The 48,179-nt window shown below is 72.2% G+C and carries 49 protein-coding genes and 2 pseudogenes; 23 read left to right on the top strand and 28 right to left on the bottom strand.

Annotated elements, in window-relative coordinates; all coding sequences use genetic code 11:
• Positions 1-404: 404 nt before the first annotated feature.
• Together tyrS and ACZ4EF_RS28270 are read right to left on the bottom strand one after the other, a co-directional pair.
• A complete protein-coding gene (tyrS, locus tag ACZ4EF_RS28275) occupies positions 405-1,664 on the bottom strand; it encodes a tyrosine--tRNA ligase (protein WP_467506869.1) in 1,260 nt (419 codons plus the stop codon).
• A 100-nt stretch (positions 1,665-1,764) separates the two neighbouring features.
• On the bottom strand, positions 1,765-2,400 hold the full coding sequence (locus ACZ4EF_RS28270) for a DNA-3-methyladenine glycosylase (protein WP_391044243.1): 636 nt from the start codon (positions 2,398-2,400) through the stop codon (positions 1,765-1,767).
• Positions 2,401-2,492: 92 nt separating this feature from the next.
• Between ACZ4EF_RS28270 and ACZ4EF_RS28265 the strand changes: the two genes are divergently transcribed.
• From ACZ4EF_RS28265 to ACZ4EF_RS28255, 3 genes are all read left to right on the top strand, one after another.
• Positions 2,493-3,290, top strand: coding sequence for a sporulation protein (locus ACZ4EF_RS28265; protein ID WP_467506867.1), 798 nt, complete (start codon positions 2,493-2,495; stop codon positions 3,288-3,290).
• 54 nt (positions 3,291-3,344) lie between these two features.
• On the top strand, positions 3,345-3,884 hold the full coding sequence (locus ACZ4EF_RS28260) for a YbhB/YbcL family Raf kinase inhibitor-like protein (RefSeq protein WP_467506865.1): 540 nt from the start codon (positions 3,345-3,347) through the stop codon (positions 3,882-3,884).
• Positions 3,885-4,328: 444 nt separating this feature from the next.
• Positions 4,329-4,838, top strand: coding sequence for an HNH endonuclease (locus ACZ4EF_RS28255; RefSeq protein ID WP_188279862.1), 510 nt, complete (start codon positions 4,329-4,331; stop codon positions 4,836-4,838).
• An 82-nt stretch (positions 4,839-4,920) separates the two neighbouring features.
• Here ACZ4EF_RS28255 and ACZ4EF_RS28250 read toward each other — a convergent pair whose 3' ends face one another.
• The 4 genes from ACZ4EF_RS28250 to ACZ4EF_RS28235 form a co-directional block, all read right to left on the bottom strand.
• The gene (locus ACZ4EF_RS28250; RefSeq protein WP_355333633.1) at positions 4,921-5,688 is read right to left on the bottom strand and encodes a sulfite exporter TauE/SafE family protein; all 768 of its coding nucleotides are present in this window, start codon (positions 5,686-5,688) and stop codon (positions 4,921-4,923) included.
• Positions 5,689-5,827: 139 nt separating this feature from the next.
• Positions 5,828-6,784, bottom strand: coding sequence for an SPFH domain-containing protein (locus tag ACZ4EF_RS28245; protein WP_355333636.1), 957 nt, complete (start codon positions 6,782-6,784; stop codon positions 5,828-5,830).
• Positions 6,785-6,956: 172 nt separating this feature from the next.
• A complete protein-coding gene (locus tag ACZ4EF_RS28240; RefSeq protein ID WP_317452506.1) occupies positions 6,957-7,388 on the bottom strand; it encodes an NfeD family protein in 432 nt (143 codons plus the stop codon).
• Positions 7,389-7,446: 58 nt separating this feature from the next.
• The gene (locus tag ACZ4EF_RS28235; RefSeq protein ID WP_355333638.1) at positions 7,447-8,238 is read right to left on the bottom strand and encodes an ABC transporter ATP-binding protein; all 792 of its coding nucleotides are present in this window, start codon (positions 8,236-8,238) and stop codon (positions 7,447-7,449) included.
• Between the two features lie 123 nt (positions 8,239-8,361).
• Between ACZ4EF_RS28235 and ACZ4EF_RS28230 the strand changes: the two genes are divergently transcribed.
• A complete protein-coding gene (locus ACZ4EF_RS28230; RefSeq protein WP_391044235.1) occupies positions 8,362-9,150 on the top strand; it encodes a hypothetical protein in 789 nt (262 codons plus the stop codon).
• 169 nt (positions 9,151-9,319) lie between these two features.
• Here ACZ4EF_RS28230 and ACZ4EF_RS28225 read toward each other — a convergent pair whose 3' ends face one another.
• The 3 genes from ACZ4EF_RS28225 to ACZ4EF_RS28215 form a co-directional block, all read right to left on the bottom strand.
• Positions 9,320-9,565, bottom strand: coding sequence for a chaplin (locus tag ACZ4EF_RS28225; protein WP_188279867.1), 246 nt, complete (start codon positions 9,563-9,565; stop codon positions 9,320-9,322).
• Positions 9,566-9,817: 252 nt separating this feature from the next.
• Positions 9,818-10,462 carry a response regulator gene (locus ACZ4EF_RS28220; protein ID WP_093714340.1) on the bottom strand — a complete coding sequence of 215 codons (645 nt, stop codon included), beginning with the start codon at positions 10,460-10,462 and terminating at the stop codon, positions 9,818-9,820.
• A complete protein-coding gene (locus ACZ4EF_RS28215) occupies positions 10,455-11,618 on the bottom strand; it encodes a GAF domain-containing sensor histidine kinase (protein ID WP_355333645.1) in 1,164 nt (387 codons plus the stop codon). Before ACZ4EF_RS28215 ends, ACZ4EF_RS28220 begins: the two co-directional genes overlap by 8 nt.
• 193 nt (positions 11,619-11,811) lie before the next feature.
• Here ACZ4EF_RS28215 and ACZ4EF_RS28210 point away from each other — a divergent pair, with 193 nt between their 5' ends.
• The 3 genes from ACZ4EF_RS28210 to ACZ4EF_RS28200 all read left to right on the top strand — a co-directional run bounded on the left by ACZ4EF_RS28210 (position 11,812) and on the right by ACZ4EF_RS28200 (position 14,801).
• Complete coding sequence (locus ACZ4EF_RS28210; protein WP_467506860.1) at positions 11,812-12,540, top strand: SDR family NAD(P)-dependent oxidoreductase; 729 nt, start codon at positions 11,812-11,814, stop codon at positions 12,538-12,540.
• Complete coding sequence (locus ACZ4EF_RS28205) at positions 12,537-13,715, top strand: S-adenosylmethionine:tRNA ribosyltransferase-isomerase (protein WP_355333651.1); 1,179 nt, start codon at positions 12,537-12,539, stop codon at positions 13,713-13,715. The genes ACZ4EF_RS28210 and ACZ4EF_RS28205 overlap by 4 nt, the downstream gene beginning before the upstream one ends.
• A gap of 252 nt (positions 13,716-13,967) precedes the next feature.
• A complete protein-coding gene (locus ACZ4EF_RS28200) occupies positions 13,968-14,801 on the top strand; it encodes a lytic transglycosylase (protein WP_355333654.1) in 834 nt (277 codons plus the stop codon).
• Positions 14,802-14,900: 99 nt separating this feature from the next.
• Here the strand turns inward: ACZ4EF_RS28200 and ACZ4EF_RS28195 are convergent, their stop codons facing one another.
• Complete coding sequence (locus ACZ4EF_RS28195) at positions 14,901-17,591, bottom strand: FHA domain-containing protein (RefSeq protein WP_467506858.1); 2,691 nt, start codon at positions 17,589-17,591, stop codon at positions 14,901-14,903.
• Positions 17,592-17,790: 199 nt separating this feature from the next.
• Here ACZ4EF_RS28195 and ACZ4EF_RS28190 point away from each other — a divergent pair, with 199 nt between their 5' ends.
• Both ACZ4EF_RS28190 and serB read left to right on the top strand, forming a co-directional pair.
• Positions 17,791-19,614, top strand: coding sequence for a streptophobe family protein (locus ACZ4EF_RS28190; RefSeq protein WP_467506856.1), 1,824 nt, complete (start codon positions 17,791-17,793; stop codon positions 19,612-19,614).
• A gap of 347 nt (positions 19,615-19,961) precedes the next feature.
• Positions 19,962-21,206, top strand: coding sequence for a phosphoserine phosphatase SerB (serB, locus tag ACZ4EF_RS28185; RefSeq protein WP_355333662.1), 1,245 nt, complete (start codon positions 19,962-19,964; stop codon positions 21,204-21,206).
• Positions 21,207-21,323: 117 nt separating this feature from the next.
• On the opposite strand, the gene ACZ4EF_RS28180 is transcribed toward serB, so the two are convergent.
• The 4 genes from ACZ4EF_RS28180 to ACZ4EF_RS28165 form a co-directional block, all read right to left on the bottom strand.
• Positions 21,324-21,839 (bottom strand): SixA phosphatase family protein, encoded by a 516-nt coding sequence (locus ACZ4EF_RS28180; RefSeq protein WP_355333665.1) that lies wholly within the window; start codon positions 21,837-21,839, stop codon positions 21,324-21,326.
• 137 nt (positions 21,840-21,976) lie between these two features.
• Complete coding sequence (locus tag ACZ4EF_RS28175) at positions 21,977-22,306, bottom strand: hypothetical protein (RefSeq protein WP_467506853.1); 330 nt, start codon at positions 22,304-22,306, stop codon at positions 21,977-21,979.
• Positions 22,307-22,497: 191 nt separating this feature from the next.
• Positions 22,498-22,620: an SGM_5486 family transporter-associated protein gene (locus tag ACZ4EF_RS28170; RefSeq protein WP_262928365.1), complete on the bottom strand. Its 123-nt coding sequence runs from the start codon at positions 22,618-22,620 to the stop codon at positions 22,498-22,500.
• A 42-nt stretch (positions 22,621-22,662) separates the two neighbouring features.
• Entirely contained in the window at positions 22,663-24,123 is a 1,461-nt protein-coding gene (locus ACZ4EF_RS28165) for a CynX/NimT family MFS transporter (protein WP_467506851.1), read from the bottom strand.
• A gap of 22 nt (positions 24,124-24,145) precedes the next feature.
• On the opposite strand from ACZ4EF_RS28165, the gene ACZ4EF_RS28160 reads away from it, so the two are divergent.
• On the top strand, positions 24,146-24,829 hold the full coding sequence (locus ACZ4EF_RS28160) for a FadR/GntR family transcriptional regulator (protein ID WP_391044216.1): 684 nt from the start codon (positions 24,146-24,148) through the stop codon (positions 24,827-24,829).
• A 118-nt stretch (positions 24,830-24,947) separates the two neighbouring features.
• Here ACZ4EF_RS28160 and fabI read toward each other — a convergent pair whose 3' ends face one another.
• From fabI to ACZ4EF_RS28145, 3 genes are all read right to left on the bottom strand, one after another.
• A complete protein-coding gene (gene fabI, locus ACZ4EF_RS28155) occupies positions 24,948-25,739 on the bottom strand; it encodes an enoyl-ACP reductase FabI (protein WP_355333673.1) in 792 nt (263 codons plus the stop codon).
• Between the two features lie 4 nt (positions 25,740-25,743).
• The gene (fabG, locus tag ACZ4EF_RS28150) at positions 25,744-26,463 is read right to left on the bottom strand and encodes a 3-oxoacyl-[acyl-carrier-protein] reductase (protein ID WP_188281889.1); all 720 of its coding nucleotides are present in this window, start codon (positions 26,461-26,463) and stop codon (positions 25,744-25,746) included.
• A 121-nt stretch (positions 26,464-26,584) separates the two neighbouring features.
• Positions 26,585-27,496 (bottom strand): lytic polysaccharide monooxygenase auxiliary activity family 9 protein, encoded by a 912-nt coding sequence (locus ACZ4EF_RS28145; protein WP_355333676.1) that lies wholly within the window; start codon positions 27,494-27,496, stop codon positions 26,585-26,587.
• 234 nt (positions 27,497-27,730) lie between these two features.
• Between ACZ4EF_RS28145 and ACZ4EF_RS28140 the strand changes: the two genes are divergently transcribed.
• The 3 genes and pseudogenes from ACZ4EF_RS28140 to ACZ4EF_RS28130 all read left to right on the top strand — a co-directional run bounded on the left by ACZ4EF_RS28140 (position 27,731) and on the right by ACZ4EF_RS28130 (position 30,937).
• Positions 27,731-29,260 (top strand): TldD/PmbA family protein, encoded by a 1,530-nt coding sequence (locus ACZ4EF_RS28140; RefSeq protein ID WP_355333678.1) that lies wholly within the window; start codon positions 27,731-27,733, stop codon positions 29,258-29,260.
• Positions 29,257-30,651, top strand: a complete 1,395-nt coding sequence (locus tag ACZ4EF_RS28135; protein ID WP_355333681.1) for a metallopeptidase TldD-related protein — start codon at positions 29,257-29,259, stop codon at positions 30,649-30,651. Before ACZ4EF_RS28140 ends, ACZ4EF_RS28135 begins: the two co-directional genes overlap by 4 nt.
• Positions 30,652-30,701: 50 nt before the next feature.
• Positions 30,702-30,937: pseudogene (locus ACZ4EF_RS28130) on the top strand (RNA 2'-phosphotransferase).
• A 20-nt stretch (positions 30,938-30,957) separates the two neighbouring features.
• Here ACZ4EF_RS28130 and ACZ4EF_RS28125 read toward each other — a convergent pair.
• Entirely contained in the window at positions 30,958-31,242 is a 285-nt protein-coding gene (locus ACZ4EF_RS28125) for a GlsB/YeaQ/YmgE family stress response membrane protein (RefSeq protein ID WP_355333683.1), read from the bottom strand.
• Between the two features lie 239 nt (positions 31,243-31,481).
• On the opposite strand from ACZ4EF_RS28125, the gene ACZ4EF_RS28120 reads away from it, so the two are divergent.
• Both ACZ4EF_RS28120 and ACZ4EF_RS28115 read left to right on the top strand, forming a co-directional pair.
• Positions 31,482-31,862 (top strand): DUF3099 domain-containing protein, encoded by a 381-nt coding sequence (locus ACZ4EF_RS28120; RefSeq protein WP_355333686.1) that lies wholly within the window; start codon positions 31,482-31,484, stop codon positions 31,860-31,862.
• A 146-nt stretch (positions 31,863-32,008) separates the two neighbouring features.
• Positions 32,009-32,254 (top strand): hypothetical protein, encoded by a 246-nt coding sequence (locus ACZ4EF_RS28115; RefSeq protein ID WP_391044209.1) that lies wholly within the window; start codon positions 32,009-32,011, stop codon positions 32,252-32,254.
• A gap of 94 nt (positions 32,255-32,348) precedes the next feature.
• Here the strand turns inward: ACZ4EF_RS28115 and moaA are convergent, their stop codons facing one another.
• Positions 32,349-33,338 (bottom strand): GTP 3',8-cyclase MoaA, encoded by a 990-nt coding sequence (gene moaA / locus ACZ4EF_RS28110; protein WP_355333688.1) that lies wholly within the window; start codon positions 33,336-33,338, stop codon positions 32,349-32,351.
• A 421-nt stretch (positions 33,339-33,759) separates the two neighbouring features.
• Between moaA and ACZ4EF_RS28105 the strand changes: the two genes are divergently transcribed.
• A complete protein-coding gene (locus ACZ4EF_RS28105; RefSeq protein ID WP_467506846.1) occupies positions 33,760-33,996 on the top strand; it encodes a hypothetical protein in 237 nt (78 codons plus the stop codon).
• 143 nt (positions 33,997-34,139) lie between these two features.
• Entirely contained in the window at positions 34,140-35,690 is a 1,551-nt protein-coding gene (locus ACZ4EF_RS28100) for a S8 family peptidase (RefSeq protein ID WP_467506844.1), read from the top strand.
• A gap of 51 nt (positions 35,691-35,741) precedes the next feature.
• On the opposite strand, the gene ACZ4EF_RS28095 is transcribed toward ACZ4EF_RS28100, so the two are convergent.
• Positions 35,742-36,797: a zinc-dependent alcohol dehydrogenase family protein gene (locus tag ACZ4EF_RS28095; RefSeq protein ID WP_402713814.1), complete on the bottom strand. Its 1,056-nt coding sequence runs from the start codon at positions 36,795-36,797 to the stop codon at positions 35,742-35,744.
• A gap of 69 nt (positions 36,798-36,866) precedes the next feature.
• Positions 36,867-37,760, bottom strand: coding sequence for a sterol desaturase family protein (locus tag ACZ4EF_RS28090; RefSeq protein WP_391044203.1), 894 nt, complete (start codon positions 37,758-37,760; stop codon positions 36,867-36,869).
• A gap of 107 nt (positions 37,761-37,867) precedes the next feature.
• Between ACZ4EF_RS28090 and ACZ4EF_RS28085 the strand changes: the two genes are divergently transcribed.
• From ACZ4EF_RS28085 to ACZ4EF_RS28065, 5 genes are all read left to right on the top strand, one after another.
• Positions 37,868-38,875, top strand: a complete 1,008-nt coding sequence (locus ACZ4EF_RS28085) for a DEDDh family exonuclease (RefSeq protein ID WP_467344117.1) — start codon at positions 37,868-37,870, stop codon at positions 38,873-38,875.
• Positions 38,876-39,045: 170 nt separating this feature from the next.
• Complete coding sequence (locus ACZ4EF_RS28080) at positions 39,046-39,291, top strand: hypothetical protein (protein ID WP_188281880.1); 246 nt, start codon at positions 39,046-39,048, stop codon at positions 39,289-39,291.
• Positions 39,292-39,388: 97 nt separating this feature from the next.
• Positions 39,389-40,237, top strand: a complete 849-nt coding sequence (locus ACZ4EF_RS28075) for an SURF1 family cytochrome oxidase biogenesis protein (protein ID WP_355333702.1) — start codon at positions 39,389-39,391, stop codon at positions 40,235-40,237.
• 91 nt (positions 40,238-40,328) lie between these two features.
• Positions 40,329-42,119 (top strand): glycoside hydrolase family 15 protein, encoded by a 1,791-nt coding sequence (locus ACZ4EF_RS28070; RefSeq protein WP_467506841.1) that lies wholly within the window; start codon positions 40,329-40,331, stop codon positions 42,117-42,119.
• A 2-nt stretch (positions 42,120-42,121) separates the two neighbouring features.
• Positions 42,122-42,883, top strand: a complete 762-nt coding sequence (locus ACZ4EF_RS28065) for an SDR family oxidoreductase (protein ID WP_391044197.1) — start codon at positions 42,122-42,124, stop codon at positions 42,881-42,883.
• A gap of 66 nt (positions 42,884-42,949) precedes the next feature.
• Here the strand turns inward: ACZ4EF_RS28065 and amaP are convergent, their stop codons facing one another.
• The 5 genes and pseudogenes from amaP to ACZ4EF_RS28040 all read right to left on the bottom strand — a co-directional run bounded on the left by amaP (position 42,950) and on the right by ACZ4EF_RS28040 (position 45,654).
• Entirely contained in the window at positions 42,950-43,546 is a 597-nt protein-coding gene (gene amaP / locus ACZ4EF_RS28060; protein WP_391159633.1) for an alkaline shock response membrane anchor protein AmaP, read from the bottom strand.
• A gap of 8 nt (positions 43,547-43,554) precedes the next feature.
• Positions 43,555-44,097 (bottom strand): annotated as a pseudogene (locus tag ACZ4EF_RS28055) (DUF6286 domain-containing protein); the annotation flags it as partial.
• A 428-nt stretch (positions 44,098-44,525) separates the two neighbouring features.
• Entirely contained in the window at positions 44,526-44,897 is a 372-nt protein-coding gene (locus ACZ4EF_RS28050; protein ID WP_355333713.1) for an Asp23/Gls24 family envelope stress response protein, read from the bottom strand.
• Positions 44,897-45,097 (bottom strand): hypothetical protein, encoded by a 201-nt coding sequence (locus ACZ4EF_RS28045; protein ID WP_188281874.1) that lies wholly within the window; start codon positions 45,095-45,097, stop codon positions 44,897-44,899. Before ACZ4EF_RS28045 ends, ACZ4EF_RS28050 begins: the two co-directional genes overlap by 1 nt.
• A 59-nt stretch (positions 45,098-45,156) precedes the next feature.
• Positions 45,157-45,654, bottom strand: a complete 498-nt coding sequence (locus tag ACZ4EF_RS28040) for an Asp23/Gls24 family envelope stress response protein (protein WP_355333717.1) — start codon at positions 45,652-45,654, stop codon at positions 45,157-45,159.
• 140 nt (positions 45,655-45,794) lie between these two features.
• Between ACZ4EF_RS28040 and ACZ4EF_RS28035 the strand changes: the two genes are divergently transcribed.
• A complete protein-coding gene (locus ACZ4EF_RS28035) occupies positions 45,795-46,562 on the top strand; it encodes a nucleopolyhedrovirus P10 family protein (protein ID WP_467506878.1) in 768 nt (255 codons plus the stop codon).
• A 41-nt stretch (positions 46,563-46,603) separates the two neighbouring features.
• On the opposite strand, the gene ACZ4EF_RS28030 is transcribed toward ACZ4EF_RS28035, so the two are convergent.
• Together ACZ4EF_RS28030 and ACZ4EF_RS28025 are read right to left on the bottom strand one after the other, a co-directional pair.
• Positions 46,604-47,395, bottom strand: a complete 792-nt coding sequence (locus tag ACZ4EF_RS28030; RefSeq protein ID WP_355333722.1) for an enoyl-CoA hydratase/isomerase family protein — start codon at positions 47,393-47,395, stop codon at positions 46,604-46,606.
• A 91-nt stretch (positions 47,396-47,486) separates the two neighbouring features.
• Positions 47,487-47,708: a helix-turn-helix domain-containing protein gene (locus ACZ4EF_RS28025; RefSeq protein WP_188281871.1), complete on the bottom strand. Its 222-nt coding sequence runs from the start codon at positions 47,706-47,708 to the stop codon at positions 47,487-47,489.
• Positions 47,709-48,179 lie beyond the last annotated feature (471 nt).

Here is a 48,179-nt window from a genome sequence, read left to right as displayed (position 1 = left end):
CATATCTGGCGTTGACTTTTGGCACGCTGTTGAGTTCTCAAGGAACGGAAGCTTCCTTCAGACCGTTTCACCGGCCCTCCGGGCTTTCCCTTCGTGTTTCCAACCCTACCAGATCCGCTGTGCGTTTCCGGCCCCTGATTGGATCGGGGTTTGTTTCCCGCCTTTCGGCGTGTCCACTACGTTAGCCCATTTCCCGGGCGACTCATAATCGAGTCCATCGAATTGGATTTTGGCGCACCAAAATACAGCCCGATGATCGGGAAGACGTAGGTAGTGGGTGGCCGCCCGGAGCGGCAGGGACTGATGTGAACCATCCCCACCGTTTTGGCGGCTTGGACTACGTTACGCACGAGCGGCGACCGAGTCAAGCTCGGCCGCCGCTCAAACGTAGATTTCCAGCCGTGTCAAGTGAGTTCGACCGCTCCGAGGTTCTTCTTGCCCCGGCGCAGCACCAGCCAACGCCCGTGGATCAGATCGGAGTCGGCGGGAACCGCGTCCTCGCTGGTCACCTTGGTGTTGTTGAGGTACGCGCCGCCCTCCTTGATGGTGCGGCGGGCGGCGGACTTGCTCGGGACCAGCTCGATCAGGGCCAACAGGTCGGCCACCGGGGCCAGTTCACTGACCTGCGCCTTCGGGAGTTCGCTGAGCGCGGCGGCCAGGGTGGCCTCATCCAGGTCGGCGAGTTCGCCCTGGCCGAAAAGTGCCTTGGAAGCGGCGATCACGGCGGCGCACTGGTCGGCGCCGTGCACCAGCGTCGTCAGCTCCTCGGCGAGGGCGCGCTGGGCCGCGCGGGCCTGCGGGCGTTCCTCGGTCGAGCGCTCCAGCTCCTCGATCTCCGCCCGCGAGGCGAAGCTGAAGATGCGCAGGAAGGTGGCGATGTCACGGTCGTCGGCGTTCAGCCAGAACTGGTAGAAGGCGTACGGCGTGGTCATCTCCGCGTCGAGCCAGATGGCGCCGCCCTCGGTCTTGCCGAACTTGGTGCCGTCCGCCTTGGTGATCAGCGGGGTGGCCAGCGCGTGCACCGAGGCGCCCTCGACGCGGTGGATGAGGTCGATGCCCGCCGTGAGGTTGCCCCACTGGTCGCTGCCGCCGGTCTGGAGCGTGCAGCCGTACCGCCGGTACAGCTCCAGGAAGTCCATGCCCTGGAGGATCTGGTAGCTGAACTCCGTGTAGCTGATGCCCTGGTCGGAGTTGAGGCGGCGGGCCACGGCCTCCTTGCTGATCATCTTGTTCACGCGGAAGTGCTTGCCGATGTCGCGCAGGAACTCGATGGCCGACAGGCCCGACGTCCAGTCCAGGTTGTTCACCATGGTCGCGGCGTTGGGCCCCTCGAAGGAGAGGTAGGGCTCGATCTGGGCGCGTACCCGCTCGACCCACTCCGCGACGACCTCGGGCGCGTTCAGCGTGCGCTCGGCCGACGGCTTGGGGTCGCCGATCAGACCGGTGGCGCCGCCGACCAGTCCGAGCGGGCGGTGGCCGGCGAGCTGGAGGCGGCGGATGGTCAGGATCTGGACCAGGTTGCCGAGGTGCAGGCTGGGCGCGGTCGGGTCGAAGCCGCAATAGACCGTGACAGGGCCGTCCGCGAACGCCTTGCGCAGTGCGTCCTCGTCAGTGGAAACGGCGATCAGCCCTCGCCACCGCAGCTCGTCGACGATGTCCGTCACGGGTCTCGTGTCTCCCTCTTGTGGGTGCTGGGGGTCGGATACGGCTTCGCGTACCCGGTGCGTGAAGCGTGTCCGAGGGTACGCGGTTCCGGCCAGTCGTTTATCGACGCTTGCGCGGGGCGTGGGCGCGGTAGGGGCTGACGGTGGGGTCGCCGTCGATCCAGTAGCGCCAGGGGTGGTCGGCGCCCGCGCCGCCGACGCCGGTGCGCGGGCCGGTGCGGACCAGGGCGGGCGGGGGCGGGGTCCCGGTGAGGACGCGCAGCGGTCCGCCGGGGCCGCAGGCGTCGGCTCCGTTGAGCGAGCGGTCGACGGACAGTGCGGTGGCGAGCCGGGCGGGGCCCTGGGCGAGGTCGCTGTCCTTGCGGGAGGTGGGGCGGTGGGCGCGGGCGAGGTCGGCGCCGGTGGTGATCTCGCCGCCGCGCAGCAGGACTCCGCTGGGGGTGCCTTCGGGGCCGCAGACCAGGTTGAGGCAGAACCACATGCCGTAGGTGAAGTAGACGTAGGTGTGTCCGGGCGGGCCGAACATCACGGCGTTGCGGTCGGTGCGGCCCCGGTAGGCGTGGGAGCCGGGGTCGTTGGGGCCGTCGTACGCCTCGACTTCGGTGAGGCGCAGGGTGACCGGTCCTTGGTCGGTGGTGCGGACCAGGGTGCGGCCGAGCAGGTCGGGGGCGATGTCCAGGACCGGCCGGTCGAAGAACGCCCGGTCGAGCGGGACCTGTTCGGGTGGCGTGATCACGGTTCAGGAGCGTAGTGGAACCGGACGGGGCGTCCCGGCGTTCGTAGAGTTCGCACAGCGTGAGCCAGTGGATGCGGTCAGGGAGAGTGCGTATGGGGTTCAGGAAGATGATGGCGAGTCTCGGGGCCGGCGGGGCGTCGGTGGAGACGGAGCTGCACCAGGCCGATGTGGTGCCCGGCGGGGTGGTCGAGGGTTCGGTGCGGGTGCAGGGCGGTTCGGTCGAGCAGCGGATACAGGGGCTGACGGTCGGGTTGCAGGCGCGCGTTGAGGTGGAGCGCAGGGACGCGCAGGGCAATGAGACGGAGTCCTTGCAGAACATCGAGTTCCATACGCAGCAGATCGCCGGCGAGTTCATGGTGCGGGCGGGGGCGGTGCACGATGTGCCGTTCTCGTTGGAGGTGCCGTGGGAGACGCCGGTGACGATGTTCATAGGGCGGCAGCTCACGGGGATGAACGTGGGGGTGACGACGGAGTTGCAGATCGCCCGCGCGGTGGACAAGGGGGATCTGGACCCGGTGAACGTCCACCCGCTGCCCGCACAGGAGGCGCTGCTCGACGCGTTCGGGCAGCTGGGGTTCGCCTTCAAGAGCGCGGATCTGGAGAAGGGGACGATGCGGAACACGCGGCAGCGGCTGCCGTTCTACCAGGAGATCGAGTTCCGTACGCCGGAGCAGTACCGGGGGCTCAAGGAGGTGGAGCTGACGTTCGTCGCGGACGGCGAGGAGATGGATGTCGTCCTGGAGATGGACAAGAAGCCGGGGCTGTTCGGCGGCGGCAGTGACACGTACCGCTCCTTCACGATGAGCATGCACTCCTTCGAGGAGACGGACTGGGCGGCCTATCTGCACCAGTGGCTCGCCGAGGTGGGCGGCAAGCGGAACTGGTTCTGACGGGGGACCTAGGCTCGGGGCGGAATCAATCGTGTGCGATCAGGAGGTGTCGAGGTGACCGAGCAAGCGCGACGGCCGCTCCCCCATGACTTCCACCCGCAGGTGCCGGAGTTCACCGTGGTGAGCGACGACGTGGTACCGGGCGGGGTACTCAAGGACGATCAGGTGTACGCGGCGGGCAATGTCTCACCGCAGCTTCGGTGGGAGGGGTTCCCGGCCGGGACGAAGAGCTTCGCCGTCACGTGCTACGACCCGGACGCGCCGACCGGCAGCGGTTTCTGGCACTGGGTGCTGTTCGACATCCCGGCGTCGGTGACGGAGCTGCCGCGCGGTGCGGGTTCCAGTGCTTTCCCTGGGCTGCCCGCGGGCGCGACGCACGCGCGGAACGACTACGGGACGCGGGATTTCGGTGGCGCGGCGCCGCCGCCCGGTGACGGGTCGCACCGGTATGTGTTCACGGTCTACGCGGTGGACACCGAGAAGCTGGGCCCGGACGCGGGCGCCTCGCCCGCGTTCGTCGGGTTCAATCTGCGCTTCCACACGCTGGGCAGGGCGCAGTTGATCGGTGAGTACGAGGTGCGGGCCGGAGGCTGAGCCGGTCGGTCTGTCGCGCTGAGCGCTCGGGATATTACGTTGCGCTCCGCCGTTCCCCGTCGCACAGTGGTGCGTGCCTGACGACGTGACCACCGTCCTCAGGCTGTCGGCACCGCGGTGGCGGGGGCGGCCGGGCGTCTGCGTCCGCCGTCTGCCGGAGTTCGGTCTGCGGGCCGGGCGTCCACGCCGACGGACGCGCTCCGGGTGCCCGTTCTACACGGGGGACGGCACCCGGAGCGCAGACCTTCCCCCGGGACGAGCCCCCGGCCGAGCCCGGAGGGACGCGGGGACGTGCCCCGGCGCGGAATCCGGGATGAACAGGACCTTTCCACCTGCCGATCTTCCGGTTGCGGCCGTGAAATTGCGTTGTCGGCGGCCGTGTCCCGGGGTCACAGTGGATCCACTTCGCCATGGGGGCGGGGCAGGGCCCGGGAGGTGGGCGGGATGCGTGAGACGCTGGTGCTGAATGCGAGCTTCGAGCCGCTGTCGACGGTGTCGCTGCGGCGTGCTGTCGTGCTGGTGATGCAGGACAAGGCCGTCGTGGAGCAGGCGCATCCCGGGCTGCGCATCCGTGCCGCCGCGGTGGAGGTTCCGGTGCCGCAGGTGATCAGGCTCTGCCGGTACGTGCGGGTGCCGTTCCGACAACGGGCCCCGTGGTCGCGGCGCGGTGTGCTGGTACGTGACCGGCACCGGTGCGCGTACTGCGGGCGCAGGGCCACCACGGTCGACCACGTGCAGCCGAAGTCGCGCGGGGGCGGTGACACCTGGCTGAACACGGTGGCCGCGTGCGGCGAGGACAATCAGCGCAAGGCGGACCGTACTCCCGAGCAGGCGGGGATGCGGCTGCTGGTCCGGCCGTTCGAGCCGACGCCGGCGGACACGCTGCTGTTGGCGCTGGGGGTGCGGGACGGGTTCGGGCTGCCGGAGTGGCTGCCCGTTCCGGCGTCGGCCTGAGCGCGCCTTCGCGTGCGGGGAATCGAGGTCGTGGGGCCGTGAGGTCCCGACGGGGCGGGGCCCTTCCCTTCGAGGAGGGGCCCTATTTCAGCAGGAGTTGGACGATCGCGGCGGTGCCGACGACGACGATGAGTCCGCGCAGGGCGGCGGGCGGGAGGCGGCGGCCGACGCGGGCGCCGATCAGGCCGCCGATGACGGCGCCGCCCGCGATGAGGCCGACGGCGGTCCAGTTCATGTGGGCGACGATGATGAAGAAGAGGGCCGCGACGCCGTTGACGACGGCGGCGAGGACGTTCTTCATGCCGTTGACGCGTTGCAGGGACTCGTTGAGCACCAGGCCCATCAGGGAGAGGTACAGCACGCCCTGGGCGGCGCCGAAGTAGCCGCCGTACATGCTGGCGAGCAGCATGCCGACGACGAGGGCGGTGCCGCCGTGGGCGGGGGCCTGGGTGCCGGTACGGTCGCGGCGGGCCTGGACGGCGCGGGCCAGGCGGGGTTGCAGCACGACCAGGACGAGCGCGATGGCGATGAGGACGGGGACGATCGCCTTGAACGCCGTGGACGGCAGGGTCACGAGCAGGACGGCGCCGATGAGTCCGCCGACGAGGGCGACGGCGCCGAGCCGCAGCAGGCGCGGTCGCTGGCCCTGGAGTTCACCGCGGTAGCCGATGGCGCCGGTGATCGAACCGGGCACCAGGCCCAGTGAGTTGGACACGTTGGCCGTGACGGGCGGCAGTCCGACGGCGAGCAGGACGGGGAAGGTGATCAGCGTCCCCGAGCCGACGATGGTGTTGATGGTGCCCGCGCCGATTCCGGCCGCGAACACGGCGAGGGCTTCCGGCAGAGTCATGCGTCGTCTCCATGATCTTCGCGCGTCCTCCCCGCCGTCGAGGTCGAGGGGTGCGCGGCGATCATGTCATAGGGGGCTGCGGCGGGCTTCCGGGCCGGGGCGGTCCTCGTCAGTGCTGGTCAGTGCTGGTCAGCGCTGGTCAGTCCTTGTCGAAGGGCGGGGACTCGCGGCGGGGGGCGGGCGCGGTGGCGGGCTCGCGTGAGCCGTTGCCGGGAGCGCCGGGGGCGCCCGGGAGGTTGACGATGCCGCCGAGGCCCTTGAGCGCGTCGTTCAGCTCGCTGGGGATGATCCACAGCTTGTTGGCGTCGCCCTCGGCTATCTTCGGCAGCATCTGGAGGTACTGGTAGGCGAGGAGCTTCTGGTCCGGGTCGCCCGCGTGGATCGACTCGAAGACCGTGCGGATCGCCTGGGCCTCACCTTCGGCGCGCAGCGCGGCGGCCTTGGCGTCACCTTCCGCGCGCAGGATCGAGGACTGCTTCTCGCCCTCCGCGGTGAGGATCTGGGACTGCCGGATGCCCTCCGCGGTGAGGATCGCGGCGCGCTTGTCACGGTCGGCGCGCATCTGCTTCTCCATCGAGTCCTGGATGGAGGTGGGCGGTTCGATCGCCTTCAGCTCGACGCGGTTGACGCGGATGCCCCACTTGCCGGTGGCCTCGTCCAGGACGCCGCGCAGTGCCGCGTTGATCTCCTCGCGGGAGGTCAGGGTCCGCTCCAGGTCCATGCCGCCGATGATGTTGCGGAGCGTGGTGACGGTGAGCTGCTCGATGGCCTGGATGTAGCTGGCGACCTCGTACGTCGCGGCGCGGGCGTCGGTCACCTGGTAGTAGATGACGGTGTCGATGTTGACCACCAGGTTGTCCTGGGTGATCACCGGCTGCGGCGGGAACGGCACGACCTGCTCTCGCAGGTCGATGCGGTTGCGGATGGTGTCGATGAACGGCACCACGATGTTGAGGCCGGCGCTGAGGGTCCGGGTGTAGCGGCCGAAGCGCTCGACGATGGCGGCGCTGGCCTGCGGAATCACCTGGACCGTCTTGATCAGCGCGATGAAGACGAGCACCACCAGGATGATCAGGACGATGATGATGGGCTGCATGTCCACTCCCCGCGCGGGTCGGCTGCGGGAGTACGACGTACTCCGGCATGATCAATTCTGGCAGAACGGCCGCCTGTCGCGGGCGGGTTCGGTGATTTCCCGGCCCTCGTCGGCGACGTTCGGATGTCGGGTGTTCGGATGTCGGGTGTTCAGGTGTCCGGAGGCCGGGTGTTCAGATGACGACGGCGGTCGCTCCGTCGATCTCCACCACGTCCACCTGCTGCCCCGGGTCGTAGACCCGGCCGTGCTCCAGGGCGCGGGCCGACCAGACCTCTCCGCCGAGTTTGATCCGTCCGTTGGCACCGCCGTCGACACGTTCCAGGACGACGGCCTGCTTGCCCTTGAGGGCGTCGACACCGCTGCGCTGTTCCGGGCGTTGCCGGTTGCGGTACGCGATGGGCCGTACGAAGACCAGCAGCGCGACCGAGACGACGACGAAGACGATCACCTGGGCGACGATCCCGCCGCCCATTCCGGCCGTGACCGACCCGGCCACCGCTCCGACGGCGAACATCCCGAATTCGGGCATCGCCGTGATCACCAGCGGTATCCCGAGACCCACTGCCGCTATCAGCCACCACACCCATGCGTCCACGTCGCCAATCGTAGGCGTGCGGAGGGCAGTTGCGGCAGTACGCAATGGAAACCCGGACGAAAACCCTTCAGGACAGCGGCAGTCCGGCGGCCGTCCAGCGGTCGCCGCGGCGCTCGACGACCAGCGGGAGGCCGAAGCAGCGGGACAGGTTGCGGGAGGTGAGTTCGAGGTCGATCGGTCCCGCGGCGACGACCTTGCCCTGCTGGATCATCAGGACGTGGGTGAAGCCGGGGGCGATCTCCTCGACGTGGTGGGTGACCATGATCATCGAGGGGGCGATGGGGTCGCGGGCCAGCCGGCCGAGGCGGCGGACCAGGTCCTCGCGTCCGCCGAGGTCGAGGCCGGCGGCGGGCTCGTCGAGCAGCAGCAGTTCGGGGTCGGTCATCATCGCGCGGGCGATCAGGGTGCGCTTGCGCTCGCCCTCGGACAGGGTGCCGAACTTGCGGCCGAGGTACTCGCTCATCCCGAGCCGGTCGAGGAACGCGCGGGCGCGGTCCTCGTCGACCTGCTCGTACCCCTCGTTCCAGGTGGCGGTCATGCCGTACGCGGCGGTGAGGACGGTCTCCAGGACCGTCTGCCTGCGCGGCATCTTCTCGGCCATGGCGGCGCCCGCCATGCCGATCCGCGGCCGGAGTTCGAACACGTCCACGTTGCCGAGCTTGTCGCCGAGGATCTGGACGGTGCCGGTGGTGGGGAAGAGATAGCTGGACGCGACATTGAGCAGGGTGGTCTTGCCCGCCCCGTTGGGTCCGAGGATGACCCAGCGTTCCCCCTCGGCGACCGACCACGACACGTGGTCCACCAGAGCCCGTCCGTCGCGGACCACGGATACGTCCACCAGCTCCAGCACATCGCTCATGAGCGCGTTGTCTCCCATTGCAGTCTCGGCTGTCTGCCGTGTGCGCGGGTAGGCACCGGCAGAAGGATCCCCCGGGGAAAACTTACGCCACCGCGCGACGGGTCCGTTCCATAGGCTGGGGGCATGCTTGATGAACCTCGCTCAGGGCGGCTGACCGCGTGGGGAAATGCCCTGCTTGCCGGACTTGCCGCCCCCGATGACGTCGCACAGGAGATCACGGCGGACGACGCCGTGCACCGGATCTCGGGGCTGCCGGGTGAGCACGTCCCGGTGGGGCTGACGCTGGGGCTCGGCAGGCTGCGCGCGCTGGGCGTGACGGGGCTGCGGCTCGCGCTGCCGGTGGCCGGGCATCCGCTGGGGCTGAGCGGGCCGCCGGAGTTCAACGCGCGGGCGCTGGCCGCGGGCGAGGCGGTGGTCACCGTCGGCGGCGCGGCGCTCGGTCTGGTGCCCGAGGTCCGCGAGGCGGGCCCGGCCGGCGATGTGCACGTCGAGGTCGAGTGGCGGTGCCTGCCGGTACGGGACGCGCCGCCCGCCGACGTACCGTCGCTGAGCGAGGCCGAGCGGGAGCTGGCCGAGGCGCTGCGGGACGCCACGAACGCGCTGGCGCGGCTGGACGTGGCGGGCGCGGGTCCGTCCGCGCACGCGGCGCTCGAGGCGTACCGGGCGCGCGCCGAGCGCGGCGGCGAGGTGCTCGCGCCGGGGTATCCGCCGCGCGCGGTACGGGTGCTGGCGCTGGCGCAGCGGGTCGCGGCGCTGGTGGAGATCGCCTCCGACGGGCACGGCGCGGCGGTGAGCGCCTCGCAGATCGCGGCGCGGGCGGAGCTGCTGCGGCCGGTGGAGCGTACGGCGCGCAGGGCGCAGGTGGCGGCGTACAACGCGTATGTCGAGGAGGCGGAGCGGCGCAGGACCTGACATCCCCGCGCGGGGCGCGGCACGGGACCTGACGTCCCCGCGCGGGGCGCGGCGCGGGACCTTACATTCCACGGCGCGGCGGCGCGTGGGGAGGCCCCGCGGCTACGGGGAGGGATCCCGTACCGCGGGGCCTTCGGCGAGGCGGGCCGGAAGTCCGCGTCGTCCGTGGTTACTTGTTGACGGCGACGTTGCCGAACGCCGGGTTCAGCAGGCCGATCACGTTCACCGAGTTGCCGCTGAGGTTGACCGGGATGTGCACCGGAACCTGCACCAGGTTGCCGGAGCCCACGCCCGGGGACTTCACGGCGGTGCCGCACGCGTCGGCGCCGCTGGCGGCGGAGGCCACACCGGTACCGGCGACGGCCAGGCCGCCCGCCACGAGGGTGACGGTCGCGGCCTTCTTGAGGTTCATCACTTCGAACTTCCTCTTTGCTGGGGGCACCTCCCAGCCGTGGCTGGGGGTGCACCGCGGCAATCCGCCGCGGTACGCCCTGCAGAACGGGTCACCGTGGATCAGGTTGCGCCGTTCGGACGACATACACCCGACAGTATGAATCTCACTCCGCCGAACGGATGCCCGCACGGACAGGTGGACGGCGGCCCGCACGGGCACGTGGTGGTCGGCCCGCACGGACAGGTGGACACGGTGGCGCCGCGAGCGGTCCCGTCAGTTCCCCACGCCGTTGCGCACCGCCCACAGCGCGGCCTGGGTGCGGTCGGCGAGGTCGAGCTTCATGAGGATGTTGGAGACGTGGGTCTTGACCGTCTTCTCGGAGAGCACCAGCGCGCGGGCGATCTCCCGGTTCGAGCGGCCGTCGGCGATCAGGCCGAGGACTTCGCGCTCCCGCTCGGTCAGCGCGTTGCCCCGGCCCTGGCCGGTGCCCCCCTGCTCCTGGGAGAGCAGCGCGCCCGCGACCTCGGGCTGGAGCAGGACGTGCCCGGCGTGCACGGAGCGGATGGCGTCGGCGAGCGCGACCGGGTCCACGTCCTTGTAGACGTATCCGGCGGCGCCCGCCCGCAGCGCGGGCACGACGGTGCGCTGTTCGGTGAAGCTGGTCACGATCAGCACCCGTGCCGGGTTCTCGGCGTCGCGCAGCAGCCGCAGCGCCTCGATGCCGTCGACACCGGGCATCTTGACGTCCATGAGGATCACGTCGGGCCGCAGTTCCTGGGCGCGGGCCACGCCTTCCTCGCCGTCGCCCGCCTCGCCGACCACCTCGATGTCGCCCTGCACCTCGAGGAAGGTGCGCAGCCCCCTGCGGACGACCTGGTGGTCGTCGACCAGCAGCACGCGGATGGTGTTCTCAGCCACCGGGCACCTCCATCTCGATGACGGTGCCCTTGCCGGGCTCCGATTGCACGGTGAGCCGGCCGCCGACGCCGCCGGCCCGGTCCCGCATGGAGACCAGTCCGAGGTGCCGTCCGGCCCGGCGGACCGCGGTGGGGTCGAAGCCGCGGCCGTCGTCGCGGATCCGCAGCAGCGCGCCCTTGCCGTGGCCTTCCAGGATGACGTCCACGGCGTCGGCGTGCGCGTGCCGCAGGGCGTTGTGCATCGCTTCCTGGGCGACCCGCAGCAGCGCCTCCTCCTGCGCGGCGGGCAGCGCCCGCACCCGGACGGCGTGGAAGGTGACGTCGGCGGAGTGGACGCGGTCCAGGACGTCGGCCTGGGTGCGCAGGGTGGCGACGAGGCCGTCCTCGTCCAGGGCGGCCGGGCGCAGTTCCACCACGACGGCGCGCAGTTCGTCGGCGGCCTCGGCGGCGAGCGCCGCGACCTGCTTCAGCTCGCCCTTGGCGCGCGCCGGGTCGCAGTCGACCAGCGCGGCGGCGGCCTGGGCGGTCAGCCGCAGCGAGAAGAGTTTCTGCGAGACGGCGTCGTGCAGTTCGTGCGCGATCCTGGCCCGCTCCCCCGCCAGCGTCAGCTCGCGGCTGCGCTCGTAGAGCCGGGCGTTGGTCAGGGCGATCGCGGCGTGGTCGGCGAGAATCCGCAGCAGGTCCTCGTCGTCCTCGGTGAAGCCGCAGGTGCCGTCGGCGCCGCGGGTCCCGCCGGGGCCGCACTTCTTGTTGGCGAGGAAGAGCGCGCCGAGGATCTCGTCGCCGTCGACCACCGGCATGCCGATGAAGTCGCGCATGTCGGGGTGGTGCTTGGGCCAGCCCTGGAAGTCCTCGAAGGTGCGGACGTCGGCGAGCCGCAGCGGGGTCGCCTCGTGCAGGATCGCGGCGAGGATGCCGTGCTGCCGGGGCAGCGGGCCGATGGCCTTCCACTCCTCGTCGCTGACGCCGTCGACCACGAACTGCGCGAAGCCGCCGTGGTCGTCGGGCACGCCCAGGGCCGCGTATTCGGCGTCGAGCAGCTCGCGGGCGGACGCGACGATCGTCTGGAGGACGTCGCGCACCTCCACCTGGCGGCTCATCGCCAGGACCGCGGCGCTGACCGCTTCGATTCCGCCTCGTGGCGGCCGGATGGGCATGTCTCCACCGTACCGGCGCCGGGTGACGGTCCGTATGCGCCGCCGGACCGACCGTCCTCGGTCGTGTGGCCTAGTTCCAAGTGACCGTGAGGCGTGCGGCGGCCGGCCGAGGCGTGTGCGGCCGGGGCGTTCCTACGGTGAGGGCACGAGGTGGTCCGGCGGACGGCCGGGCCCCGGTGCGGAGGGCTGGATCATGCCGGTAGCGATCATCACGGGAGCGTCGCGCGGACTGGGGCGGGCGCTGGCCGCCGAGCTGGCGGGGCGCGGCTGGGACCTCGTACTGGACGGGCGGAACGCGGACGCGCTGCGGTCGGCCGCGGCGGACCTGGAACGGTACGGCCCGGATCACGCCGGGGGCGCGGCGGTACGGCCACGGGTGCGGGCGGTGCCGGGCGACGTGACGGCGGCGGGGCACCGGGCGGAGCTGGTGGCGGCGGCGCGCGAGCTGGGCGGGGTGGATCTGCTGGTGAACAACGCGAGCGCGCTGGGCGCTGAGCCGCTGGTGCCGCTGGCCGAGCTGCCGGTGGCGGGGCTGCGGGAGGCGCTGGAGACGAATGTGACGGCGCCGTTCGCGCTGGTGCGGGAGGCGCTGCCGCTGCTGCGGGCGGCGGCCGGCGCGGTGCTGAACGTCAGCTCGGACGCGGCGGTGGAGGCGTATCCGACCTGGGGCGGGTACGGGGCGAGCAAGGCGGCGCTCGACCACTTGTCGGCGGTGCTGGCCGAGGAGGAGCCGGGGCTGCGGGTGTGGTGGGTGGACCCGGGCGATCTGCGGACCGGGCTGTACGCGGCGGCCGTGCCCGACGACGCGGACTTCGCCGCCCGGCCGCTGCCGGAGTCGGTGGTCCCGGCCTTCCTGCGGCTGCTCGACGAGGCCGCGCCCAGCGGGCGCTACACCGCCCCGGTCCTGTTGGAGGCGCGATGAGTGCGGTACGGGAGGGCGCGCAGGCGGCGCGGCCCGCGAAGGACTCCGGGCGGGGGGCCGCGAAGGACCCCTATATAAAGAGGACAGGAGCGGGCAATAAGGACATCGGGCGGGGCAGGGGCCCGGGCGGGGCCCCGCGGGCCGGGCTGGCGGGGCTGCGCGTCCCGGACTCGCTGCTCGCGACGGCCCCGGCCGCCCGCCGGGACACGGTACGGCTGCTGGTCGGCGAGCAGCACACCGGCGCGGTCACCCACCACGGCTTCCGCGACCTGCCGAAGCTGCTGCGGGCCGGTGACGTCCTGGTGGTGAACACCTCGCGGACGCTGCCCGCGGCCGTGGACGGGCGGCTCGACGGACAGCCGGTGGTGGTGCACTGGTCCACCCGCCGGGACGACGGCCGCTGGGTGGTGGAGGTCCGCGACCCGGACGGGCACGGCTCGACGGTCCGCAGGGCCGGCGGCCCCGCGGGCGCGGCGGTCGAGTTGCGCGCCGGGGCCCGGCTGGTGCTGGAGGAGCCGCTCGACCCGGCCGGGGACCGGCTGTGGGTGGCCGCGCCCTCGCTGCCGGACCCGGTCGCGTACATGCGGCGGTACGGGCGGCCGATCCGGTACGGCTACACCGACCGGGACCAGCCGCTGGCGGCGTACCAGACGGTGTTCTCCGCCCGGTCGACGGACAGCCTCGGCTCCGCGGAGATGCCGAGCGCCGGGCGGCCCTTCACCACGGCGCTGGTGACGGAGCTGGTCTGCCGGGGCGTGCAGGTCGCGCCGATCACGCTGCACACCGGGGTGGCGTCGGTCGAGGCGCACGAGCCGCCGTACGCCGAGCCGTACACCGTGTCGGCGGCGACGGCCTGGCAGGTGAACGCGGCGCGCGCGGCGGGCGGCCGGGTGGTGGCGGTGGGGACGACGGCGGTACGGGCGCTGGAGTCGGTGGCGGACGAGCGCGGTGTGGTGCGGCCGGGCGGCGGCTGGACGGAGCTGGTGGTCACCCCGGAGCGCGGGGTGCGCGCGGTGGACGGGCTGCTGACCGGACTACACGAGCCGGAGGCCACGCACCTGTTGATGCTGCGGGCGCTGTCGGGCGACCGGCTGCTGGAGCGGGTCTACGCCGAGGCGCTGCGCGGTGGTTACCTCTGGCACGAATTCGGCGACGTCAATCTCCTGCTGCCATAAACGTCACATAAAGCGCCCCCTCCGTCACCTTGGGCGACGGAGGGGGCGACGGCGTGTGAGGTGACCTATAGGACGTACGTCACATACTAAGTCGCCTAGTGGAAAGGGCGCCTCACGCCACTGTCCGGGGGAATGCCGATTCCGATTTGTCCCTCGACCGTCTACGAAAGGAGTTCGTAGGAAGGCTCGTTGACCTCCGTTTTCCGACCCTCTAAGAATTCTCGGGTCCGCAAACGGAAGAGGTTAATTCCTATGCAGCTCCCCACGATCCCGAAGATCGGCCGGCTTACCAAGACCCACAAGATCACGGCGGCCGGCGCCGTCGCCGCGACCGCTGTCGTCCTGGCCGTCACCGGTCTCCAGGGGACCGGCGGGACTGCCTCCGCCGCGGTCGGTGACCCCACCGGCTTCCAGGTCTCCACCGGCGACCAGGTCAAGAGCATCGAAGCGCAGGCCGGCATCGCCTCGGAGCGCGCGATCACCGAGGCCGCGGCGAAGAAGAAGGCCGCGGACGAGGCGGCCAAGAAGAAGGCGGCCGACGAGGCCGCCGCGAAGAAGAAGGCCGCGGCCGACGCCGCGGCGCGGAAGAAGGCGGCAGCGGACGCCGCCGCCAAGAAGGCCGCCGCCGACGCGGCCGCCAAGAAGAAGGCCGCGGCCGACGCCGCCGCGCAGCGCGCCAAGGACACGGCCGCCGCGAACCGTTCCACGACGCGTACCGCCGTGCAGGCCGCCCCGCAGGCCAGCACCGCCGCCACGACCACGTACACCAACGACCTGGACGGCTGGATCAAGCAGTCGCTGGCGATCATGGCCCAGAAGGGCATCCCCGGCAGCTACGACGGCATCTACCGCAACATCATGCGCGAGTCGAGCGGCAACCCGCAGGCGATCAACCTGTACGACTCCAACGCCGCCGCCGGCATTCCGTCCAAGGGCCTGCTCCAGGTCATCGACCCGACCTTCCAGGCGTACCACGTCGACGGAACCTCGTGGGACATCTACGACCCGGTCGCGAACATCACCGCCGCCTGCAACTACGCCGCGGCGAACTACGGCTCCATGGACAACGTGAACTCCGCGTACTGATCCGCGCGTTCGGCTCCCACAGCCGCAGCGTGAAAGGGCGGCGGGACCTTTCGGTCCCGCCGCCCTTTCGGCGTATTCGGATTCGCTACTTCCGTTTCACTACTTCCGCATGACTTCCGGCTCGTGGCGGCGCAGCAGCCGCGAGACCACGATGCCGCACACGACGCCGAGCAGCACCAGGACGACCATGTCGATGGTCCACTGGCTCGCGGTGTGCTTCCACAGCGCGTCGGGGTTGCCCGGGTCCCACGGCATGATCACGTTGAGATTCGCCGTCGTGCCGAGCGCGGCCACCGCCCACCTGGCGGGCATCAGCCAGGCGAACTGCTCGATGCCGGGCGAGTCGTAGAGCTGGAAGAGCACACCGGTGAACACCACCTGGACGATGGCGAACATGACCAGCAGCGGCATCGTCTTCTCCGCGGTCTTCACCAGCGAGGAGATGATCAGGCCGAACATCATCGAGGTGAAGCCGAGGCCGATGATGGCCAGGGTCATCTCGACCGCGGGCTGGCTCTTCATGATGACGCCCTCGGTGGGCATCGCGCGCGGCGCGAACCCGATGCCGCAGATGACGGCACCCTGCACCGCGGTGATCAGGCCGAGCACGATGACCTTGGACATCAGATACGCCGAACGCGACAGGCCGGTGGCCCGTTCCCGTTCGTAGATGACCCGTTCCTTGATCAGCTCGCGGACGGAGTTGGCGGCGCCGGAGAAGCAGGCACCCACCGCGAGGATCAGCAGGATCGTGCCCGCGTCCTTGTTGACGCCGTGCGCCTTGGCCGGTCCTGGGCCCAGGCCGCTGGCCGCCGGGATGACGATGCTGACCACACCGAGCACCGCGGGCAGGATGAACATCAGGGCGATGAAGCCCCGGTCGGAGGCGATCACCGACATGTAGCGGCGGATCAGGGTGACGAGCTGCGGCAGCCACGCCTGCGGCTTGGGCGGCCTGGCCACCTGGTGCGGGATGACCGGCGCCTGCTGCGGGGCCGCCTGGTCCAGGTCCGCGGCGTACATCTGGTAGTGCTGCGAGCCGTGCCAGCGGCCCGACCAGTCGTAGTCGCGGTAGTTCTCGAAGGCGGAGAAGACATCGGCCCAGGTTTCGTAGCCGAAGAAGTTCAGCGCCTCGTCCGGCGGGCCGAAGTAGGCGACCGAGCCGCCGGGGGCCATCACCAGCAGCTTGTCGCAGAGCGCCAGTTCGGCGACGGAGTGGGTGACGACCAGTACCGTACGGCCGTCGTCGGCCAGGCCGCGCAGCAGCTTCATGACGTCGCGGTCCATGCCCGGGTCGAGGCCGGAGGTCGGCTCGTCCAGGAATATCAGCGAGGGTTTGGTGAGCAGTTCGAGGGCGACCGAGACGCGCTTGCGCTGGCCGCCGGAGAGCGAGGTGATGCGCTTGTCGGCGTGGATGTCGAGCTTCAGCTCGCGCAGTACCTCGTTGATCCGCGCCTCGCGCTCCGCGGACGCGGTGTCACCGGGGAAGCGGAGCTTGGCCGCGTACCGCAGTGCCGTCCTGACCTGGAGTTCCTTGTGCAGGATGTCGTCCTGCGGGACCAGGCCGATGCGCTGCCGCAGCTCGGCGAACTGCTTGTACAGATTGCGGTTGTCGTACAGCACCTCGCCCTGGTCGGCGGGGCGGTAGCCGGTGAGCGCGCGCAGCAGCGTGGACTTGCCGGAGCCGGACGGGCCGATCACGCCGATCAGCGACTTCTCCGGTACGCCGAAGGAGACGTCCTTGAGGATCTGCTTGGTCACCTTGCCGTGCGGCACGGTGACGGTCAGGCGGCGGGCGGAGAAGGAGACCTCGCCGGTGTCGACGAACTCCTCGAGGCGGTCGCCGACCAGCCGGAAGGTGGAGTGGCCGACGCCGACGATGTCGTTGGGGCCGAGCAGATGGCGCTGGATCGGCTGGCCGTTGACGTACGTGCCGTTGTGGCTGCCGAGGTCGACGATCTCGTAGCGGCCGTCGGGGTGCGCGCGGAACTCCGCGTGGTACCGGGAGACCTGGAGGTCGGAGACGACCAGTTCGTTCTCCAGCGCGCGGCCGATCTTCATGACCCGGCCGAGGGCGAGCTGGTGGAAGGTGGTGGGGCTGCGGACGCCCTGCGGGTGTCCGCCCGCGGGCTGCTGGGGCTGCGCGCGCGGGGCGGGCGGCTGCTGGACCGGCGGCTGACCCCAGCCGCCCTGGCCGCCCTGGCCCTGCTGGGGAGGCTGCGGCTGCCGCGCGTACTGCTGCGGCGGCACCTGCGCGGGCGGCTGTCCCCAGCCGCCGGGCTGCTGCTGACGCGGCGGGGCGGCGGGCGCCTGCGCGTGCATCTGCGCCTGCGGCTGGGCCTGGGCGGGCGGCTGGGCGTGCTGCGGGGCCGGGGCCTGCGGGGCCCCGGCCTGTCCGACGGGTGCCGCGGCCCGCGCCTGCGGGTAGCGCTGCTGCGGCGTCGCGTGCGCGGTCTCCGCGCTGTACACATCGGCGCCGGCCTGCGCGCCCGCGGTGAAGTTCAGCCGGGGTCCGTCCGTGGCGTTGCCGAGGTGGACGGTCGAACCGGCCCCCACCTCGGTCTGCTGGACCCGCTGCCCCTGTACATAGGTGCCGTTGGTGCTGCCGAGGTCCTCGATCACCCAACCGCGTTCCGCACGGCGGATGGTGGCGTGCCGCCACGACACCCTGGCGTCGTCGAGTACCAGATCCCCCGACGGATCGCGCCCCAGGCTGTACGAGCGGGACGCGTCCAGCGTCCAGGTCCGTCCGTTCAATTCGAGTACGAGTTCAGGCACCCCAAGCCCCATGTGTTGTCCCCCGAGTAGTCCCCCATGGGGGGAGTCTAGAGATAGCGAAGTTCGGGAGGAACTATTGCAGGCTCCTGTCTCGTAACAGAAAACAAGCCCGATGTACGTGTTCCGCAACGGACGTTGACGCGGCACCCGTCCGCGCCCGAGAGTGGGGCGCATTGGGTGCATGGGGGGACGAACGGCCTCGGGGGTCGGGATGAGTGCACGGACCACGCCCTGGACGAGCGTCATGCTCGCCGCTGTGGCGTCGGTGAGTTGGGCGTTCCTGGCGATGGCGGGCACCGCCGCTCTCGCCTTACATCTATTGGGCGCGGACACCGCCGGATCACTGGGGCCGATGACGGCAGCCGTGGTCGCGATGGCGGTGGGCGGCAAGGTGCGGCCGGGCGGTGACGTCGGCGCGTTCGGACTGAGCGGATCGCAGACCCAGGGCGCGATCGGTATCGCGCCGCTGGGTGTGGCACTGGTCGGCGCGCTGCTGCTGTCGTGGGTGTTCCTGCGCTCGCTGCGCAGGGCCGGTCCGACGGTCGGTGTCGGCGAACTGGCGGCGCGGGTCGTGACGACCGCCGTGCTGTTCCTGGCGGTCCTCGGCGGTCTCGCCTGGGCGGGGCAGGACACGGTGGCCATCGACGGCGCCGCGCTCGGCCCGTCCAAGGGCACCACGGACGACCTGCTGAGCAAGCTGCCCGGCGTGGGCAAGATCAGCGGCGGCCTCACCGACGGGTTGCAGGGGCTGATCCAGACCAAGGCGTCGATCACCTTCCAGGTCGCCACCGGGCGGACCCTGGCGGGCGGCCTGGTGTGGGTGCTCGGCGTGCTGCTGATCGCGCTGCTCGCCTCGCGCAGGACACCGCTGCCGGCCGGATGGGAGGGCGTGCACCGCGCGGTGCGGCCCGCCGTGTCCGCGCTGACCGTCGTCATGGTGGTCGCGGTGCTCGCGGGTGACGCGGCGGCCTGTTACGCGGCGCTGACCGGCGACGAGCCGGGCCGGATCATGGGCGCGGCGCTGCTCGGCGCGCCCAACGGCGTATGGCTCGCGGTACCGCTCGGCCTGTTCGTGCCGTGGAAGGGGCAGGCGTCGGGGCCGCTGACGTCGTTCCTGCCCGATCCCGTCGACAAGCTGCTGGCGGGCGGTTCCGGCAGGACGATCACACCGGGCGCGCTGGCCGAACTCGACGGCCGGGTCTGGCTGCTGCCGGTCGCCATCGCGGTGATGATGCTGCTCGCGGGCGCGCTCACCGCCACCCGCACTCCGCTCGACGGTGCCGCCAAGGGCGGTTTCGTCGGACGGTGCGCGGTGCGGCTCGGCCTGGTCACGGCCGTGGCGCTGCCGCTGCTGTCGCATCTGAGCAAGGTGAAGGTCAACGCGAATCTGTCGGTCTTCGGCTTCGACGCCGTCGGCGCCGGGGTCGACCTGCACGGCAGCCTCCCGCTGGGACTGCTGCTCGGCGCCGTCTGGGGCGCGGGCATGGGCGCGGTGGGCGCGCTGCTCGCGCTGGCCACCGGGGCGGCGGGACAGCAGGTCGCGGCGCTGGCCCGGCCGGGCGGGGGCGCGCTTCCCGATACGGGGGACGGCGCCTACGACAGCGGCGGTCCGGCGCCGGGCGCCGAGGAGGGCGTGCACGTGTCCGGCGCCGCCGGGGGCGACGACGCGGGCCGTACGTATCCGGAGCTGGCCTATCGGGCGGGACCGTATCTGCCGAGCCCGGTCTACCGTCCGGAGGACGGTGAGGAGCCCAACCCGTACGCCGGGGGCGGCGGCGAGGCCAATCCCTACGCGGGCGGCGGTGCCGAGACCAATCCTTACGCCGGGCCGCGGCCCGGTGACGAGCCGAATCCGTACATGAATCCGCAGGCTGGCGGGGTGGACGCCGCGCCGACCATCGCGGGGCCGCCGCCGCCCGGTTTCCGTCGGCCGCGAGGCGGCTCCGGCGGGGCCGGGGCTTCGGGCCGGCCGGAGGAGAAGTGGCCGGAGCCGCCGCCTCCCCCGCCGCCTGCCGCGCCGCGCGGGCCCCGCTGAGCCGGCGTCCGCCGGGGGTGCGGGGATCTGCGGGGCCCGCACCCCTCGGGCTCACGGCCCGAACGCGAACATCGTCTGCCCCATGAGGGCGGTGTTCACAGCTCGCCACCGCGAGCGCTGGTCGCGCAGTTCCCCGCGCCCCTGAAAAACCTGGTCCCGCGCAGCCGCACCGCGCCGCACCTCCGATCCTGAAGGCGAGCCCCGCGCCCCCCTGAAAAACCTGGTCCCGCGCAGCCGCACCGCGCCGCACCTCCGCTCCTGAAGGCGAGGCCCGCGGTCTTGGGGGCGGTCCGCCAACCGAGACGGCCGATCATCGGGCCGGGCGGGGCGGCTACGGTGGGAGCACCATGAACGACGTCTCGCAGACCGCGCCTGTCGCCGCCGTTCCGCCGGCGGACGCGCCCACCATTCTGGTCAAGATCTTCGGCAAGGACCGTCCCGGCATCACCGCGGGGCTCTTCGACACGCTCGCCGCCTTCCGGGTGGACGTGGTGGACATCGAGCAGGTCGTCACGCGGGGCCGGATAGTGCTGTGCGCCCTGGTGACGGCGCCCTCCCCCGGCCTCGAAGGCGAACTGCGCTCCACCGTGCACAGTTGGGCCGAGTCCATCGGCATGGAGGCGGAGATCATCTCCGGCACCGGCGACAACAGGCCGCGCGGCGAGGGCCGTTCGCATGTCACCGTGCTCGGCCGCCCGCTGACCGCCGAGTCGACCGCGGCCACCGCCGCCCTGATCACCAACGCGGGCGGCAACATCGACCGCATCTTCCGGCTGGCCAAGTACCCGGTGACAGCGGTGGAGTTCGCCGTCTCCGGCGCCGAGCCCGGTGTGCTGCGCTCGGTGCTCTCGGTCGAGGCGGCGGCCCTCGGCATCGACGTGGCCGTGGTCCCCGCCGGTCTCCAGCGCAGGGCGCAGCGGCTGGTCGTGATGGACGTGGACTCCACCGTCATCCAGGACGAGGTGATCGAGCTCTTCGCCGCGCACGCGGGCTGCGAGGCCGAGGTCGCCGCGGTGACGGCCGCCGCGATGCGCGGCGAGCTGGACTTCGAACAGTCGCTGCACGCGCGGGTGGCGCTGCTGGCCGGTCTCGACGCGTCCGTGGTCGACAAGGTCCGCTCCGAGGTGCGGCTCACGCCCGGCGCGCGCACCCTGATCCGTACGCTCAAGCGGCTCGGCTACCAGGTCGGCGTGGTCTCCGGCGGCTTCACCCAGGTCACCGACGACCTGAAAGTGCGGCTCGGCCTGGACTTCGCGGCGGCCAACACCCTCGAAGTGGTGGACGGCCGCTTCACCGGCAAGGTCGTCGGCCCGATCGTGGACCGGGCGGGCAAGGCGCGCCTGCTGCGCAGCTTCGCCGAGCAGGCCGGGGTGCCGCTCAGCCAGACCGTCGCGATCGGCGACGGCGCGAACGACCTGGACATGCTGAACGCGGCCGGGCTCGGCGTCGCCTTCAACGCCAAGCCCGTCGTACGCCAGGCGGCCGACACCGCCGTGACCGTACCTTTCCTCGACACCGTGCTGTATCTGCTGGGCATCACCCGCGAGGAGATCGAGGCCGCCGACGCGCTGGACGGCGTACCGACGCTCTGACCGCGACAATTCCCGCGCCGGGCCGGGCGCCGATACGTATCCGTACGCACGCGCACCGGTTCGCGCCGTCCTGTAGCGGCTACGGCGCTCGTACCGGCCGCGCGGGCCTCGTACCGGTCAGTCGTGCGGCGCCCAGAAGGCGGTCAGGCGGCCGACGCCGTGTTCGACGGACTTCCAGGAGCCCGAGAAGGTGACGACGGCGAAGGCGGCGGTGGGGAAGCCGCGGGTCATCCGGGCCGCGGTGTCGCCTTCGGCGGTGCCCGCGAGCGCGTCGGCGAGGGCGTGCATGCCGGGGTTGTGGCCGATCAGCAGCAGCGAGCCGACCTCGTCCGAGGTCTCGGTGAGCAGCGCGAGCAGATCGCCGAGCGAGGCTTCGTAGAGCCGCTCCTCGTAGACGGTCTTGGGGCGGTGCGGCATTTCGTGGGCGGCGAGCTTCCAGGTCTCGCGGGTGCGGACCGAGGTGGAGCACAGCGCCACGTCGGGGGTGATGCCGTCGTCGGCGAAACGGAGGCCCGCCGCGGCGGCGTCCAGCCGGCCGCGGTCGGCCAGTGGCCGCTCGTGGTCGGCGACCGACGGCCAGTCGGCCTTGGCGTGGCGGAGAAGGACGATCGTGCGGGTCGAATCGACGGTCATGTCCTTCAGCTTTCCAGAAAACCCGCTGTCAGGCGCGGGATGGCGCATCTCCACCGCCGCGGGGGCCGCCGGGGGCGCAGGTCAGAGGCCGTACGGGAGGCGGCGGGGCGGGGAGGGCGGAAGGTCAGGGGTGAGGCTCACAGCAAGCGCTGGACGAGGTCCGGCAGCGAGGAGGCGATGTGGCCGAGCAGGTCGCCGGAGGAGGCCGCGGTCGAGGCGTCCGCGGTGCCGCCGCTGAGGAGGGCGAGCAGCGCGGCGAAGGCGAGCGCGGGCAGGGCGACGGCCCACCACGGCAGGCTCGTCTGCACGTTCCCGGACGACGCGTTCCCGGACGACGCGTTCGCAGACGACGCGTTTCCGCGTCCGGGCTTCTCGGCCCCGGCGGACCCCGCGGCCGTGGCGGACTCGACGGTGGGCCGGGCCTGCCGGGACTGCCGGGAGTAGAGGTGCGGGGACTGCGTGGTCACGGTGACCGCCTCCGTGGAAAACCGTCGAAGTGCCGTTGTCTGCTTGCACTTCGACGCTACGGGCGGGCGCCGTGCGGTCCCATCCGGCCGTCCACCCACTTGACCCTGACCCTGGCCCCCTAGGGAAGGTGGGGTTGTCCCCACCTCCGGACTCGGGGTCGTGGCCCGAACGGGCCGGTGGGCGGGGGCGGTCAGCCCATCCGGGCGGCGAAGGTGGCGACGATGGCGACCAGTGCGGGCACGCCGAGCATGAGGCCGAAGACGATCAGCAGGCGCCGCTGGCTCTGCGGGGGATTCGGTTCGAGTACGGGCATGCGTTCAGTCTCGCACCGGGCCGCGGTGCCGCCGCACCGGGGTCACAGTTCGTCCTCGATGTGTCGCCGCCGCCCCGCGAGCACCCCGCAGACGATCTGCGGCACCATCAGCGCGATCATGAAGGCGATCGGCAGCCCCCAGCCGCCGCTGGCCTGGTTGAGGGTGCCGACGAGGATCGGTCCGGGGATCGAGATCAGATAGCCGGTGCTCTGCGCGAAGGCGGACAGCCGGACGACTCCCGCGCCGGTCCGCGACCGCATCCCGATCATCGTCAGGGCCAGCGGGAAGGCGCAGTTGGCGATGCCGAGCAGCAGCGCCCACACCCACGGCGCGGCGGCCGGGGCGGCCCACAGGCCCGCGTAACCGACCAGTCCGAAGGCGCCGAGCAGGACGACCAGCGGGCCCTGCGCCCGCATCCGGGCGGCGAGCGGCGGCAGCACGAAGGACAGCGGCACGCCCATCACCATGGTGACCGCGAGCAGCAGCCCCGCCTTGCCCGCGGACAGTCCGGCGTCCCGGAAGATCTGCGGCATCCAGCCCATGGTGATGTACGCGGCGGTGGCCTGGAGTCCGAAGAAGCAGGCGAGCGCCCAGGCGGTACGGCTGCCGGTGATACGGCCGTGGCCGCCGTCCGCGGTGCGCGCCGCGTCACTCTTCCGGGCCGCGTCGGTGTTGACGGCCGCGGCGTCCTTCCGGGAGCCGGTGGCGGGCGGTGCGCCCGTACGGTCGCGGACCAGCGCGAGCCAGGGCACCACGGCGACGGCGGCCAGCGCGGCCCACACGCCGAGGCCGAGCCGCCAGCCGTGGCCCATGGCGTGGGTCATGGGGACGGTGACGGCGGCGGCGAGGGCGGTGCCGAGGGAGAGGGCCATGGAGTACAGGCCGGTCATCGCGCCGACCCGGTCGGGGAAGTAGCGCTTGACGATCACCGGCATCAGCACGTTGGAGACGGCGATGCCGCCGAGGGCGAGGGCGCTGAGGGCCAGGAAGACCGCGGTGTTCCCGGCCAGCGGGCGCAGCGCGAGCCCGGCGGTGATGGCGGCCATGCCGACGCAGATCACGGCGCCGGGGCCGTGGCGGCGGGCCAGCCTCGGGGCGGCGAAGCCGAAGAGCGCGAAGCACGCGGAGGGCACGGAGGTGAGCAGGCCCGCCATGGTGCCGCTCATGCCGAGGCCGTCGCGGACCTCCTTGAGCAGGGCGCCGAGGCTGGTGATGCCGGGGCGGAGGTTGAGCGCGGCCAGGACGAGACCGGCGACGACGAGGCGGCGCAGCCAGGGGTTCCCGGCGAGACCGGCGGCGGGCGCGGCGGCGGATGCGGCGGCGGGTGCGGTGCCGGTACGGTCCCGGGCCGGGGCGGCGGTCGGGCCGGTGGCCGGGACCGGGCCGGAGCCCGTGTCCTGTACGGGTTCCGCGGCCGTCACGGAGGCCGTCGTTCGTGCCGTCGGCGGGGCCGTCGGCGGCGTCCGGGCGGGGTCGAGGGCGAGGGATTCGTCGTCACGCATTTCCCCATCATAGAATGATGGGATGAATCTCGGTCCAGTGCCCAGGCACACCACGCTCGCCGACCGTACGATCGGCAGCCTCCGCGCCCAGATCACCTCGGGCGCCTGGCCGGTCGGCTCCCGTATCCCCACCGAACCGGAGCTGGTGGAGCAACTGGGGGTGGCGCGCAACACCGTCCGCGAGGCGGTGCGGGCGCTCGCCCACAACGGTCTGCTCGACATCCGGCAGGGCTCCGGCACCTATGTGGTGGCCACCAGCGAACTGGCCGGGGTGATGCGGGCGCGCTTCGCCGACTCCGACCCGCTGCACGTGGCCGAGCTGCGCGGCTCGCTGGAGGGGACGGCCGCGGGTCTGGCGGCGCAGCGCCGTACCGACGCCGACCTGGCGCAGCTCGACGCGGCGCTCGACCGGCGCGAACGGGCCTGGGAGTCGGGCGACGCGGAGTCCTTCGTCGAGGCCGACGCGACCATGCACCTGGCGGTGGTGGCCGCCTCGCACAATGACGTGCTCACCGCGCTCTACGCCGACCTCGGCGAGGTGCTGCGGGACTTCCTGCGGGCCGACGTCGGCACCGACCTGCGGCCCGAGGACCATCTCGACCACGCGCGGCTGGTCGACGCGATCCGCGCGGCCGACCCGGAGCGCGCCGCGGCCGAGGCCCGCGACCACGCCTTCCACTGCCGTTTCGGCACGACGCTGGCCTGACCCGCCCTGACCCGCCTGGCCTTCCTGGCCCGCCTCACCCGCCTGACCTGGCGGGGCCGTACACGGCGGAGCCCCCGCACCGGTCGGTACGGGGGCCCAGCCACAGTCCTCGGGGAGGTCAGCCGCCGACGGCGTGCAGGCCGCCGTCCACGTGGATGATCTCGCCGGTCGTCTTCGGGAACCAGTCGGAGAGCAGCGCCACGACACCGCGCCCGGCGGGCTCGGGGTCGGCGGTGTTCCACTCCAGCGGGGAGAGGTGGTTCCAGGTGTCCGACAGCTCGCCGAAGCTCGGGATGGACTTGGCGGCCATCGAGCCGATCGGCCCGGCCGAGACCAGATTGCAGCGCACATTGCGCGGGCCGAGGTCACGGGCGAGGTAGCGGGAGGTGGCCTCGAGTGCCGCCTTGGCCGGGCCCATCCAGTCGTAACCGGTCCAGGTGTACTGCGCGTCGAAGGTGAGGCCGACGACCGAGCCGCCGCCCGCGCCGGTGGCGCTGTCGTACGCGGGCATGAGCGGCATGCACGCCATGGTGAGCGACTTCAGCGAGAACGCGGAGACGTGCATGGCCGTCGCGACGGACTCGAACGACGTGTTGAGGAAGTTGCCGCCCATGGCGTCCTGGGGGGCGAACCCGATGGAGTGCACGACACCGTCGAGGCCGCCCAGCTCCTCGCGGACCACCTTCTCAAGACGCTCCAGGTGCTCGGTGTTGGTCACGTCCAGCTCGATGACCTTGACCGGCTTGGGCAGCTTCTTGGCGACGCGCTCGGTGAGGGTGGGCCGGGGGAAGGCGGTCAGGATGATCTCGGCACCCTGCTCCTGGGCCAGCTTGGCGGCGTGGAAGGCGATGGAGGACTCCATCAGCACACCCGTGATGAGGATGCGCTTACCGTCGAGGATTCCGCTCATGTTCTCAGTGACCCATGCCCAATCCGCCGTCAACGGGGATGACGGCTCCAGTGATGTACGAGGCGTCGTCCGAGGTGAGGAACCGCACCGTCGCGGCGATCTCCTCGGGCTTCGCGTAGCGGCCGAGGGGCACCTGCGCCACGATGCCCTCGCGCTGCTCGTCGGTGAGCGCCTGGGTCATGTCGGTGTCGACGAAACCGGGCGCCACGACGTTGAAGGTGATGTTGCGCGAGCCCAGTTCACGGGCGAGCGAGCGGGCGAATCCGACCAGCCCCGCCTTGGAGGCCGCGTAGTTGGCCTGTCCCGCGGAGCCCAGCAGCCCGACCACGGAGGAGATCAGGACGACGCGGCCCTTCTTGGCCCGCAGCATGCCGCGGTTCGCGCGCTTCACGACCCGGAAGGTTCCGGTGAGGTTGGTGTCGAGGACGGACGTGAAGTCCTCCTCCGACATCCGCATGAGGAGCTGGTCCTTGGTGATGCCGGCGTTGGCGACCAGCACCTCCACGTTCCCGTGCTTCTCCTCGATCTCCTTGTAAGCCTGTTCCACCTGCTCGGGGTCGGTGATGTCGCAGCGGACGGCCAGGCAGCCGAGCGCCACCAGTTCGGCGGGCGGCTCACCCGAGCGGTAGGTGATGGCGACCTTGTCGCCCGCGTCGGCGAAGGCACGCGCGATGGCGAGGCCGATGCCCCGGTTGCCTCCGGTGACGAGAACCGAGCGGCTCAACGGATCACTCCCTCAGTCGTGAGTTTCTCCGTGAAAAGCTATCGGTCCTCGCACCGATCCGGGGAATCGGCCCCGACAGGCTGCTCCCGTGGTCCCTGTGGGTTTCCTACAGAACCATGGGTCAGCCGTTCGCGCGGGCGGCGGCCCTGCGGCGGCTCCAGAGCAGCAGTCCCACGGCGCCCGACGCCAGAACGGCGCTGCCGGACAGGGCGGTCTCCAGGGTGCCGGTGGCCGCGCGGTTGTCGGTCACGTCGCTGGTCGCGAGCTTCGCCGTGGTGGATGTCACGGCGACGTCGCCGCCGTGACCGTGGTGGCTGACGGTGGACTTGGACGCGCCGGCCGCGATCTGCCGGTCGGTCGGCGCCTGGGGCGCGGCGACCGCCGCCGCTTGTACCCCCTGGCCGAAGACGACATCGGAGCAGCCGTAGAAGGCCTCGGGGCTGTCACTGCGCTGCCACACCTGGTAGATGAGCTGCCTGCCGGTGCGGCTGGGCAGGGTGGCGTTGAAGGTGTAGTAGCCGTTCGTCGCGGAGGCGACGGTGTTGTAGACGGCGATCGGGGTGGCGTCCAGGTCGGACCACTTGAGCGGCTTGGTCGGGTCGTATCCGGCCTTGGTGATGTACAGCGTCATCGTGCCCTTGTGCGGCGCGGTGACACGGAAGTTGACGGTGGTGGTGCCCGCCGAGACCGCGGTGGCGGGCCAGTCGGTGCGGGCCCAGTCCAGCGCCCGGTACTTGTCGCGGTTGGCCGAGCAGAGGTGGCCGTCGGGGATGATCGTGCGGCTCTGGCCGTTGGCGTTGGCGATGTTCACCTCGTTCCAGTCGTACAGCGGCTGGGTGCCGCTGTCGGCGACCAGGTCCTTGCAGACCTGCGACTGGGGGTGTTCGGGGCCTTCGGCGAAGCAGCCGGAGATCCGGCTGACCGGTGCGCTGAGCGCGCCGTGGGCGCTGGCGGTCACCGGCGTGAGCGCGGCGATCGTCAAGGCGGCGGCGCCGACCGCGCCGACCGCGGCGGCATTACGGCGTACTGACATGTGGGGGGCTCCTCGTCGTGCGGAGTGTGGTGCAGCGGACAGGAGTGAGGGCGGCGTCATGAGCATAGAGATTGGTCTGGACCAACCTCAAGGTCTCGGCACGGATTGGCATCTGACGATTCGCCGGCCGCCCGCCCCGGCACACGCCGCGTCCTGCGGAAAAGCACGCGCTGGCGGTCGGCGGGACATGATTCACTGCGGATACCTGTCGAACGGTCGAAGGGGAAGTTCGTCGTGCCTCATGAGGTCGATCAGTCATTCCTGGCGCTGCCCCTGCGGGCACTCGCCGACGCCGCACTGGCCCGCGCCCGCGCGCTGGGCGCGGACCACGCCGATTTCCGGCTGGAGCGGGTGCGCGGCGCGACCTGGCGGCTGCGCGACGCGCGCCCGTCGGGCACCTCCGACACCACCGATCTGGGGTACGCGGTACGGGTGGTGCACGGCGGCGCCTGGGGCTTCGCCTCCGGGGTCGACCTGACGATGGACGCGGCGGCCAAGGTCGCCTCGCAGGCGGTCGCGATGGCCAAGCTATCCGCGAAGGTGATCGCCGCGGCGGGGTCGCGGGAGCGGGTGGAGCTGGCCGACGAGCCGGTGCACGCGGACCGGGTGTGGGTGTCGGCGTACGACATCAACCCGTTCGACGTGCCGGACGCGGAGAAGACGGCGCTGCTCGCGGAGTGGAGCGCCCGGCTGCTGGCGGCCGACGGGGTCGACCACGCGGACGCCTCGCTGATGACCGTGCAGGAGAACAAGTTCTACGCGGACACCGCGGGCACCACGACCACGCAGCAGCGCGTCCGCCTCCATTCGCAGCTCACCGCTGTCGCCGTCGACGGCGACAGCGGCGACTTCGACTCGATGCGCACGCTCGCGCCGCCGGTCGGCCGCGGCTGGGAGTATCTGACCGGCGCGGACCACGGCTGGGACTGGGACGCGGAGCTGGCCCGTATCCCGGAGCTGCTGGCCGAGAAGATGCGCGCGCCCTCGGTCGAGGCGGGCGCGTACGACCTGGTGGTCGACCCGTCCAACCTGTGGCTGACGATCCACGAATCGATCGGCCACGCCACGGAGTTGGACCGCGCGCTGGGGTACGAGGCGGCGTACGCGGGCACCTCCTTCGCCACCTTCGACCAGCTCGGCACGCTCAAGTACGGCTCGCCGCTGATGAATGTGACCGGTGACCGTACGGCGGAGCACGGCCTGGCCACCGTCGGCTTCGACGACGAGGGCGTGGCGGGACAGTCCTGGGACCTGATCAAGGACGGCACGCTCGTCGGCTACCAGCTCGACCGGCGGATCGCGAAGCTCACCGGCTTCGAGCGGTCCAACGGCTGCGCGTACGCCGACTCCCCCGGCCATGTCCCGGTGCAGCGGATGGCGAACGTCTCGCTGCGGCCCGCGCCCGACGGTCCTTCGACCGAGGAGCTGATCGGCGGCGTCGAACGCGGCATCTACGTCGTCGGCGACCGCTCGTGGTCCATCGACATGCAGCGCTACAACTTCCAGTTCACCGGGCAGCGGTTCTTCCGGATCGAGAACGGGCGGCTCGCGGGCCAGCTCAAGGACGTCGCCTACCAGGCCACCACCACCGACTTCTGGGGCTCGATGGACGCCGTCGGCGGCCCGCAGACGTATGTGCTCGGCGGTGCCTTCAACTGCGGCAAGGCCCAGCCGGGCCAGGTCGCGGCCGTCAGCCACGGCTGCCCGGCCGCCCTCTTCCGGGGCGTCAGCATTCTCAACACCACCCAGGAGGCCGGACGATGAGCAGCGTGACGACCAAGCCGCACGAGATCGTCGAACGGGCGCTTGAGCTGTCGAACGCGGACGGCTGCGTGGTGATCGCCCAGGAGGAGTCCAGCGCGAATCTGCGCTGGGCGGCCAACTCCCTGACCACCAACGGCGTCACGCGCGGCCGTACCCTCACCGTGATCGCCACCGTGGACGGCGCCGAGGGCACCGCGTCCGGTGTGGTGTCCCGCTCGGCCGTGACCGCCGACGAGCTGGAGCCGCTGGTACGGGCGGCCGAGGCGGCGGCCCGCGAGGCCGGTCCCGCCGAGGACGCGCAGCCGCTGGTGACGGGCGTGCCGCACTCGGCGGCCTTCACCGACGGGCCCGCCGAGACCAACTCCGACGTCTTCGCGTCCTTCGCGCCCGCGCTCGGCGAGGCGTTCGCGACGGCGCGGGCGGGCGGCCGTGAGCTGTACGGCTTCGCCTTCCACTCGGTGACGTCGACGTATCTGGGCACCTCGGCCGGGCTGCGGCTGCGGCACGACCAGCCGACCGGCACCCTTGAGGTGAACGCGAAGTCCCCCGACCGCAGGCGCTCGGCGTGGGCGGGCGCGGCCACCCGCGACTTCACCGACGTGGACCCGCTGGCGATGGACGCCGACCTGGCCCGCCGGCTGGTCTGGGCCGAGCGCCGGATCGACCTGCCCGCGGGCCGGTACGAGACGCTGCTGCCGCCGTCGGCCGTCGCGGACCTGATGATCTACCAGTTCTGGTCGGCCGCGGCACGGGACGCCGCCGAGGGCCGTACGGTCTTCAGCAAGCCCGGCGGCGGGACCCGGGTCGGCGAGAAGCTGTCGCCGCTGCCGCTGACCCTGCGCAGCGACCCGGCGGAGCCCGGCCTGGAGGCGGCGCCGTTCGTGATCGCGCACTCCTCGGGCGACGACACCTCGGTGTTCGACAACGGGCTGCCGGTGGAGCCGGTGAACTGGATCCACGAGGGCTCGCTCGCCCGGCTCACCACCACCCGGCACAGCGCCGGGCTGACCGGCCTGCCGGTCGCGCCCGCCGCCGACAACCTGGTGCTGGACGGCGGCGGCGAGCGGTCGCTGGACGAGATGGTCGCGGCCACCGAGCGCGGTCTGCTGCTGACCTGCCTGTGGTATATCCGCGAGGTCGATCCGGCCACGCTGCTGCTGACCGGCCTCACCCGCGACGGCGTCTACCTGGTGGAGAACGGTGAGGTGACCGGCGAGGTCAACAACTTCCGTTTCAACGAGTCCCCGGTGGACCTGCTCGGCCGCGCCGCCGAGGCGGGCCGCACCGAGCGGACGCTGCCGCGCGAGTGGAGCGACTACTTCACCAGGGCCGCCGCCCCGGCCCTGCGGATTCCGGACTTCAACATGAGTTCGGTCAGCCAGGGGGTCTGACGCCCGTGCCCGACGAGAAGAAGACGGTCAGGATCTCCAGGTTCCTGTCGATGGTGCTGCGGCACCGGCCCGAGAGCGTCGGCCTCACTCTCGACGAGGCCGGATGGGTGGACGGGACGTGGAGACGGCCGTGCGCGTGGGATCACGGCACGGCCGTCCTGTGGTGCTCGCGGTGGACGCCAGGGGGCTGGCCGCCGAGGGCCATGTCTTCCGGATCAGCGCCAACGGCGTGTGGCTGACCGACCGGGTGCCGCCGCGGTGGCTGCGGCGGCACCCCACGGGCTGAGCGTCACCGCGGTGCGGGCGTCACCGCGGTGCGGCGGTCTTGCGCGTGCCCTTGAACATCGACCACAGGGCGTCGCCGATCGCCACGACGACGACGGCGCCGATGAGTTGCAGCACGTGCCGGGTCCAGTCGATGCCCTTGGTGTCGTTGACGCCGATCCAGGTCGACACGGCGTTGCCGAGAATGCTGCCGCCCATACCGCAGATCACGGTGAGCCACAGCGGCAGGGACTGCTTGCCGGGGAGGATCGCCTTGGCGATCAGACCCAGCACCAGACCGACGATGATCGCCCACAACCAACCCATGTCACTCGCCTCCTCGCGTCCGGACGGCGTACGCCCGGAACTCGTCCGGCCAGTCTGTGCCCGCTCCGGCTACGCCGCATGTCGAGTGGGCCGTCCGCCGTACGGCCCGACAGCGGCGCCGCACGGATGGTGCCCCCGCTATCGAAGGCGGGCGGTACGCGGCGTACCGTGGTGAGGCCGGGCCGGGCGCCGACCCGTGCTCAGGAGAGTCCGGCGGAGCGAGCGGGTGGTGGAGCGCGATGCGGAAGCAGGGCGGGCCTGAGGTCTTCCAGATCACGGGAGCGCGTACCGGTCTGACCGAGGACGTGGCCGGACGGCAGCGCAGGTACATCATCTCGATGTCGATCCGTACTCTCTCGGTGATCCTCACCGTGGTGCTCTGGGACGTGGAGCGGGTACTGGCCTGGGGGATGCTCGTGGTCGGGCTGCTGCTGCCGTACGTGGCGGTGGTGTTCGCGAACGCGGGCCGGGAGAACGTGCCCTCGCTGCCGTCGTCGTTCGTCCTTCCGCAGGCCAGGCCGATGCTCGAAATGGGCGATCCGTCCGATCCTGAGGGCTACGGCGAGCCGGTGCCGGTACCCGTGCCGCCGAACCTCAAGAAAAGCTCAGATCAATCGTGAAGTTCCACTCCACGGACGGTTGAGCGCGTGACATACTTCGTACGCGCTCCGCATCCCCCGTCGGAGCGACGGACCGACGCCGGGCGGCTCCCCCCGTGGCTGCCCGGCGTCGCCATGTCCAGCGGCGGTTCTGTTTACTGGGCGTCGTGAGCGATGCCGGGAACACTGTGAACGAGAACGAGAAGCCGATCTGCTCGGCCAAGGACTGCCGTACCCCCGCCGTGTGGGTGCTGGCCTGGAACAACCCCAAGATCCACACGCCGGAGCGGCGCAAGACGTGGCTGGCGTGCGACGAGCACCGCGAGCACCTGTCGCAGTTCCTGGGGATGCGCGGGTTCCTGAAGGACGTCGTGCCGCTGGCGGAGTGGGAGCGGGGAGAGCGGGAGCGGTAGCGGCGCGACGGGGCTCCGGGGGCTCCGGGGGCGGCGATTCTCCGAGGAGCCTCAGCGTGCGGCGGTTCTCCGAGCGGCCTCAGGGTGCGGCGGTTCAGCCGCCGATGGCCGACATGGGGCGGTCGGGCTGGAGGAAGGCCGGGTCGTCGAGGCCCGAGCCCGCCTTCTTGCCCCACATCGCCGCCCGCCACAGCTCCGCCATCCGCTCGTCGTCGGCGCCGGAGCGCAGCGGGCCGCGCAGGTCGGACTCCTCGCGGGCGAACAGGCAGTTGCGGACCTGGCCGTCGGCGGTGAGCCGGGTGCGGTCGCAGGCGCGGCAGAACGGCCGGGTGACCGAGCCGATGACGCCGACCGTGGCCGGGCCGCCGTCGACCAGCCAGCGCTCGGCGGGCGCGGAGCCGCGGACCGTCTCGCCCTCGGGGGTCAGGGTGAAGCGGGTCCGCAGGCGGTCGAGTATCTCGTCCGCGGTGACCATGTCGGTGCGCTGCCAGCCGTGCTGCGCGTCCAGCGGCATCTGCTCGATGAACCGCAGCTCGTATCCCCGCTCGACGGCCCAGGCCAGCAGGTCGGGCGCCTCGTCGTCGTTGACACCGCGCATCAGCACTGTGTTGATCTTCACCGGGGTCAGGCCCGCGTCGGCCGCCGCCGCCATGCCCGCGACGACGTCGTGGTGCCGGTCGCGGCGGGTGAGGGTGTGGAAGACCTCGGGGCGCAGGGTGTCGAGGGAGACATTGACCCGGTCGAGACCCGCGGCGCGCAGCGCGTCGGCGGTGCGGCGCAGGCCGATGCCGTTGGTGGTCAGCGACAGCCGGGGACGCGGCTCCAGGGCGGCGCAGCGCTCGACGATGCCGACCAGGCCGGGCCGCAGCAGCGGCTCGCCGCCGGTGAAGCGGACGTCGGTGACGCCCAGCTCGTGGACCGCGATCCCGACCATCCGGACGATCTCGTCGTCCGTGAGCAGGTCGGGCTTGGCCAGCCACTGGAGGCCCTCTTCCGGCATGCAGTAGGTGCAGCGCAGATTGCAGCGGTCGGTGAGGGAGACGCGCAGGTCGGTCGCCACTCGGCCGTAGGTGTCGATCAGCACGGGCTCCGCCTCCCTCCTGGACGCTTGTGCGCGCCGTCGCTCCTGCGGCGGGCGCTCGGCGCGCCGCCGTTCCTCCACCCTATGACGTCGCACGGACAACCCGGCGGGGCCGCCGGGCGGGTGGGGCCTGTCGGTGCAGCGTACGCGACGGGCGCCAAATTACAACAGTTTGTTGAAACGGCTGCTCGGCGTCCGGTCCCGTCGGCTCGGCGTCCGGTCCCGTCGGCTCACCGTCCGGCCCGGCGTCCGCCCGCCCGGCCGGGGCGCCCGTGTCCTGCGACCAGGTCACCGGGCGCCGCACACCGACACCGCGGCGCGGCCGGTTCGTTGGACAGCCCGGCGGCGCCCACCACGCCGTCACCGTCCCCCGCCGCTCCGCGGGCCGGGGACCGCCGCCCAGGACCGCCGAGGACTCGCCGCGATGACCCCACCTCCGCCCCCGCCCCCTCCTCCCCCGTCGCACCGGCCGCAGCTCCCGGCCCGCAGGCCGTACGGGATCGTACGGCTGCCCGCCGACCTGCCCGCCGACCTGTTCACGGGACCTGCCGCCGCCCGGCCGGGAACCGGCGCCGCCGCGCCCACCGGCTGGTACGCGCGGCGGGTCCGGCTGCCGCCGCTGAGCATCGCCGCGCTGCGATCCGGCCGCCGGTATGGCTGAACCGCCGTCGGCCACGGGGAAATTCCGACCGATCCATGGAATTGCGCTTCTTTGACCGGCCGTTGGGCACTAGTTTCCTTCGTCATGCACACGTCGGACGGCAGACCCTGCCGTCCCACGGCTGATGGACGATTGGAGATCCCATGGTTCCGCTTCCCGGCCTCCCCCGGCGCCGCCGCGCGCTCGCGGCCGGTCTCGGTCTGGTGACGGCAGCCGCCCTCGCCGTACTCCCCGGAGCCGCCCCGGCCTCCGCTTCCTCCGATTCCTCCGCCTCCGGCGCCTCCTCCGCCGCGCACGGCTCTCAACCGCCGCGCACGGACGGCCCGTTGCTGTCGTACGTCGTCAACATCGACGGCGGGCGCGGCACGCAGCGGTCGGTGGAGCGCGCGATAGAGCGGGCGGGCGGCCAGGTGGTGATCGCGTACGACCGGATAGGCGTCATCGTCGTGCACTCGGCCAACCCGGACTTCGGCGCGACGCTGCGGCGCGTCCACGGCGTACGGAGCGCGGGCGCGACCAGGACCGCCGCCATCGAGCCGTCCGCGACGACGCAGGCGGGCGGGGTACGGACGCTGACCGCGGCCGAGGTGGCCGCCGCCTCGACGCACCAGGCGCCCGGCCAGGAGCCGCTTGAGGCGGACCAGTGGGACCTGCGGGCGATCCGGGCCGACAAGGCGGCCGGGGTCAATCCGGGCAGTTCCAAGGTGACCGTCGGCATCATCGACACCGGCGTGGACGACACCCACCCCGACCTGGCGGCGAACTTCTCCGCCAAGCAGTCCGCGAGCTGTGTGGGCGGCGTCGCCGACACCTCACCGGGCGCCTGGCACCCCTGGGACCCGGCGGCCGACTACCACGGCACCCACGTGGCCGGTGAGATCGCCGCCGCGCGCAACGGGATCGGCGTGGCCGGGGTCGCGCCCGGCGTGAAGATCGCGGCGATCAAGGTCAGCGAGCCGGGCACCGCGCTGTTCTACCCGGAGAGCGTGGTCTGCGCCTTCGTCTTCGCCGCCGACCACGGCATCGCGGTCACCAACAACAGCTATTACATCGATCCATGGCTCTACAACTGCCCGAGCGACCCCGACCAGCGGGCCATCGTGGACGCCGTGCGACGCGCCGCCGCGTACTCCGAGCGCGAGGGCGTACTGAACGTCGCCGCCGCGGGCAACAGCGACGACGACCTCAACTCCCACGCCCTGACCGACACATCGAGCCCGGACGACTCCACCGCGGTCACCCGCACCGTCGACCCGCACGTGTGCCTCGACCTCCCGACCCAACTGCCCGGCGTCGTCACGGTCTCCGCGACCGGCGCCCAGAACCTCAAGTCGTACTACTCCAGTTACGGCCTGACCGTGATCGACGTGGCCGCGCCCGGCGGCGACAGCAGGCAGATCCCCGACACCCCGTCCGGCAACGGCCGCATCCTGTCGACGCTGCCCGGCGGCACGTACGGCTACCTCCAGGGCACTTCGATGGCCAGCCCGCACGTGGCGGCGGTCGCGGCGCTGATCAAGAGCCGTCACCCGCACGCCTCGCCCGCGCAGCTCCAGGCGCTGCTCAAGATCGAGGCGAACAACCCCGGCTGCCCGACCGGGCCCGCGCAGGACGCCACCTGCACCGGGCCGAAGGCGTACAACAGCTTCTACGGTCACGGCATCGTGGACGCGCTGAACGCCGTCACCCGGTAACGCCCGCCAAGACGGCCCGCACGCACGGCCGTTACCGGCCGCGTACCGCCCTCAGGGCTTCACCAGCACCTTGAGGGCGGTGCGCTCGTCCATCGCGCGGTAGCCCTTCGGCACGTCCTCGAGACCGACCGTCAGGTCGAAGACCGGGGACGGGTCGACGGTGCCGTTCAGCACGTCGGGGAGCAGTTCCGGGATGTACGTGCGGACGGGCGCGACGCCGCCGCGCAGGGTGATGTTGCGGTCGAACATCTCGCCGAGGTCGAGACCGGTGCCGCTGCCGTGCGGGACGCCGACGTAGCCGATCGCGCCGCCGTCGCGGGTGATGCCGACGGCGGTGCGCATCGACTGCTCGGTGCCGACCGCCTCGATCACCGCGTGCGCGCCCTGGCCGCCGGTCAGTTGACGTACCGCCGCCACGGCCTCGTCGCCGCGCTCGGCGACCACGTCGGTGGCGCCGAAGTCCCGCGCGATGTCGGTGCGCGACGTGTGCCGTCCGAGCGCGATGATCCGCTCGGCGCCCAGCCGCTTCGCGGCCAGGACCCCGCACAGGCCGACCGCGCCGTCCCCGACCACCGCCACCGTCGCGCCGGGCCGCACGCCCGCGCCGACCGCCGCGTGGTGGCCGGTGCCCAGCACGTCGGACAGCGACAGCAGGGCGGTCAGCAGCCGCTCGTCGCTGAGCGCCGCCGCGGGCAGCTTCACCAGCGTGGCGTCGGCGTACGGCACCCGGACGGCCTCGCCCTGGCCGCCGTCGGACTGCCCCTCCTCGCCGATCGAGCCCCAGAAGCCGCCGTGCGCGCACGACGTGGTCAGGCCCTCGACGCAGTACGCGCACACGCCGTCCGACCACACGAAGGGCGCCACCACCAGGTCGCCGGGGCGCAGCCCCGCCACCTCGGCGCCGGTCTCCTCGACCACCCCGAGGAATTCGTGGCCGATCCGCTGGCCGGGCTTGCGCGCCGACTCGCCGCGGTACGCCCACAGGTCGCTTCCGCAGATGCAGGCGCGCACCACGCGGACCACCGCGTCGCCGGGCCGCCGGATCCTCGCGTCCGGCACCTCCTCCACCCTGAGGTCGTGGGGTGCCTGGATCACGGTGGCGCGCATGGCGGTGTCCTCGCTGGTCAGCTCGTTGTCGGTGGGGCGTCTCCACGGTACGCCAGGGGCCCGCGGTCCTCACATCCCGGACGGGCTGGACGCGAGGTCGGGCGCGGCGGGCGTCAGGGCCGGCCCGGCCGCGTCCGCGGGGCGCCAGCCGGGGCCGCGGAAGAGGTAGCCGGCGCGGGCGCGCCAGGTGGGGGCGGCGCGGAGGTCGCGGGCGAGGGCGGCGTACTCGTGGGTGGCGACCCGCAGCGGGTTGTAGGTGGCGATGTTCTTGGTGAGGCCGTAGACGGGGGCGTCGGTCTCGGGGGTGAAGGAGCGGAAGAGGCGGTCCCAGACGATGAGGATGCCGCCGAAGTTGCGGTCGAGGTAGCCGCCCTGCGAGGCGTGGTGGACGCGGTGGTGCGAGGGGGTGTTGAGGGTGAACTCCAGCGGGGCGGGCAGCTTGCCGACGCGTTCGGTGTGGATCCAGAACTGGTAGACGAGACTGACGGCGGTGCAGAACGCGAGGGCGGCCGGGTGCACGCCGAGGGCGATCAGCGGGAGGTAGAACGGCCAGGAGGTGAGGCTGGTCCAGGGCTGCCGCAGCGCCGTGGAGAGGTTGAACTTCCGGCTGGAGTGGTGCACGACGTGGCAGGCCCACAGGACGCGGATCATGTGGTGGCCGCGGTGCGACCAGTAGTAGAAGAAGTCCTGCGCGAGCAGTATCAGGGGCAGCGTCCACCACTCGACGGGCACCCGCAGCGGGGTCACCGCGTAGAGCCCGGAGTAGACCGCCACGATCGGGATCTTCCACAGCGCGTCGGTGACCAGACTGCCGAGACCCATCGACAGGCTCGCGGCGGTGTCCTTGGTGCCGTATCCGGCGGAGTCCTCGTCGGGGTGAAAGCGGTAGCTCACCATCTCGACGACGGTGAGCAGTACGAAGGCGGGTATCGACCACAGCACGACATCGGGGAGTTGGGGCATGAGCGCACCATAAAGGCGCGTACAGGGCACCCGCCAGACCTTGTTACCGACAAGTAAGGAAAGCGGGTGGCGGTAGCTGTCAGTGGCGAGCCGTATTCTCTGTGACCATGCTCGACAACCTGGCCGCCCAGACACCGCCGCCGTCCCCGTGGCCTCCCGCCTATCCGGACGGTTACGCCGTGGTCGACGTCGAGACCACGGGGCTCGGCCGGGACGACCGGATAGTGTCCGCGGCGGTGTACCGGCTGGACGCCCGCGGCGAGGTGCAGGACCACTGGTATTCGCCCGTCAACCCGCTGCGCGACCCCGGCCCGGTGTGGATCCACGGACTCACCAGCGCGATGCTCGCCGACGCCCCGCTCTTCCCCGAGATCGCCGACCAGCTCGCCGAACGCCTCGCGGGGCGCGTCCTGGTGGCGCACAACGCGGTCTTCGACTGGTCGATGCTCGCCCGCGAGTACGCGCGCGCCCGGTCCGTCGCACCCGTCGAGCAGCGGCTGTGCACCATCGTCCTGGCCAAGGAGCTGCGGCTGCCCCTGGCCAACCACAAGCTGGAGTCGCTGGCCGCGCACTACGGGGTCGAGCAGCGGCGCGCCCACCACGCCCTCGACGACGCGCGCGTCCTGGCGGAGGCGTTCCGCCCGAGCCTGCACCTGGCCGCCGCGGCCGGTCTCCCCCTGCCGCTGCACACCTGCCGCCCGCTGACCGAGTGGGTCGACGGCTCCGACACGGTCCCCTCGCCGCGCCCCGGCGCCTCCTACGGGCCCGGCTCGTACCGCGCCACCGGCTGGCGCCCGGCCCGCAAACGGCCCGCGTGCCCGTATCCCAACCCCGGCCGCCTCGCTCCCGACGGGCCCCTGGTCCAGGGGATGCGGGTCGCCTTCTCCGGTGACACCGGCATCGACCGCGAGCTGCTGGAGGACCGCGCCACCGACGCCGGGCTCCACGTCGCCTCCAGCGTCAGCCGCCTCACCAGCGTCCTGGTCACGAACGACCCGGACTCCCCCACCTCGAAGGCCGTCAAGGCCCGCCAGTTCGCCACCCCGGTCATCGACGAGGCCCGCTTCACCGAACTCCTGAAGGCCGTCACCCCCGCGGCGGGCGTGCACGGCTAGGGCATCGCACCGGGCGGGTACGGCTAGCGGGCCGGGCGGACCGGGCGAGCGCGGCGAGCGGGCACGGCTAGCGCGTCGGGCGGGCAGTGCGGGGCTCCATCCAGGTGACTCTCGCGCGACGCGGGGCCTCCCGCGTTGCCCCGGCGCGCTCACGGCAGCAGCCTGGGCACATGGCCCGATGCGAGGTTTGCGGAAACGACTACGTCATGAGCTTCGAAGTGCACGCCCAAGGCGCGGTGCACGTCTTCGACAGCTTCGAGTGCGCCATCCACCGTATGGCGCCGATCTGCGAGCACTGCCGGGTGCGGATCGTCGGCCACGGTGTGGAGGTGGACGGCCACTGGTACTGCGGCGGCCACTGCGCGAAGGCGGAGGGCGCGGCCGGGATCGTGGACAAGGTCGGCTCGATCGCCTGAGCCCGGCCGGCCGCTCCGCACCCCGTCCGACCACGGCCGCCCCCGCCTGAGGCCCCCCTCCGGAAGCCCCGCCCCGGCCGAGTTGTACCGTCGTGGGGTGTACCGCTTCCTCTGGTCCCGCCAATGGGTGATCCTCACCCTCCTCGGTCTGGTCATGATGCCCACCATGGTCAGACTGGGCTTCTGGCAGCTCCATCGGCACGAGCACCGGGTGGCGAACAACAAGATCATCGCGGCGAGCCTGAAGGCCGCCCCGGTCGAGGTCGAGTCGGTGACACATCCGGGTGCCGTGCTGCCGAAGACCGATCTGTACAAGTCGGTGACGGCGACCGGGCACTTCGACACGGCGCACGAGGTGGTGGCCCGGCACCGGACGGCGGGCAACGACGGCTCGGACGACACGTCGGGCGGCGGCCAGGAGGTCGGCTACCACGTGATCACCCCGCTGGTGCTGGCCGACGGCCGCGCGGTGCTGGTGAACCGGGGCTGGATCTCGCCGGGCAACGACCCGACCGCGTTCCCGAAGATCACGCCGCCGCCGTCCGGCGAAGTGACGGTCACCGGGCGGCTGCGCCCCGACGAGACGACGTCGTCGACGGGCATCCGCAACCGCTCGGGCCTGCCGGACCGGCAGATCATGCTGATCAGCAGCACCGTGGACGCGAAGTACATGCCGCAGACGCTGCTTTCGGGCTACATGGAGCTGGTGTCCATCACGCCGAAGCCCGGTCCGCACCAGCCCGCGCTCATCCCCGAGCCCGACCACAGCAGCATCGGCCCGCACATGGCGTACGCGATCCAGTGGTGGCTGTTCACGGGCATGGTGCCGGTCGGCTGGGTGGTGCTGCTGCGCCGCGAGCGCGCCGAACGGCTCGCGGCCCGCGAGAAGCAGGACAATCCGGAGAGCCCGCAGGAACCCGAGGGCAGCGTTCCGGTAGCGGTCTGACGCCCCGCCCCCGCACGCTACGGAGACGAGGGCCCGGCGCACACCGTGCCCGGGCGAGGCGAGGACCACCGGAAGGCGGCGAGGCGGCACCGTGCCAGGACGTATCGAGGATTACGCGCTCATCGGCGATCTCCAGACCGCCGCGCTGGTGGGCAGGGACGGTTCCATCGACTGGCTGTGCCTGCCCCGCTTCGACTCGGCCGCCTGCTTCGCCGCGCTGCTCGGCGACGAGGGCAACGGCCGCTGGCTGCTGGCGCCGACGGGCGCGCGGACGTGTTCGCACCGCTCGTACCGGGGCGACACGCTGGTGCTCGACACCTTCTGGGAGACCCCGACCGGGACCGTCAAGGTCACCGACTTCATGCCGCAGCGCGACCGGGCGCCCGATGTGATCAGGATCGTCGAGGGCGTGTCGGGCCAGGTCGACATGCGGGCCGAGCTGACGCTGCGGTTCGACTACGGCGCGGTCGTGCCGTGGATGCGGCGCGCCGACGGGCACCGGGTGGCCGTCGCGGGCCCCGACTCGGTCTGGCTGCGCAGCGACCCGCCGGTCCGGGCGTACGGCAAGGACATGCGCACGTACTCCGACTTCACCGTCGCCGAGGGCGACCGGGTCGCGTTCATACTGACCTGGCACCCCTCGCACGAGAAGCGCCCGCGCCGGTTCGACCCGTACGAGGCGCTGGACCACAGCCTGGCCGACTGGGACGAGTGGTCGGCCCGCTGCCGTTACGAGGGGCCGTGGCGGTCGGCCGTGGTGCGGTCGCTGATCACGCTCAAGGCGCTGACGTACGCGCCCACCGGTGGCATCGCCGCCGCCGCGACCACGTCGCTGCCCGAGGAGATCGGCGGGGTCCGCAACTGGGACTACCGCTACTGCTGGCTGCGTGACGCGGCGCTGACCCTCAACGCCCTGGTGGAGGGCGGCTATCTCCAGGAGGCGGGCGCCTGGCGCGACTGGCTGCTGCGCGCGGTGGCGGGCAACCCGGCCGACCTCCAGATCATGTACGGCATCGGCGGCGAGCGGCGGCTGACGGAGTACGAGGTGCCGTGGCTGCGCGGTTACGAGGGCTCGGCGCCGGTCCGGATCGGCAACGCCGCCGCGGGACAGCTCCAACTCGACGTGTACGGCGAGGTGTTGGACTCGCTGTTCCTGGCACGGGCGGCCGGGATGCGCGACGAGCCGCACGCCTGGAATCTGCAACGCGCCCTGATGGACTTCCTGGAGTCCGCGTGGCACCAGCCGGACGAGGGCATCTGGGAAGTCCGCGGCCCGCGCCGCCACTTCGTGCACTCCAAGGTGATGGCCTGGGTCGCCGCCGACCGCGCGGTGCGGACCGTGGAGGCGCTGCCGCGACTCAAGGGCGATGTGGCGCTGTGGCGTTCGATGCGCGCCCAGGTGCACGCGGAGGTCTGCGAGAAGGGCTACGACGCGCGGCGCAACACCTTCACGCAGTCCTACGGCTCCGAGGAGCTGGACGCGGCGACGCTGCTCATCCCGCAGGTGGGATTCCTGCCGCCCACCGACCGCCGCGTGATCGGCACGGTGGAGGCGGTCCGCCGCGAACTGGACCTGGGCGGCTTCGTCCGCCGCTACACCCCGGACGCGGTCGGCGTGGACGGGCTGCCCGGCTCCGAAGGGGCCTTCCTGGCCTGCTCGTTCTGGCTCGCGGACGCGCTGTACGCGATCGGCCGCCAGGACGAGGCGACCGAACTGTTCGAGCGGCTGCTGACGTTGCGCAACGACGTCGGGCTGCTCGCCGAGGAGTGGGACCCGGTCGCCGGGCGGCTGCTGGGCAACTTCCCGCAGGCGTTCAGCCACGTCGGACTCGTCAACACCGCGCTCGCACTGTCGGGCGTGCCTGCCATAAGGGACTGCTGACCATGGATCTCGGACTCGACGGACGGGTGTACGTCCTCACCGGCGCCAGCCGCGGCCTGGGCTTCGCCACGGCCCGCGAACTGGTCGCCGACGGCGCGAAGGTGGTGGTCTCCGGGCGCACGGCGGAGGCGGTGGCCGCCGCGGCCGGGCAACTGGGCGGCCAGGACACGGCGTTGGGCGTCGCCGCAGACAACTCCGCCCCGGATACGGCGCAGCGGCTGCTGACGGCGGCCCGCGAGCGCTTCGGCCGGGTCGACGGGGTGCTGATCAGCGTCGGCGGACCGCCGGCCGGCGCCGCCGCCGACAGCACCGACGAGCAGTGGCTGCGGTCCTTCGAGACGGTGTTCCTGGGCGCGGTGCGGCTGGCCCGCGCCGCCGCGGCCGAGTTGTCGGACGGCGGTGTCATCGGCTTCGTGCTCTCCGGCTCGGTCCGCGAGCCGATCCCCGGCCTCGCCATGTCGAACGGTCTGCGGCCCGGCCTCGCGGGCTTCGCCAAGACCCTCGCCGCCGAGCTGGGGCCGCGCGGCATCCGGGTGGTCGGCCTGCTGCCGTCGCGGATCGACACCGACCGGGTACGGGAGCTGGACGCGCTCGGCGGCGACGAGGCGGCGGCCAGGGCCAGGGCGAGCGCGACGATCCCGCTGCGGCGCTACGGCACGCCCGAGGAGTTCGGCCGGGCCGCGGCCTTCCTGCTCTCGCCCGCCGCGTCGTATCTGACCGGTGTGCTGCTGCCGGTGGACGGCGGCGCCCAGCGCGCCCTGTGACGGGACGCGAAGAGCCCCCACCGACGGCTCGGTGGGGGCTCCGCGAGAGCGGGGCGGGCGGCCGGGTCAGCTGACCCGCGCCGCGCGGTGCCTGACCGCGCGCAGCCGCGCCTCGGCGGGCAGCTTGTCCAGACCGGCCGACGTACGGGCGCGGTGGAGCACCGCGCTGTCGAGACCGGCGACCACCTCGTCCGGGGTGGCGTCGGCCGCCAGGCCCAGCACTATCCGGGCGACCGGTGCGCCGCGCTTGCCGCGCAGCGCCGCTCTGGCCCACTCCACGCCGTCGTACGCCTCGGTCTCCGAGGTCAGCACGTTCTCCACGGCCCGGCCGCGCAGCAGCGCGCCCTGTCCGTCGCCGCTGTCGACCCGGAGCTGGCGCAGCCGCCGGGTGCGGGCCTGGGCGAGCAGCCACCACAGGGCGGCGAGCACGAGCACGCCGAGCACGGCGATGACCACCGGCCACCACCAGCCGTCGGAGCGGTAGCGGGTCCTGTCGTGCGCGGTGAGCAGCACGTCCTTGGGGCCGGTGAAGGGCCACCAGTGCGGCATCGTGAAATTCCACCGGCGTTGCAGGTCGAGGCCGCCGAGCAGCACGGACAGGCCCACGACCAGCAGGACGAGTCCGGTCAGCGCGAGCAGGACCCGGTTCAGTACGGTACGCATCCGCCCGGTCACCCTTTCTTCTCTGCGCGCTGGACATGGACGTGGAGCTGCGGCGGTTTGGCGAGGCCGAGCTGGCGTACGGCGTTGCCCAGCGCGTTCGTCAGGTCCGTGCGCACCGCGTCGAGTTCGCGGAAGTGCGAGGAGCCGTGCGCCGTGATCCGGCGGCGGCCGACCTTGACCCGTACCCAGCGGATGCCCGGTACCTCCATCGCCCGGTCGCGCAGCACCAGTTCGGCCGCGTGCCGGTCGAGTCCGGCGCGGACGCCGTTCTCGCCGCGCCGGGTCATCGGCAGCAGTCCGCGCTCGCCCGGTGTGAGGGCGAGCAGGATCAGCCAGAGGCCGAGCACGGCGGCCACGGCGGCGCCGACGATCACCCAGACGTTGTCCAGGTGGCGGGTGGCCAGCTCGTCGGCGAGCCGGGTCCGCCAGGCCATCGCGCGCCGGTCGGCGCGGACGGCGGCGATGTCGTACAGGAAGAGACCGGCGATCCCGAGGAGCACCGCGGCGGTGATCGCCGCGGGCACCCGGCGTCCGGCCCAGAACCGGCGTGCCTTGACCGGGGTCTGATCCGCGGTCAGGGCGTACGGCTCAAGGGTGCGGGTGGCGGGGTCCGTGAGCGTGTCGCCTCCGGCGAGGACGCCGGGGGTACCGCCCGCGGGGGACGATCCCGGACCGGACGCCGGACCGTACCCCGCGCCCGGCCCCTGCTCGGCCGCCGCGTATCCGGACTCCGAGCCGTGTTCGGCGCCGCCGTCGTCCCCTTCGGAAGCCTGCCCGTAAGCCTGCCCGTAAGCCTGCCCGTAAGCCGGCTCGGAGCCGTACTCGGAGGCCCCGTATTCCTGGTCCTGAGCGTGTTCCGAGCCGTGCTCGGGAGTCCGCCGGGAGCGGTCGTCGTCGGGACCCTGCTCGGGGCCCCGCCGCTCCCCCTGCCCCGGCTCAGCGCCGTCGTCCGGCTTCTTCCAGGGACTCTCGCTGTCGCTCACTGGACCCTTCCCTCGTCCTTGCGGCGGTCGGCGGCCGAGTGCAACCGCTCCACCTCGACCGCGACCTCGGGAACCGACATGCCGGTCAACGCCTCGACGCGGGAGGTGACATGGCTGCGCACCGAGCCGCACACCGAGCCGATGTCGGTGGGGTAGCCCAGTTCAAGGGTGAGCCGCAGCCGCGCGCTGTCCTTGCGGACCGAGACCGAGGCGTGCGGGGAGTGGTCCTTCGGCACCAGTGCGGCGCCCGGCGCGTCCGTCAGGACCTCGCCGGCCGCCTGGGCGGCGATCTTCGCGACCACCCGGTCCGCGATCCGCAGTGCCCCGCGGTCGGCCGCGGGCAGCGGTGCGGGGACGGCTGTCCCCATCAGCGCCGCCGGTCGCGGTCGCGGCCACGGTCACGCGAGCGGAAGAACTCCCCAGGTTCCAGATCGCCGTCGAGGAATTTGCCCGCCACGAAACCGACCGCGCCGAGCGCCGCCACCAGCAGAAAAGCACCGAACCCGCCGAAATAGCCGGCGAATCCGAGCGCCATTCCGACGGCCAGGCCGATCACCGCCATGCTCATCGTCCGCACTCCGTCCCATTGGTCGTGTTGACCATCTCCGTCTGCACTGGCTTGGACCCTTACTGGACCCGTTGCTCACGCTCGTCGTCGTCATCTTCGTCGGGAAGTTTCACGTCGCCCACGGCGACGTTGACCTCGACGACCTCGAGACCGGTCATCCGCTCCACGGCGTTGACCACGTTCTCCCGTACGGCGCGGGCCACTTCGACGATCGACACGCCGTATTCGACGACGATGTCCAGGTCGAGCGCGGTCTGCACCTCGCCGACCTCGGCCTTCACGCCGCGCGACACCGACTTGGTGCCGCCGGGCACGCGGTCGCGGACCGCGCCGAAGGTGCGCGACAGGCCGGTGCCCATCGCGTGCACGCCGACCACGTCACGGGCGGCGAGTCCGGCGATCTTCTCCACCACGCCGTCGGCGATCGTCGTGCGGCCGCGCGTGGCCGGGTCGCCGAGCGCTTTGCGCCCGCCCGCGCTGCCCTTGTCCAGGGTCCTGCCCTCGGCCGCTGACGAGCCCTCGGGCTCCGGCCGGTCGTACTGTGCGGTGTCCGTCATCGCGAGTCGTCCCTTCGTATGGGCTGCTCCGTGCCCCACACTATGTGCGCATGCCCCCGCGCGCTGCGGGGAACCGGCGAGAGGGCTGTTCCGACCCCCCAAGAGAGTGGTCGGCCTGCGGAAGGCGATATCTGGTGACCATGGACCGACTGGCCCGGACCGTACGGGAGCAGGTCGCGCTGGGCCGCCTGCTCCCGCTCGGCACCCCCGACGACAACGCCTGGATGACCGAGCGCGCGGCCGTACGCGCGCTGCGGTGGACGACCGCGGGGCTGTCCGGGGTACGGCTGGGCGGGGTGTCCCTGGCGCTGGCCGAAAGCGGGGGCGAGGCGCCGGAGTCCGGTCCGGTGGGCGCGCTGCCGCACCTGCCGGTACGGATCGAGGCGTCGTTCGAGGCGACCGCCGACGAGCCGCTGCCGCAGGCCGCCGACCGGCTGCGCGACGTGCTGTGGACGACCGCGCGCGACGGGCTCGGCATCGCCGTGACGGAGGTGGACCTCCAGGTCACCGGGTTGCTGGACGGTGACGACGCGCCCGTGAGCGAGCTGGCGGGCGCCGAGGACGCGGAGCCGGACGGCGACGAGGCTCCCGTACCGCTCGACCCCAGTGGCCTCGCGGAAGCCGTGGCAACCGCGGCGCTGACCGTGCCCGGTGTCGTGCGGCTGAGCAGGCGGCCGGTCGGCCTCGGCTCCGGTGTGCGGATCCAGGACACGGCGGCGGATTCGGCCGGGGATTCGGCGGGCTCCGGCGAGGCGCCGGGCCGCCGCGTCCAGGTGCAGATCGCGGTGTCGCCGGGCCACCGGCCGCTGGAGGTGGCCCGGTCGGTGGCCGCCGCCGTCGCGGTCGCGGCGGCCGAGGGCGCGCCCGGTCCGGTGCGTACCGCCATCGTGGTGACGGACGCGGGCTGATACCTCCCGCGCCCCGTGAAACGTCCGGCGCGGACGGGCGGCTACTCGCCCACGCCCGCCAGGTCGCGCAGGCGGCGGCCCTGGGCGGCGCGTTCGGCCGCGTACTGCTCCTTCTCGGTGTGGGCGGCGGCGCCGCGCAGCAGGCCCTTGGTCTCGACGACCGCGTCGCGCGGCGGCGCGAGCAGGGCGCCGACCAGGTCGGTGACGGCGGCGTCGAGTTCGGCGGCGGGCACGACGAGGTTGGCCAGGCCGGTGCGCTCGGCCTCGTCGGCGTGCACGAAGCGGCCGGTGGCGCAGATCTCCAGGGCGCGGCCGTATCCGACCAGTTCGACCAGCGGCTTGGTGCCGGTGAGGTCGGGGACCAGGCCGAGACCGGTCTCGCGCATGGCGAATTGCGCGTCGTCCGCGCAGACGCGCAGATCGCAGGCGAGGGCGAGCTGGAAGCCCGCGCCGATGGCGTGGCCCTGGACCGCGGCGACCGTGATCACGTCGGTCCGCCGCCACCAGGTGAAGGCGTCCTGGTACGTGGCGATGGCAGCGTCGAGTCCGGCCTCCGAGCCACGCGCGAGGTCGAGGAACGACGGCTCACCGTCGAAGCCCTCGGGCGTGAACGCCTGGCGGTCGAGGCCCGCGGAGAAGGACACGCCCTCACCGCGCAGCACGACGACGCGTACCTGTCCCGGCAGCAACTGGCCCGCCTCGGTCAGGGCACGCCACAGGGCGGGCGACTGAGCGTTGCGCTTGGCCGGATTGCACAGGGTGATGTGCGCGACGGAGTCGTCGACGGCTAGCCGGACTCCGTCACGTTCGAGCAGGATCTTGGCGTCGGGCACTGGGCACCTCCGAGCGGACCGGACTGGATTACCGAAGAGTAACCAACCGGACCCGCCGGACCGCCCCCGGCCCTTGATACTCGCGGAGCCCTCAGGCCGTGGCGGCCTTCTTGCCCCGTGTGGCACCGCCGCGACCGCGCAGGGTCACGCCGGACTCGCTGAGCATCCGGTGCACGAATCCATAGGAGCGGCCGGTCTCTTCGGCCAGCGCCCGGATGCTCGCACCGGAGTCGTACTTCTTCTTCAGGTCTGCCGCGAGCTTCTCGCGCGCGGCGCCGGTCACCCGGCTGCCCTTCTTCAGAGTCTCGGCCACCCGTGCCTCCTCCAGGGAAGTGCGCTATGGACTCTCATGATCACCCCTAAGGGCGTTCCTGGCCACCCATTCGACAAGGTCCATCACGGGACATTCACCGGAGGAATGCCTGGATACGCCGGTGCGAAGGGGCCGGGAGCGGCTTTTCCGGGGCGGCAATTCCGTACGGAGAAGGGTGTGCGGGCAATAGCGGCAGGTCAGCCGTGGTCGGTAAGGAGTTCTCCGACGTCACACCACTGATCACGGCGGCGGTCGCCCGTAGCGCGCCCCGTGGGCGCGCGGTACGAGCCGGACTCACGCAGATGAAGGATGATCAGTGGGCCGAATGATCGAATCGACATGATCACTTCGTGCGGGTGCGGGCCTCTGAGCCGCCCCGCGCCCCGCGCGGGGGGGGGGGGGGGGGGGGGGGGGGGGGGGGGGGGGGGGGGGAAGAGGAGGGGTGCGAGTTCGCACCCAAGGGCTCCCCAC

Source organism: Streptomyces sp. NPDC025721, from assembly GCF_055558595.1.
The sequence above is the reverse complement of the archived record's forward strand: the minus strand, read 5'-3'. Positions and strand labels throughout refer to the sequence as shown.

Excerpts from the sequence above, each read along its gene's own strand:
- ACZ4EF_RS28265 (WP_467506867.1), top strand. The coding sequence starts at position 2,493 with ATGGGGTTCAGGAAGATGATGGCGAGTCTCGGGGCCGGCGGGGCGTCG.
- ACZ4EF_RS28255 (WP_188279862.1), top strand. The coding sequence starts at position 4,329 with ATGCGTGAGACGCTGGTGCTGAATGCGAGCTTCGAGCCGCTGTCGACG.
- ACZ4EF_RS28250 (WP_355333633.1), bottom strand. The coding sequence starts at position 5,688 with ATGACTCTGCCGGAAGCCCTCGCCGTGTTCGCGGCCGGAATCGGCGCG.
- ACZ4EF_RS28245 (WP_355333636.1), bottom strand. The coding sequence starts at position 6,784 with ATGCAGCCCATCATCATCGTCCTGATCATCCTGGTGGTGCTCGTCTTC.
- ACZ4EF_RS28235 (WP_355333638.1), bottom strand. The coding sequence starts at position 8,238 with ATGAGCGATGTGCTGGAGCTGGTGGACGTATCCGTGGTCCGCGACGGA.
- ACZ4EF_RS28230 (WP_391044235.1), top strand. The coding sequence starts at position 8,362 with ATGCTTGATGAACCTCGCTCAGGGCGGCTGACCGCGTGGGGAAATGCC.
- ACZ4EF_RS28215 (WP_355333645.1), bottom strand. The coding sequence starts at position 11,618 with ATGCCCATCCGGCCGCCACGAGGCGGAATCGAAGCGGTCAGCGCCGCG.
- ACZ4EF_RS28210 (WP_467506860.1), top strand. The coding sequence starts at position 11,812 with ATGCCGGTAGCGATCATCACGGGAGCGTCGCGCGGACTGGGGCGGGCG.
- ACZ4EF_RS28205 (WP_355333651.1), top strand. The coding sequence starts at position 12,537 with ATGAGTGCGGTACGGGAGGGCGCGCAGGCGGCGCGGCCCGCGAAGGAC.
- ACZ4EF_RS28200 (WP_355333654.1), top strand. The coding sequence starts at position 13,968 with ATGCAGCTCCCCACGATCCCGAAGATCGGCCGGCTTACCAAGACCCAC.
- ACZ4EF_RS28195 (WP_467506858.1), bottom strand. The coding sequence starts at position 17,591 with ATGGGGCTTGGGGTGCCTGAACTCGTACTCGAATTGAACGGACGGACC.
- ACZ4EF_RS28190 (WP_467506856.1), top strand. The coding sequence starts at position 17,791 with ATGAGTGCACGGACCACGCCCTGGACGAGCGTCATGCTCGCCGCTGTG.
- serB (WP_355333662.1), top strand. The coding sequence starts at position 19,962 with ATGAACGACGTCTCGCAGACCGCGCCTGTCGCCGCCGTTCCGCCGGCG.
- ACZ4EF_RS28180 (WP_355333665.1), bottom strand. The coding sequence starts at position 21,839 with ATGACCGTCGATTCGACCCGCACGATCGTCCTTCTCCGCCACGCCAAG.
- ACZ4EF_RS28170 (WP_262928365.1), bottom strand. The coding sequence starts at position 22,620 with ATGCCCGTACTCGAACCGAATCCCCCGCAGAGCCAGCGGCGCCTGCTG.
- ACZ4EF_RS28165 (WP_467506851.1), bottom strand. The coding sequence starts at position 24,123 with ATGCGTGACGACGAATCCCTCGCCCTCGACCCCGCCCGGACGCCGCCG.
- ACZ4EF_RS28160 (WP_391044216.1), top strand. The coding sequence starts at position 24,146 with ATGAATCTCGGTCCAGTGCCCAGGCACACCACGCTCGCCGACCGTACG.
- fabI (WP_355333673.1), bottom strand. The coding sequence starts at position 25,739 with ATGAGCGGAATCCTCGACGGTAAGCGCATCCTCATCACGGGTGTGCTG.
- ACZ4EF_RS28145 (WP_355333676.1), bottom strand. The coding sequence starts at position 27,496 with ATGTCAGTACGCCGTAATGCCGCCGCGGTCGGCGCGGTCGGCGCCGCC.
- ACZ4EF_RS28135 (WP_355333681.1), top strand. The coding sequence starts at position 29,257 with ATGAGCAGCGTGACGACCAAGCCGCACGAGATCGTCGAACGGGCGCTT.
- ACZ4EF_RS28125 (WP_355333683.1), bottom strand. The coding sequence starts at position 31,242 with ATGGGTTGGTTGTGGGCGATCATCGTCGGTCTGGTGCTGGGTCTGATC.
- ACZ4EF_RS28120 (WP_355333686.1), top strand. The coding sequence starts at position 31,482 with ATGCGGAAGCAGGGCGGGCCTGAGGTCTTCCAGATCACGGGAGCGCGT.
- ACZ4EF_RS28105 (WP_467506846.1), top strand. The coding sequence starts at position 33,760 with ATGACCCCACCTCCGCCCCCGCCCCCTCCTCCCCCGTCGCACCGGCCG.
- ACZ4EF_RS28100 (WP_467506844.1), top strand. The coding sequence starts at position 34,140 with ATGGTTCCGCTTCCCGGCCTCCCCCGGCGCCGCCGCGCGCTCGCGGCC.
- ACZ4EF_RS28095 (WP_402713814.1), bottom strand. The coding sequence starts at position 36,797 with ATGCGCGCCACCGTGATCCAGGCACCCCACGACCTCAGGGTGGAGGAG.
- ACZ4EF_RS28090 (WP_391044203.1), bottom strand. The coding sequence starts at position 37,760 with ATGCCCCAACTCCCCGATGTCGTGCTGTGGTCGATACCCGCCTTCGTA.
- ACZ4EF_RS28085 (WP_467344117.1), top strand. The coding sequence starts at position 37,868 with ATGCTCGACAACCTGGCCGCCCAGACACCGCCGCCGTCCCCGTGGCCT.
- ACZ4EF_RS28080 (WP_188281880.1), top strand. The coding sequence starts at position 39,046 with ATGGCCCGATGCGAGGTTTGCGGAAACGACTACGTCATGAGCTTCGAA.
- ACZ4EF_RS28065 (WP_391044197.1), top strand. The coding sequence starts at position 42,122 with ATGGATCTCGGACTCGACGGACGGGTGTACGTCCTCACCGGCGCCAGC.
- amaP (WP_391159633.1), bottom strand. The coding sequence starts at position 43,546 with ATGCGTACCGTACTGAACCGGGTCCTGCTCGCGCTGACCGGACTCGTC.
- ACZ4EF_RS28050 (WP_355333713.1), bottom strand. The coding sequence starts at position 44,897 with ATGGGGACAGCCGTCCCCGCACCGCTGCCCGCGGCCGACCGCGGGGCA.
- ACZ4EF_RS28045 (WP_188281874.1), bottom strand. The coding sequence starts at position 45,097 with ATGAGCATGGCGGTGATCGGCCTGGCCGTCGGAATGGCGCTCGGATTC.
- ACZ4EF_RS28040 (WP_355333717.1), bottom strand. The coding sequence starts at position 45,654 with ATGACGGACACCGCACAGTACGACCGGCCGGAGCCCGAGGGCTCGTCA.
- ACZ4EF_RS28035 (WP_467506878.1), top strand. The coding sequence starts at position 45,795 with ATGGACCGACTGGCCCGGACCGTACGGGAGCAGGTCGCGCTGGGCCGC.